General features: G+C 70.5%; 40 protein-coding genes, 1 tRNA gene and 1 pseudogene. 8 read left to right on the forward strand and 34 right to left on the reverse strand.

The features are described from left to right. From Vse01_RS27005 to Vse01_RS27030, 6 genes are all read right to left on the reverse strand, one after another. Positions 1 to 189 (reverse strand): P-loop nucleotide/nucleoside kinase family protein (locus tag Vse01_RS27005; protein ID WP_204019268.1); only part of this gene is annotated, 189 nt, incomplete at its 3' end. 58 nt (positions 190 to 247) lie between these two features. Next, positions 248 to 691, reverse strand: coding sequence for a hypothetical protein (locus tag Vse01_RS27010; protein WP_093409690.1), 444 nt, complete (start codon positions 689 to 691; stop codon positions 248 to 250). Beyond that, on the reverse strand, positions 691 to 1137 hold the full coding sequence (locus Vse01_RS27015; protein WP_139233233.1) for a hypothetical protein: 447 nt from the start codon (positions 1135 to 1137) through the stop codon (positions 691 to 693). Before Vse01_RS27015 ends, Vse01_RS27010 begins: the two co-directional genes overlap by 1 nt. Beyond that, on the reverse strand, positions 1121 to 2779 hold the full coding sequence (locus Vse01_RS27020) for a P-loop NTPase family protein (protein ID WP_139233234.1): 1659 nt from the start codon (positions 2777 to 2779) through the stop codon (positions 1121 to 1123). Before Vse01_RS27020 ends, Vse01_RS27015 begins: the two co-directional genes overlap by 17 nt. Before the next feature lie 446 nt (positions 2780 to 3225). Beyond that, positions 3226 to 4428: a hypothetical protein gene (locus tag Vse01_RS27025; protein ID WP_139233235.1), complete on the reverse strand. Its 1203-nt coding sequence runs from the start codon at positions 4426 to 4428 to the stop codon at positions 3226 to 3228. 74 nt (positions 4429 to 4502) lie between these two features. Further along, a complete protein-coding gene (locus tag Vse01_RS27030; protein WP_093409703.1) occupies positions 4503 to 4799 on the reverse strand; it encodes a hypothetical protein in 297 nt (98 codons plus the stop codon). A 105-nt stretch (positions 4800 to 4904) separates the two neighbouring features. On the opposite strand from Vse01_RS27030, the gene Vse01_RS27035 reads away from it, so the two are divergent. Beyond that, positions 4905 to 5657, forward strand: coding sequence for a hypothetical protein (locus Vse01_RS27035; protein WP_232511421.1), 753 nt, complete (start codon positions 4905 to 4907; stop codon positions 5655 to 5657). A 189-nt stretch (positions 5658 to 5846) separates the two neighbouring features. Here Vse01_RS27035 and Vse01_RS27040 read toward each other — a convergent pair whose 3' ends face one another. The 3 genes from Vse01_RS27040 to Vse01_RS27050 form a co-directional block, all read right to left on the reverse strand. After that, positions 5847 to 6299, reverse strand: coding sequence for a SitI3 family protein (locus Vse01_RS27040; RefSeq protein ID WP_093409705.1), 453 nt, complete (start codon positions 6297 to 6299; stop codon positions 5847 to 5849). 12 nt (positions 6300 to 6311) lie between these two features. Then, a complete protein-coding gene (locus Vse01_RS27045) occupies positions 6312 to 6692 on the reverse strand; it encodes a CdiA C-terminal domain-containing protein (protein ID WP_093409708.1) in 381 nt (126 codons plus the stop codon). Between the two features lie 197 nt (positions 6693 to 6889). Further along, on the reverse strand, positions 6890 to 7420 hold the full coding sequence (locus Vse01_RS27050) for a DUF6244 family protein (RefSeq protein WP_093409710.1): 531 nt from the start codon (positions 7418 to 7420) through the stop codon (positions 6890 to 6892). Between the two features lie 340 nt (positions 7421 to 7760). Between Vse01_RS27050 and Vse01_RS27055 the strand changes: the two genes are divergently transcribed. From Vse01_RS27055 to Vse01_RS27070, 5 genes and pseudogenes are all read left to right on the forward strand, one after another. Then, positions 7761 to 8741: an HNH endonuclease gene (locus tag Vse01_RS27055; protein ID WP_093409713.1), complete on the forward strand. Its 981-nt coding sequence runs from the start codon at positions 7761 to 7763 to the stop codon at positions 8739 to 8741. 330 nt (positions 8742 to 9071) lie between these two features. Next, positions 9072 to 11345: a GmrSD restriction endonuclease domain-containing protein gene (locus tag Vse01_RS27060; protein WP_093409716.1), complete on the forward strand. Its 2274-nt coding sequence runs from the start codon at positions 9072 to 9074 to the stop codon at positions 11343 to 11345. A gap of 121 nt (positions 11346 to 11466) precedes the next feature. Continuing rightward, a complete protein-coding gene (locus Vse01_RS29675; RefSeq protein WP_275415544.1) occupies positions 11467 to 11589 on the forward strand; it encodes a hypothetical protein in 123 nt (40 codons plus the stop codon). 164 nt (positions 11590 to 11753) lie between these two features. Continuing rightward, positions 11754 to 11837, forward strand: a pseudogene (locus tag Vse01_RS29895) (hypothetical protein); the annotation flags it as partial. Positions 11838 to 11865: 28 nt separating this feature from the next. Beyond that, positions 11866 to 12486, forward strand: coding sequence for an IS3 family transposase (locus Vse01_RS27070; protein ID WP_093409718.1), 621 nt, complete (start codon positions 11866 to 11868; stop codon positions 12484 to 12486). Positions 12487 to 12847: 361 nt separating this feature from the next. Here Vse01_RS27070 and Vse01_RS27075 read toward each other — a convergent pair whose 3' ends face one another. From Vse01_RS27075 to ald, 10 genes are all read right to left on the reverse strand, one after another. Beyond that, complete coding sequence (locus tag Vse01_RS27075) at positions 12848 to 13690, reverse strand: tyrosine-type recombinase/integrase (protein ID WP_093409721.1); 843 nt, start codon at positions 13688 to 13690, stop codon at positions 12848 to 12850. A gap of 113 nt (positions 13691 to 13803) precedes the next feature. Next, positions 13804 to 13877, reverse strand: a tRNA-Pro gene (locus Vse01_RS27080). Between the two features lie 206 nt (positions 13878 to 14083). Next, the gene (gene der / locus Vse01_RS27085; protein WP_093409723.1) at positions 14084 to 15484 is read right to left on the reverse strand and encodes a ribosome biogenesis GTPase Der; all 1401 of its coding nucleotides are present in this window, start codon (positions 15482 to 15484) and stop codon (positions 14084 to 14086) included. Continuing rightward, entirely contained in the window at positions 15481 to 16161 is a 681-nt protein-coding gene (cmk, locus tag Vse01_RS27090) for a (d)CMP kinase (RefSeq protein ID WP_093409726.1), read from the reverse strand. Before cmk ends, der begins: the two co-directional genes overlap by 4 nt. A gap of 147 nt (positions 16162 to 16308) precedes the next feature. Further along, positions 16309 to 17079 carry a pseudouridine synthase gene (locus Vse01_RS27095; RefSeq protein ID WP_093409729.1) on the reverse strand — a complete coding sequence of 257 codons (771 nt, stop codon included), beginning with the start codon at positions 17077 to 17079 and terminating at the stop codon, positions 16309 to 16311. Then, positions 17066 to 18037 carry an SMC-Scp complex subunit ScpB gene (gene scpB / locus Vse01_RS27100; RefSeq protein WP_093409731.1) on the reverse strand — a complete coding sequence of 324 codons (972 nt, stop codon included), beginning with the start codon at positions 18035 to 18037 and terminating at the stop codon, positions 17066 to 17068. The genes Vse01_RS27095 and scpB overlap by 14 nt, the downstream gene beginning before the upstream one ends. Then, positions 18034 to 19179, reverse strand: a complete 1146-nt coding sequence (locus Vse01_RS29515) for a segregation and condensation protein A (protein WP_373870728.1) — start codon at positions 19177 to 19179, stop codon at positions 18034 to 18036. Before Vse01_RS29515 ends, scpB begins: the two co-directional genes overlap by 4 nt. 136 nt (positions 19180 to 19315) lie before the next feature. Further along, positions 19316 to 20239 (reverse strand): ParA family protein, encoded by a 924-nt coding sequence (locus Vse01_RS27110; RefSeq protein WP_093409734.1) that lies wholly within the window; start codon positions 20237 to 20239, stop codon positions 19316 to 19318. Positions 20240 to 20507: 268 nt separating this feature from the next. Beyond that, positions 20508 to 21494, reverse strand: coding sequence for a site-specific tyrosine recombinase XerD (locus Vse01_RS27115; RefSeq protein ID WP_093409736.1), 987 nt, complete (start codon positions 21492 to 21494; stop codon positions 20508 to 20510). Between the two features lie 8 nt (positions 21495 to 21502). Beyond that, complete coding sequence (gene ald, locus Vse01_RS27120) at positions 21503 to 22618, reverse strand: alanine dehydrogenase (protein ID WP_093409739.1); 1116 nt, start codon at positions 22616 to 22618, stop codon at positions 21503 to 21505. 229 nt (positions 22619 to 22847) lie between these two features. On the opposite strand from ald, the gene Vse01_RS27125 reads away from it, so the two are divergent. Then, positions 22848 to 23168 carry a TM2 domain-containing protein gene (locus tag Vse01_RS27125; protein ID WP_232511426.1) on the forward strand — a complete coding sequence of 107 codons (321 nt, stop codon included), beginning with the start codon at positions 22848 to 22850 and terminating at the stop codon, positions 23166 to 23168. Between the two features lie 74 nt (positions 23169 to 23242). Here the strand turns inward: Vse01_RS27125 and Vse01_RS27130 are convergent, their stop codons facing one another. The 13 genes from Vse01_RS27130 to Vse01_RS27190 all read right to left on the reverse strand — a co-directional run bounded on the left by Vse01_RS27130 (position 23243) and on the right by Vse01_RS27190 (position 38819). Next, positions 23243 to 23848 carry an NUDIX domain-containing protein gene (locus tag Vse01_RS27130; RefSeq protein ID WP_093409744.1) on the reverse strand — a complete coding sequence of 202 codons (606 nt, stop codon included), beginning with the start codon at positions 23846 to 23848 and terminating at the stop codon, positions 23243 to 23245. 70 nt (positions 23849 to 23918) lie between these two features. After that, positions 23919 to 25658 (reverse strand): CTP synthase, encoded by a 1740-nt coding sequence (pyrG, locus tag Vse01_RS27135; protein WP_093409746.1) that lies wholly within the window; start codon positions 25656 to 25658, stop codon positions 23919 to 23921. Between the two features lie 135 nt (positions 25659 to 25793). Continuing rightward, entirely contained in the window at positions 25794 to 28049 is a 2256-nt protein-coding gene (locus tag Vse01_RS27140) for a hypothetical protein (protein WP_373870727.1), read from the reverse strand. Next, positions 28049 to 29173 carry a glycosyltransferase family 4 protein gene (locus Vse01_RS27145; RefSeq protein ID WP_093409749.1) on the reverse strand — a complete coding sequence of 375 codons (1125 nt, stop codon included), beginning with the start codon at positions 29171 to 29173 and terminating at the stop codon, positions 28049 to 28051. Before Vse01_RS27145 ends, Vse01_RS27140 begins: the two co-directional genes overlap by 1 nt. Before the next feature lie 159 nt (positions 29174 to 29332). After that, on the reverse strand, positions 29333 to 30967 hold the full coding sequence (murJ, locus tag Vse01_RS27150; protein ID WP_093409809.1) for a murein biosynthesis integral membrane protein MurJ: 1635 nt from the start codon (positions 30965 to 30967) through the stop codon (positions 29333 to 29335). A 1-nt stretch (position 30968) separates the two neighbouring features. Then, on the reverse strand, positions 30969 to 31835 hold the full coding sequence (locus Vse01_RS27155) for a hypothetical protein (protein WP_093409811.1): 867 nt from the start codon (positions 31833 to 31835) through the stop codon (positions 30969 to 30971). 176 nt (positions 31836 to 32011) lie between these two features. Beyond that, the gene (locus Vse01_RS27160) at positions 32012 to 32953 is read right to left on the reverse strand and encodes a copper transporter (RefSeq protein ID WP_093409751.1); all 942 of its coding nucleotides are present in this window, start codon (positions 32951 to 32953) and stop codon (positions 32012 to 32014) included. Between the two features lie 27 nt (positions 32954 to 32980). Further along, positions 32981 to 34159, reverse strand: coding sequence for a putative cytokinetic ring protein SteA (gene steA / locus Vse01_RS27165; RefSeq protein WP_093409814.1), 1179 nt, complete (start codon positions 34157 to 34159; stop codon positions 32981 to 32983). Between the two features lie 118 nt (positions 34160 to 34277). Beyond that, positions 34278 to 36035 carry a DNA repair protein RecN gene (gene recN / locus Vse01_RS27170; protein WP_093409754.1) on the reverse strand — a complete coding sequence of 586 codons (1758 nt, stop codon included), beginning with the start codon at positions 36033 to 36035 and terminating at the stop codon, positions 34278 to 34280. A 57-nt stretch (positions 36036 to 36092) separates the two neighbouring features. Beyond that, positions 36093 to 36977: an NAD kinase gene (locus tag Vse01_RS27175; protein WP_093409756.1), complete on the reverse strand. Its 885-nt coding sequence runs from the start codon at positions 36975 to 36977 to the stop codon at positions 36093 to 36095. A gap of 159 nt (positions 36978 to 37136) precedes the next feature. Next, a complete protein-coding gene (locus tag Vse01_RS27180) occupies positions 37137 to 37997 on the reverse strand; it encodes a TlyA family RNA methyltransferase (RefSeq protein WP_093409759.1) in 861 nt (286 codons plus the stop codon). Positions 37998 to 38013: 16 nt separating this feature from the next. Further along, positions 38014 to 38235, reverse strand: a complete 222-nt coding sequence (locus tag Vse01_RS27185; RefSeq protein ID WP_093409761.1) for a hypothetical protein — start codon at positions 38233 to 38235, stop codon at positions 38014 to 38016. Beyond that, complete coding sequence (locus Vse01_RS27190; protein WP_093409764.1) at positions 38232 to 38819, reverse strand: phasin family protein; 588 nt, start codon at positions 38817 to 38819, stop codon at positions 38232 to 38234. Before Vse01_RS27190 ends, Vse01_RS27185 begins: the two co-directional genes overlap by 4 nt. Positions 38820 to 38930: 111 nt before the next feature. Between Vse01_RS27190 and Vse01_RS27195 the strand changes: the two genes are divergently transcribed. Then, positions 38931 to 39269 (forward strand): SCP2 sterol-binding domain-containing protein, encoded by a 339-nt coding sequence (locus Vse01_RS27195; RefSeq protein WP_093409767.1) that lies wholly within the window; start codon positions 38931 to 38933, stop codon positions 39267 to 39269. A gap of 5 nt (positions 39270 to 39274) precedes the next feature. Here the strand turns inward: Vse01_RS27195 and Vse01_RS27200 are convergent, their stop codons facing one another. Together Vse01_RS27200 and Vse01_RS27205 are read right to left on the reverse strand one after the other, a co-directional pair. Beyond that, positions 39275 to 40291, reverse strand: a complete 1017-nt coding sequence (locus Vse01_RS27200) for an HAD-IIA family hydrolase (RefSeq protein WP_093409769.1) — start codon at positions 40289 to 40291, stop codon at positions 39275 to 39277. Further along, entirely contained in the window at positions 40288 to 41154 is an 867-nt protein-coding gene (locus Vse01_RS27205; RefSeq protein ID WP_232511427.1) for a tetratricopeptide repeat protein, read from the reverse strand. The genes Vse01_RS27200 and Vse01_RS27205 overlap by 4 nt, the downstream gene beginning before the upstream one ends. Positions 41155 to 41560 lie beyond the last annotated feature (406 nt).

Consider the following 41560-nt stretch of genomic DNA (forward strand, 5'->3'; position numbering starts at 1 on the left):
AATCTGGAGGAGCCGTCCCTCGATCACGTCCCCGGCCGAAGGCGGATTCTCGTGGCCGTAGAGGGCCTTCACCCACTCGTCCTTCGTCAGGCGCAGCGCATCCTGCTCGATCTCGATGTGCCGAGCGGCCGTGGTCTTTCCAGTGCAGGGGAGCCCCACGGTCAGGAACAGTGTCGGTTGCCCCACCATCACCCTCCGAACGGACGCACACGGCACACCTGTGCGAACGCGGTGCGCAGAGCGGAAATCATGAGATTGCGACCACCATGGTGCCCACCAGGTTGACCGCGATGCCCACGAGCGCGATCGGCGAGAGTCGCAGGAGTTTGCTTCGAAGGTATGTGTGCGGTGCCATGCCCAGCACCGCGCTGTCGACGAGCAGCACCACCATGACGACGGTGAGCACGATGGCCGCCACGGCCGGAGGCGAGAGTGAGTCCGGCAGGGCTAACACGACACCGACGGCGGTCAGCGTGATCGCGGGGATGGTCTGCACGACGTCCGCGGCGTACTCCAGGTAGGCGTCGATCTGCTCCGGTGCCAGGTAATCCGGGATCTGGTCCGGCGGGACGTCGGCATACGGGCGGGCCTCGGCGATCCAGGCCGTCACCTGCCGTTTGGCGCGCTTGACCAGCACCGGGCTGGCGAGGAACATGACGACCGCGGCCAGGAACGGGAGAACTTCGGCCATTACGGCGCGGATGGTCGCGTGTCGAGTTGGATGGTCAGGGGTGCGTCGAGCTCACCGGCACCCTTGTATCCGACACTTGCCCATGACACCGACACCTCCACGGACTCGTTGTCGCGCTTGTGTACCGCGACGAGTTGGCCGTCGGCCTGCTGTGTGCGGGCGACACGGCGTTTGCGCCGGCCGTCGAGATGCAGGGCGCCCGGAGCCCATTCCCCGCTGTCCACGTAGGCGACACCGTCGGTCACGCACCGCCCGCGGACCGTGACCCGGTACTGCAACGGCGAGTCGCTGACGACGACCACGCGATGGATCTCCCCGGACCCGTTGACCACGCAGGGCTCTGCCTCACACACGGCATACGTGTGGACCGTCAGCCAGCCGGGTCGGTTCACCGCCTCCGCACGGCACTTCTCGTCGGGCCCGGGCGCCTTACCCATCTTCGTCACTCTCCCGATCGTAGAAGCCATGCAGCGGCGACACGTCCAGCACCGCCGTGGCGACGTCCGGCGACGCGGTCCGGGCGGCGACGTCGGCCAGCTCCGGCCCGAACGGCCCGGCACTGACCACGCTAACGATGGCGTTCGGCTCGTCCGGCATCCGGTGGTACGCGAGGTCGACCAGCTGTAGGTCCACCCGCGCAAAGTCACACGCGGTGAGGTCGAACCGGGTCACGTAGGCGACGGTCTCGCGCGCAGGCCCGGTGTAGCGGTGTCCGTCGACCGTGATCGTGGCGTGCGCGTCGGACTCGCTGTCGGCCAAGCTTCGACAGAGGTCCAGGAACGCGGTGACGTCGACCCGGCTGGTCCAGCTGACCACGTTTCCGTCCGGCGAGGCGTCGTAGAGCACAACGTCATCCCGCACCTCGTACCGCAGTAGCCGACCGGCCGGCGAGGCTACGACCTCCCCCGACCGCGAGCTCCAGCGCAGGTCAGCGGACCGGTCATTGATCTCGGCGGCGAGGTGCCCCAGCCGCTCGCGGATGTCGGTCAGCTCGGCGTGCCGCTCCACGTCCACCGTGAGCTGGTCGAACAGGGCATCCGCGTCGTCGCGGAAACGGTCGAACGCCTTGCTAAGCACGTCGCGCAGCCGCGCCACCTGATGCTCCCACGACCTCGACAGCTCCTCCTTGATCGCGGCGCGACGGAAGAGGGCACCGACGACGAAGCCGGTGAGCGTCCCACTGCCAAACGAGGCGAGCGGAGGCCGCACCACTGGCGCGCTGACCAGCATCCGCTCGGACACATCGACGGGCGCGCGCGTCCTGAGCCGGGTCCACAGCTTTATCGACGCGGTGTCCGCGGCCGACGCCACGTCATCGAGGGCGGACCGGAACGCACCAACGAACGCTGCCTCCGCTGCGCCGGTGTGGAACAGCAGACGCGGCCCGGCGAGGTGTTCGCGTTGGAACGCGCGCCACGCCTCGTCGAACCTGCGATCGACCAGAGCCAACAACCGGGTCTGGGCAGTGTCGAAGTCATCGGCCGTCGACCGCCGGAGCCGGTCGACGTCTGAACGGCCCGTGATTCCGGCGGCAAGCCGGCGGCTCGCCGACTCATGAAGCATCACGATCGTCGAGGTCATCGACGACATCGCGCGGACGAGGGCGGCCAGTCGCCGCCGCCGAAGGGCAACAGTCATCGCCCGCTCGAACGTCCGGAACCCGGGCCGGCCCGGCTCCGCCGCCGCAACCGGGAACACCCATGACGCAGCGCCAGGTCCGTCCAGCGTCGTGACCTGCCTCCTCACCACCGTCGACACCTGCGCTACCCCGTCGGCGGCTGCCGAACCCACCGGAGACAGCACCACAAACGGCGGCTCCGACAGCATCACGGCCGCGCGCTGCAGGAACTGCACCTCGTCGTCCTTCAGAGGCCCATTCGCGTTCGTCATCAACACCACGAGATCGGCATCGGGGACCGTCTGTGCGAGCGGGCACGCGGTAATGACCACATCGGCACGTACCGGTATTCGTCCGACAAGCGCCTGGAACCGCCGCTCCGCGTCGGGCATGTCGGATCCGACAACAACCCTCACCCGATCGAGCGGCCGCTCGCGATAGGCATCACCGTCAAGCGCCGCCAGCCGCACGACGAGCCCCTCCACCTCACCGGCCGGATCCCCAGACCACGCAACGGACTTCACGCCGCCAGTCTCCGCGCGCCCAATGAATCGGTGGAATCCCCCGGACGGGCCGAAACATTCACCTCAGTACCCGGCGCATCCGACGCCAACGCTCTTTCCATCGTGCGGCCGTTCAGGCAGGTGGCGTCGGTTTCCTGGCGGTCGCCGGACCCGTACCGGTCTACCGCTCCCGCTTACGGACCCAGTTCCGCCAGGGTCTCGTGACTCATTCCGAGCTCACGGGCGACCTGGTTGATCGGCTGCCCCGACGAGTGCACCAGGTCAACCGCGTCACGCTGGAACTTTCCGTGTACTTCGATGGACAACACAACAGGGACACCCCTTCCTCTGAACCAACGTCCAGTCTGAGGGTCCAATCTCAGGGGGACAGTTCGGCGCTCCCTGTTCGTCTGTCAGCCCTGACGATCGTCCAGCAGCACTCGTTCGAGTTCCGCCCACTCTGGTCTGGGTGCTACGACTGGTCGGACGACCGTGAGAAGCCGTCCGTCGAGACAGACGTCGAGCCCTTCTTCAGCCTGCGCAAGCCTTCGTTTCACATCGACCCGGCGTCTAGGCCCTCCTGCCAGCACCCCGAGCAGAATCTCGTACCGTGCGTCGCCTAGTTGATCAGCAAATGCCCATGTTCCCCGAACCGGAATGCCACCCAGTGCCCACTCGGCTCCAGCCTCGGGGGCTGAATCATAGAGCCTGTTCATCACCTCCACGGCCTGCTCCTGCGGAGTACGTACACGCTCGGCCTCTTGCGCCAGCGCGGGCCAACCTGAGCGCCTGAACACTTCGTCCTCCAACTCCATTGCGTCCGCCTCGTCTGGTGGTCGACGTTGGGGCGAAGGCGGTCGCCTCGACCTGGGCAACTCTTCCCGTAGCGGAAAGCGCCATTCCTGCGCATCGTCCTGATCTTCGATGTGTTCCTCGAATGCCGGCACCTTCGCCAGGTCGTTATGCCAGCGGTGGTGGTTGGGGAGAAAGATGTCCACCGCCACTCCCGACGGCCCAATATAGAACCAGCTCATGAAGTACGGGTGATCGCTGTGGCTAGCGGACCAATTTGCAAGTTCCCGTAGCCGGTTCTTTTGCGAACTGAGCGGGTGGGTCGGGAGGAGTTGCTTTGCGGGACGATAGCGACCACGGGCCTCGCCCGCAACTGGCCCTTCAGGCAGATGGAACAGCAGGTCCGGGCGTACACCCTTGGCAGGATAATCTCGAAGCAACTGCATGGGGAGCGCATCGAAGTTGTGCAGATCGTGGACTCCCTGCCGCCAGGCAAAGATCACCTCACTCGCAGCGGTGAGCATTCCAAGACCGGAGCACTCGCTGACAAAGCCGCGTATGTGGCGCGAACTCGCGCCAAAGGCGCGATCATCGAGCCGCAGAGGATTCCCGACCCCTGGCGCGTCAAGGTAGCTGACGAGTAGACGCGCCTCAAGTTGCTTTGTCCTGTAGTCGAGAACCTTGCGCAGGTCGCACGCCATTGCATTGATGTGAACGAGGCGCGCAAGACCGACGGACAAGTCGCCTTGCCCGACGATGGTAGCCACAACTTCGGCATTCTGCTCCAGCCTGAATTGCCAGATTCTCGCCCTTACGGTATTCAACCTACGCCCTCCAGTGGTTCGCTCGTTGCATGGAGATGGCCGCGCTGTGCCGGCTGCCTCTCTCATGGTCACGATCAGCCGACCCTGATCTGCGCCGCCCGTAGCGAGTAGACGTGGTCAGTCAGCGGGTGGCTCAAACGGGCGGCGACCAGTCTGGCTCTGAACTCCTCGGGAGACAGGCCGTCTTCGGGTAGCGCGTGTTGCGCCGCTGCCAGCACGAGCCTGTCTCCGGCATACTCGCGCATGTTTCCTGGACCGTGGAAGACGCGGTTGCGGCCGAACCTGTCGGCATTCTGAAGGACTTCGATGACCGGTCCGATGCGGCTGGTATCGGCATGCACGGCAACGATGTCGCCTACCTTGAAGAGCACCGCACGCCCCCGACTCGCCCAGCGCGGCTGGCTCCGACCGCCGCCTCGCCCTATTCCCGAGAGCATAGGCACGCTTCGGCCTCTCCGGCCCGCACGTTCAGCCGTATGGAGATTGATCTGCGCCGAAGGAAGGAGGCCAAGGGGCGCTTGCCCGAACGACACGGCGAGGACGCGCACGTACAGTCGATCCCACTCGCCGGCCGGCGGTCGGAGTACGGGGAGGACGGTCAAATGAAGCCCAGAAGAGTGAGCCTGCTGGACCTCGGGTTGGATTCATCGTTCGACGCGGCGATGACTTTCGTGCAGTCGACACTGCAGAACATCAACGCCGGGTGCGAGGAACCCATCGCCGACATCGACTTCGTCCGATCGCGAAACCCCGACACGGTGCTCTCCGCCTTCACCGCATCATGCGACGTCCTGCACGTCATGGCGCACGGCGATCACACTGTTACGCCGACGTTCAGCAGCACGGACGGCAAGGTCGAAATCTCGTTGGAGCACCTGGGAGAAGTCGCGGCAGACCAAAGCAAGGGCATCTCCACGAGCGCCATCATCGCGGACGGCTGCAAGACCGGCACCGGCGTATGGCAGAAGGCGGTGCGGGACTGCCTTCAGGGAGAAGTGACCTACATCGGCACCTCCGCCGTCATCGGCTGGCACGAGAGCGGCGTCTTCTGCTCCGCGTTCTACGGTGCCCTCTTCCGCAACCGCGGCAGGGGCATGACACCGGCGGAGCAAGCCCGGGATGCCGCCGATCGCGCCATCCAGGCGTACACCTTGCTGACCGACAAGAACTGCCCGTTCAAGGTCATGACTTTGAAGCCGAGCCAGCGAGCACGTACACTGCTCGGCTAGTTCCGGCACCGCTGAGCTCTACAACACCTCGACGAACGCCGCCGCAGCGTCGGACTCGAGCCCTTCGACGAGCACGCCGACCAACTACGCCAGCACGACTCCGAAGACAACGACGGCGCCGACCGACTCCGAGCCGTGCCGAGGCGACAGCCACCGGCAGATGAGCCGCAATCCGGCACATATCGAAGGTTAGCCGATGAAGGACCGGTCGACATGGTAGTGGTGCCACCAGTCCGGGCGGTGGGTGCGGATGACGCCGTCGGTGCGGGTCAGCAGGAGGTAGTTGCCGTCCTGCACCAACGCCGCGTCCTCGTCACGGCCAGCGAGAACCCTTCCGACCGCCGCCACCATGTTGGGGATCCCCTTTGCGGCGATGTCGTCGGCGCGCATGGAGAAGGTGACGGACACGTACTTTGCGGGTTCCCATTCCCAGCGGGCCTCGCCGTCGGTTTCGGCCTCCCAGTAGCCGTTCGTTCCGGCGCGGACGGTGATGGCGTAGCCGCGTTGGTCGTACAGGCGGGCGGAGAGCAGGGCAGGGTTCGAGGTGGGGCGTGGGACTTCGCGGGGGTCGGCAGCGGTCAGGGCAGCTACCTCGGCGACGGGCGGGTCACCGGCCAGGACCAGGCGGAACTCCACGGCCATCAGGGCGCCCTCTCAGTCTCGCCGGACGATCTGACGGATCGTACCGTCGCGGGTGACCACCGCCAGTTCCTTCAGCCCGTCGATCGGCCAGTGGTCGAACTGACGCCGTAACGCCACCACGTCACCTTCCCAGTCCTTGAGGTTGAGCACCACCCGCTGGGTCTGCTCGTCGTCGATCTTCTCCCGGACCTGGCTCCACACGTTGCGCACCGATGTTCGGGCCTGCGGTGAGTAGCAGTCGAAGACGTGCCCTTCGATCAGATAGTCCGGGTCCTTGTCCGGGTTACCACGGTCGCCGGTGCGGTCACGGGCGTCGCCGACCTGCTGTCCTGTGGGATTCTGATGCACCCGGTAACCCTTGCCGGCGACGGTGTCGGCGCACTCGTTCTCCAACTCAAGAGCTCGTCGGGTGCTGTCGTCGGTCCTGGCGCCGACTCGGGTACGCGGACCCGTCGGCGTGCCGTTCTCGACCCCTGTGGCTGTTCTCCCCCACGCCGGAAGGTCGTTCTGTTGCTGCTCGGACGCGACGCGAGGCGTGTCGCCGCGGGTCTTGGGCGCGGGGCTGGCCGGTGTGGGAGGACCAGCCCCGATCAGTTTCCCGACGAACCCAATCCCCGCGCCTGCCCGATCGCCGCTTCCGCAGCCTGCTGCACCGCGCCACAACGCTGCACCACCAGCACCAGGACCTGCTTGACGCCGTCAAGAGACTGCAGAAGTGGGCCCGGCTGCCCGCCCCGCAGCACCGTACCGACGAGTTGCCGGGCCTGATTGACATGACCGATCGTCGCCGTTGTGGCTTCACGGGCACCGGCGATCGCCTGCTGCACCTGCGCCAACCCGGAGATGGTCTCCTGCGGAGTGGCAGCCTCCCGAGGCACACTCGCGGCAGCGGTAGCCGCCTCACCCACCGTCCCAGCGGCCCCACCCAGCCCCGCCTGAACAGCGGAAATCGAGGCACGAACCCGCGCCATCCCCGCCGCGACCGCCGCGAACCCCGCACCCACAGCCCGGGCAGCGACCTGCTGAACCTGATGATCAGCCGCCGCGGTGAGACTCTGCGCCCGCTCCAGACCCGCAGTCACCGCCCGCAACTCGCCAGCGATCTCCTCCACACTCGACACGAATCAACCACCCCCAACCGAGAACCGACTCCGAACCCAGCAACCTACCCGGCAACACCACTCCCGGCGATAGACCGCCATCGAGTTACCCGCCGCAGCCATGCCGCCTCTTTCCGCTTCAGACTGGCCGAGCCAGTACGAACTTTCAGCACCGGGATGCCGACAGCGAAGGTCGGGCTTGGGGCTACATGTTGAACCAGCTCACCAGGGCCGGTCAGCTCGCGCCATCGGAGCACCACACACGGGTCCGTCTCCCCGCGGGCGCAGCCAAAGTGGACATCCGGATCGCACGCCGACGATCTACGCTGAGGGCTGATGACTCGGGCGTGCGGGAGGGTGAATGCCTACGGCGGCGGACCATCTCGCGATCACCCCGTCCGCAGCCCGTGCCCAATGGCGCTCGATCGTCGTACGCCCATGGGCGATCGAGGGCCGTCGGCAAGTCGCCTTCACCCCGGTGGAGACGCTGCGGTGCTTGGCCGCGAGCCTGCTGGTCGACCACCGCCGCTATGGCGGGTCGACGGCGCACCGTGCCGACGAGCCGGTCCCCGGCCTGGCCCAGCTGTTCAAACGTCCCAACAGCAGCATCCTGGCGAAGATGGCCAATCTCGATGGCAGCCGCCGCAACGGTGCCCGACACGAGGTGGAGGTCGCCGCCCGCCTGCTCGGCGGTCAGGACGAGCTGGCATCCGTGTATCGGATCATCGTGCGAGCGGCCCGCGACGTCGGCGTCACGGCCGAGAACCTGCCCGACTTTCTGTACCTGGAGCACGACGACGCGCCGCTGATCCTGCTCGGCCAGGACGAGCTGAGGACCAGCGACATCGTCGACGCCGTCCAGACGGAGCACCCTGGGGTCACCGACCACATGACCGAACTACTCCTGATCGCCGCAGCGCGTGTCGGGCAACATCGCTTCGCCTGCGACGTACTACGCAATCACGCACACCGCTGCGTGTTCTGCGGCCTGTCAGTGACCGTCGACGACCGACGGGCCCCGCGGATGCTCGTCGCCTCTCACATCAAGCCGTGGCGAAACAGCAGCCCGCGCGAACGCCTCGACGTCGCCAACGGCCTCACTGCCTGCCCGACACACGACGTCGCGTTCGACACCGGTCTGCTCACCGTCAACGGCGGACTGCGCATCCACATCCACACCGACCTGCACCGCAAGATCGACAACGACCCAGCCCTACACGCCGCGTTCGGCCGGCCACCCCTGGCCGAACGCCTCCTCCTGCCCGCTGACGCCCTGCCGCCCCAGCGCGGCGTCGGCCATGCCGAGACCCGCCCGCAGCACCGGCACGCACGAACGACTTGAGCGAGTTGTTCTGCAACCGCCGCGCAAGCATCGGCAGAGTCGGATTTCAGAGCGACGCTGGCACAGTCAACAAGGCTACTTGTCGCGGCGTCATCCACGACCTCCCCTGAACCGGCAGCAAACGGCCTATCGATCATAGGGACAGGGTCATCGAGCTGGGCTCCCGTATGCGGCTTTGTGGCCTTCCACTTTCGCCGCTACCGAACTCCGAGAATCCTCGGGTCGCAGCGGAGATTCGGGGCACTTGACGCCGGATGGCGCGTGGTAGAAGTAGTTGCCAACGCGACGCTTCGTATGCGCGATCGCCCATCCGCCCGAGGAGCACCGGCTGTGCCGCCCACTTTGTACCGTGACACCGGGTATTCGCTGAATCACCTGATCGAGGACATCAAGGTCGGACGGATCGGCCTCCCGGATATTCAGCGCCCCTTCGTCTGGTCGGCCGCCAAGACTCGGGACCTGTTCGACTCGATGTACCGCGGCTACCCCATCGGGACGCTGATGTTCTGGGAGACCGGCGCGGAGGTCGGTACCCGCCAGATCGGCATGGAGTCCGCCGGCCGGTCGCCGCAACTCCTCATCGTTGACGGCCAGCAGCGGCTGACGTCGCTGTTTGCCGTGCTCACCGGCCGGCCGGTGCTGACCAAATCGTTCGAGCAGCGTCGCATCCGCATCGCCTTCCGACCGGAAGATCAGACCTTCGAGGTGACAGACGCCGCCATCGAGCGCGATGCGCACTTCATCCCCGACATCACCACGCTCTGGTCCAGCGGCTACAAGACCACTGTGCGCCAGTTCTTCGACCGGCTGGACCAAGCGGCCGACGAGAGCCTGTCGGACGCCTACAAGGACGACCTCGAGGAACGCATTGACCGCGTGCGTGATCTACGCGAGTTCCGGTTCCAGGTGGTTGAGCTGGGCGCCTCGGCGAACGAGGAGCAGGTCGCCGAGATCTTTGTCAGGATCAACTCCGAGGGCGTACAGCTCAACCAGTCGGACTTCATCCTCACCCTCATGTCCGTGCACTGGGAGAAGGGACGTCGGCAGCTAGAAGACTTCAGCCGCGCTGCCGTCGACCCGACGGTCACCGGGCCCAGTCCGCGCAATCCGTTCCTCGATCCCAGTCCGGACCAGCTGTTGCGGGTTGCCGTCGCGGTTGCCTTCCGCCGCGCCCGTCTGCAGCACGTCTACAACATCCTGCGCGGCAAGGACCTTGAGACCGGCCGGGTCAGCGCGGAGCGGCGCCAGCAGCAGTTCGAGCGGCTTGCCGCAGCGCAGGAGAAGGCGCTCGACCTGACCAGTTGGCACGAGTTCCTCAAGTGCGTGGCCACTGCGGGCTTCCGCAGCCGTAAGATGATCACGTCGGACAACGCGTTGCTGTTCAGCTATTCGCTCTGGCTGATCGGCCGTCACGACTTCGGCCTGGACGCGTCGGCCCTGCGCCCGATCATCGCTCGTTGGTTCTTCATGGCACACACCACTGGCCGCTACACCAGTTCGCCGGAGTCGCAGCTCGAATCCGATCTCGGGCGGATTGCAGGCCTCGCGACCAGCGACGGACCCGCCTTCGTCGCGGAACTCGACCGCATCGTCACCGCCAACTTCACCGGGGATTACTGGGACATTTCATTGCCGAACCGGCTCGACACGTCGTCGTCTCGATCCCCCGTGCTCTTTGCATATCTCGCCGCGCTGAACATCCTCGACGCCGAGGTGCTCTTCAGTGACCTTCGCGTCAAAGATCTACTGGATCCCTCTGGTTCGGCCCCACGGTCCGTCGAACGTGACCGCCTGTTCCATCGCAAGCACCTCGAGTCACTCGGCATCTCCGGGACGCGGCAGATCAACGCGATCGCGAACATGGCGTACGTCGAATGGCCGCCAGCTGAGCGGAACAACGCTGACGCCCCGCGCGACTACCTGCCCCGCATCGCGGAGGCGATCGATCCGGAGACCCTGGCTCGACAGTCCCGCTGGCACGCGCTTCCGGTGGGTTGGGAGCAACTGGACTACCCGACCTTCCTCGAGCGTCGCCGCCAGCTCATCGCCCGAGTCGTCCGGGACGCCTTCAACACCCTCGCTGGCGAGCGCAAGCGGTACGTAGCGACGACCGCCGAGGATCTCATCGCCGCAGGCGAATCCCAGACGACGGAATTCAAGTCCAGCGCCCGATGGAACCCCCATACCAGCCAGTACGACCCGAAGCTCGGGCACATCCTCGTCAAGACGGTATGCGGATTCCTCAACGCCGAGGGCGGCGTCCTGCTCATCGGCGTCGAGGACGACGGCCAGGTCCTCGGCATCGAGGGCGACCTCACTACGCTCGGAACGAAGCCGAACACCGACGGCTACGAGCTGTTTCTCCGGCAGCTACTCGACGACAATCTTTCCGCCCCGACCGCCTCGACCGTACGCATCCGGTTTCCCCAGGTCGAGGAAAAGACGATCTGCCAGGTCAGCGTCGCAGCGTCAGGCCGACCCATCTTCGCCAAACCGGCCAAGGGCGGCCCCAGCGCGTCGGATCTCTGGGTACGCGTAGGCAACGCAACCAAACAACTCCACGGCGACGACCTCATCAAGTACCAGGAGGAACACTGGGGATGAGGCCCTTCTACAGCTCCATCAAACGTTGAGATAACCGACCCTGGCGAACCTGCTGGTCGAGTCGCCTACCGCCTTCGCTGCCTGATGGTGCAGCTTGCCTGTTTCTGCTCATTGACCACCGGTGGGCTCCCCCCTGAGATGTGGACACATCGCCCGGTTGCGGCGTGAGGTGGCTGAGTTGCGGCAGGAGAAGGAGATCCTGCGTAAGGCGGCCGCCTATTTCGCGAAGGAGATGGATCGGTGACCAGCCGCTTCCGGTTCATCTCCACCCACCGCGTCACCTTCGGCGTCAAGCGGCTGTGCCGGATCCTGGCGGTCTCCCGCTCCGGGTTCTACCGCTGGAGCGCCAGCGAGCCGGCCCGGCAGGCTCGCGCCGCCGACGAGGACACCCTCGCCGAGCAGATCACCGTGGTCCACGCCCACTCCGGTGGCGCCTACGGGTCGCCGCGGGTGACCGCCGAGCTGCGCTGTCAGAGCGTGCGGGTCAACCGCAAGCGGGTCGAGCGGATCATGCGACAGCGTGACGTGGTGGGCCGGCATCTGCGCCGCCGCAAACGCACCACGATCCCCGACCCAGGCGCCCCGCCGGTGCCGGACCCTGATCGGCCGCGACTTCACCGCCGCCGCACCGGACCAGCGATGGTGCGGCGACATCACCTACCTACGCGTCAGGACCGGCTGGTTGTTCCTGGCGACGGTCATCGACATCGCCACCCGCCGACTGGTCGGCTGGTCGATCAACACCCACATGCGCACCGGCCTGGTCATCGACGCTCTCGACGCCGCCGTCGCCGCTCGTGGCGGCCGGGTCGACGGGGTGATCTTCCACGCGGACAGGGGCACCCAATACAGCAGTGGCGCCTTCGCCGACGCCTGCCGCCGCCACGGCGTGCGCCGCTCGATGGGGCGGACCGGCTCGTCGTACGACAACGCCCTGGCAGAGACGTTCTTCGCCACACTCAAACGTGAACTCGACGTCGACCGACGTCGTTGGGCCACCGTGACCGACGCCCGCCGCGACGTGTTCCGGTGGATCGCCTTCTACAACCACCGCCGACGCCACTGCGCGCTGGACTATCTCAGTCCCGCCGACTACGAACAGACCCTCACACCGACTACGCTGCACCAGATCGCGGCATAACCCGGTGTCCACATCCCGGGGGGAACCTCACCGGTGCCGGCTCGGGGCAAGCCCGATCCGGACACTGACCTGCGCCACCTTGGCCAGAAATCCTGGCGGGAGTGCTGCAACGCCGTGACGCGGTGTGCTCCCGGTCCAAAATCGCGAACAGGGCGGGGTCAGTACGTCGGCGGCCTTGCTGTAGTCGGGCCGGGTCCAGCACCGGGTACCGCTGGCCTCACGATCAGCCTGCCCGGCAAACGATGACCGCGCTCGCAGAACCCACCGGACGCTTGGCAACCGCCCGGCAAGGACGCCAAGAAGAAAGTGGAAGATCCCGATGCCCCTGGCGACCAAATCGGGCTCGCTGGTAGTAGCATCCTCAACCGGTGTCGCCGCCGGCGCGTTTCCACTCGTGGGCGAAGCTGTGCCGCCACCGGTGGGCGTGCACGTCCGCCACGCCGGCCGCGGCGCCCAGCCGTTTGGGCAGGATTTTGATGCCGTTTGGCGTCAAGGCTGCGGTGCCTCGTTCGGCCAGCCACAGGTGTGGCAGGGCGGCGCCCTTGTGCTTGTCCCGGGCCCGCAGATACCGCGACAGCGCCCGGGCCGTCTTGGGCCCGAACCGCACCCGCCGGTCCTTGGCGCCCTTGCCGTGGAAACGCACCGACTCCGTGTGCAGGTCCACGTCGTCGACCAGAAGGTTGCCGACCTCCGACAGGCGGGCGCCGGTGTTGCAGTACACCCGGATCAACGCCTCGTCGCGCAGGTTCGCGAAGCCTTTGCCCTTGCAGGCGTCGAGAAGCTTGCTGGTGTCCTCGTCGCGCATGACCGGGATCAGCTTGCGGGGTGTCTTCGGCTGCCGCACCCGCTGCATCGGCGACCGGTCGATGGCCTCCTCGTCGAGGAGCAGCCACTTGAAGAACTGCTGCAACCCTTTCTGCTTGTTCACCGCCGTCGACGCGGACCTGGTCTCGATCATCCAACCCTGGAATGCCTCCACATGCGCCCGCGTCACCGCGCACGGATCCTCCGCCGCAGCGGCGGCGTCCGGATCCGGCGACTGCTCTGCCAGATACCGGCCCAGCTGCGCGGCGGCGAGGAGGTAGTTGTAGCGGGTGGTCTCCGGATAGTTCCCGGCCCGCAGGGACCGGTCCCAGTCGCGGAGGAACCCGGCCCAGGTCCGGGAGAGCCCGACGGTGAGTTTCTGAAGATCCAGTAGTGGCATGACAACCTGCCCGAGTCAAGGAGTCCAACAGCGGCGCGCTAGACCAGGCATCCATGCCAAGCAATGAAAAGAGGGCTCCCGCAAGTCGCTGACCTGCGGAAACCCTCTCGCTGTCGGGACGGCCGGATTCGAACCGACGACCCCTTGACCCCCAGTCAAGTGCGCTACCAAGCTGCGCCACGTCCCGATTGCCACCACAGGGATCTCCCCGCGACAGCCGGTACAGCTTAGCGCAGGCTCCGCTCCGCTCGCACCGACCCCTCCTGGCACCCCGGTAGCGCTGGAGCCGCGCCAAAGCTGGCTGCCGTGGCGCGATGACGTACCCCACCACCGCTAGGGCGTCCTAGGAAACTGGTTAACTCGGGCGGTTCGCGCGCAGCGGGGAGCCGAGGGTCAGCCGTGGGCCTTGCCGCGGCCGCCGGGTCCGAGCTTCTTGCGGGGGCGTACCGAGATCTCGATCGGGCTGCCCTCGAAGCCGAACTCCTCGCGCAGCTTGCGCTCGACGAAGCGCTGGTAGCCGGCGTCCAGCGGACCGGTGGTGAAGAGCACGAAGCGCGGCGGGGCCACCCCCGCCTGGGTGGCGAACAGGATCCGTGGTGCCCGACCGCCCCGCACCGGGTGCGGGGTGGCCTGGACCAGAGCGGTAAGCCACGCGTTGAGCTGTGCGGTGGGGATCCGGGTCTCCCAGCTGTCCAGCGCCCGGTGCAGGGCTGCGGCGAGCTTGTCGACCGCCCGGCCGGTCTTCGCCGAGAGGTTCAGCCGGATTGCCCACGGGATGCGACGCAGCTCCCGATCGATCTCCTTGTCCAGGTAGTACCGGCGGTCGGCATCGACCAGGTCCCACTTGTTGAAGGCGATCACCAGCGCCCGGCCGGACTCGGTGACCATGGACAGGATCCGCTGGTCCTGCTCGCTGATCGGCTCGCTGGAGTCGAGCAGCACCACCGCCACCTCGGCCGCCTCGATCGCGGAGGCGGTACGCAGGCTGGCGTAGTACTCGGTGCCGCTGGCCCGGCCGACCCGCTTGCGCAGCCCGGCCGTGTCCACCAGGTGCCAGGTGTCGCCGCCGATGGTGACCAGGCTGTCCACCGGGTCGACGGTGGTGCCGGCGACCGCGTCGACCACCGCCCGTTCCTCGCCGGAGAAGCGGTTCAGCAGGCTGGACTTGCCGACGTTCGGCCGTCCCACAAGCGCCACCCGACGCGGGCCCCGAGGGCGGTACTCCGCCACCTTCGGCGCCTCCGGCAGCGCCGCCAGGATGGCGTCGAGCAGGTCACCGGAACCACGTCCGTGCAGTGCCGAGACGGGGTGCGGTTCGCCGAGGCCGAGTGACCACAGCGAGGTGGCCTCCAGCTCGATGTTGGTGTTGTCGGCCTTGTTGGCCACCAGGATCACCGGTTTGGCGCTGCGGCGCAGCATCTTCACCGCCGCCTCGTCGACGTCGGTGGAGCCCACCGTCGCGTCGACCACGAAGACCACCACGTCGGCGGTCAGTACGGCGGTCTCGGCCTGGGCGGCGATCGCTGCGGCGCGATCCTTCGCGTCCGGTTCCCAACCGCCGGTGTCCACCACGGTGAACGCCCGCCCGGACCACTGCGCGTCGTAGGGGACCCGGTCGCGGGTGACCCCCGGGACGTCCTCGACCACCGCCTGGCGGCGGCCGATGATGCGGTTCACCAGCGTGGACTTGCCCACGTTGGGGCGGCCGACCACGGCCACCACCGGTTGTGGACCGGTCTGCTCCTCGGTGTCCAGGTCCGGCTCACGTAGCTCGACCCAGCCGTCGTCACTCACGCCACTGACCGTTCGGCAAGTAGGGCCCGCAGGCGCGCCACGACCTCGTCGATACCGAGCTCGGTGGTGTCGAGCACCACCGCGTCCGGCGCCTGGGCCAGCGGGTCGGCCTTGCGGGTCGAGTCCAGCTGGTCACGTCGGGCCAGGTCGGCGGCGGTGGCGGTGACGTCGGAGGCGTTCTCGGCGCTCCGCCGCGCGGCACGTGCCGCCGCCGATGCGGTCAGGTACACCTTCAGGTCGGCGTCGGGCGTCACCACGGAACCGATGTCCCGTCCCTCGACCACGATCCGACCGGCCTTGTTGATCATGTCCCGTTGGCGGGCCACCAGCAGCGCCCGGACCGCCGGCACGGCAGCCACCGCCGAGACTGCGGCGGTCACCTCGGGGCCACGGATGTCGGTCTCGACGTTCACCCCGTCGACAGTCACGCCGTACCCCGCGGGGTCGGTGCCGATGCGCAGATCGACCTCGCCGGCGACCTTCGCCACCGCCTGCGCGTCGGTCAGGTCGACGCCGGAGCGCAGCACCGCCCAGGTGATCGCCCGGTACATCGCGCCCGTGTCGAGGTAACGTCCGCCGAGGCTCGTGGCGAGCCGTCGGGAAACGGTGGACTTACCCGAACCGGACGGCCCGTCCACAGCGACCACGCAGCGCCCGGCCCGCACGTTTTCCTCCACCGTCGTCCTCCTCAGCCCGTACCTCACGATCCGTCGGAGACGACCGCGAGCGGTTGACCACACAAGTCCAATGATGCCCGGCGCCGTGCAGCGCCACCGGCCGGGCCGTCAGGCAGCCTACCCGCAGCCGTACCCGCGACTGCCGCCTCAGTCACCCACGGCCTTGAACAGGGCGGCGACCTCCGCGTTGGTAAGCCTCCGGGTCCGCCCGGCACGCAGGTCGCCGAGCCGGATCGGCCCGATGGAGGTACGCACCAGCCGGCTGACGGGGTGGCCGACCTCCGCGAGCAGTCGGCGTACGATGTGTTTGCGGCCTTCGTGCAGAGTCAGCTCGACCTGAGCGGTACGCCCCAGACTGTCCACCACCCGGAAGGCGTCGACGGTCACCGGTCCGTCCTCCAGCTCGACCCCGGCCGCCAACCGCTTGCCGAGGTTGCGGGGAATCGGGCCGGAAACCTCACACAGGTAGGTTTTCGGCACCCCGTAGGAGGGGTGCATCAGCCGGTGTGCCAGGTTGCCGTCGTTGGTGAGCAGCAGCAGGCCCTCGCTGTCCGCGTCGAGCCGCCCGACGTGGTAGACGCGCTGCTCGACCCGGTTGCCGAGAAAGTCGGCGAGCGCGGTACGCCCCTTCTCGTCCGCCATGGTGGAAACCACCCCACGCGGCTTGTTCATCGCCAGGTACACCAGCCGGGTGTCGGCCGCCAGCCGCTCGCCGTCGACGTGGATGACCGCCGTGGTCGGGTCGACCTTGTCGCCGAGCTGCGCCACTCGCCCGTCGACAGTCACCCGCCGACGGAAGATCAGATCCTCGCAGGCACGCCGGGAGCCGACACCGGCGGCGGCGAGCACCTTCTGGAGACGTTCCGGACCGGTGTAGACGGGGGCGTCGGGGCGGGGGGTGCGGTCATCGCGCGGCATCGGCAAGCTCTTCTACGTCGTCGGGGAGGAACGGGGCCAGGGGCGGCAGGTCGTCGAGGCTGTTCAGGCCGAGCTTCTCCAGGAACAGGGTGCTCGTCCGGTACAGGTAGGCCCCGCTGTCGGACTCGGTGCCGCACTCCTCGACCAGGCCGCGAGAGACCAGGGTACGGATCACCCCGTCGCAGTTGACACCACGGATGGCGGAGATGCGCGACCGGGTCACCGGCTGCTTGTACGCCACCACGGCCAGGGTCTCCAGCGCGGCCTGGGTCAGCCGGACCGACTGCCCGTCGAGAATGAACCGCTCGACGTAGGTGGCGTATTCCGGGCGGGTGTACAGCCGCCACCCGCCCGCCGCCCGACGCAGCTCGAATCCGTGGCCGGCGGCGGTGAAGCTGGCGGCGATCTCGTCCAGCATCGGGCCGATCCGCTCGGCCGGCTGCTCCAGCACCTGGGCGAGGACGAGTTCGCTCACCGGTTCGTCGACCACCAGCAGGATCGCCTCCAGCGCGCCGCGCAACTCCGTGTCGTCGAGTTCCGGTGCCGGCTCCGGTACCGGCCGGACCCGCGCCCCTGACCGCTTCCGCCCCAGATCCGGAACCCCCTCCCCCGTCCCCCCATCATCCGCAACCTCTCCCCCAACACGCCCCTCGACCAATTCGATCTTGGACGGGAACGGCCCCTGGATGGGCACCTGCGCACCAAGATCCGCGGCCTCCACCACCGCAACCGAGGCGGCGGTGGCTGGAGCAGCGGGATCGGCGGGCGAGGCCGGATCAGTGGACGGGCCGGGATCAGTGGACGGGCCGGGCTCGGTGGTTGGGCCGGGCTCGGTGGTTGGGCCGGGCTCGGTGGTTGGGGCGGAGTCCTCTGGTGGGGCGGGAGCCGGGCGCTGCCACGGTGGAATCCAGGCGGCGGCCTGCTCGGCCAGGGAGTCCGGCCGCTCTTCGTTGCTCATCCAGCACGCTCCTCGGTCGTTCCCATCGCCTCAGCCTCGTCGGCCCCAGCACCCCCGACACCGCCCTCGTCAGCACCGTCACCAACCGGGCTCTCGGCCGCCACCACGGTGCCACCCGCCTGCGGCCCGGCGGACAGCTCCGGGGACGACTCGTCGGACAGCTCCGTGGACGGCCCGTCGGACAATTCGCCGGTCGGGCTGGCGGACGGCTCCGGGGCCGGAGCGGGCTGCCCCGAGGACGGCTCGGGTGGTGTCCCGGCGTACTCGTCGATGGCCAGCGCCGGCCCGCCGTCGGCGGGACCTGTCCAGCGCACGGTCAACTCCTCCAGCGCCTGCTCCTGGACGAAGGCCACCACACCCTGTCGGTACAACTCCAGCAGGGCGAGGAACCGGGCGACCACCTCCAGGGTGGCCTCGCAGTCGGCGCAGAGCAGCGAAAAGCTGGCGGTGCCGGCCCGACGTAGCCGTTCGGCGATGATGCCGGCGTGTTCCCGGACGCTGACCCGGACCATGTGCACGTGGGCGACGGACACCTCGGGCACCGGTTTCGGGGTCATCGCCCGCACCGCCAGCTTGAGCAACCGTTGCGGGCCGACGCCGAGCACCAGGTCGGGCAGCGCCTCGGCGTAGCGGGCTTCGAGGGTGACGGCCCGCGGGTAGCGCCGACCGCCGACCTCCTCCAGTGCGGCGATGTGCGCCGCCGCCTCCTTGTATGCCTTGTACTGCAGCAGCCGGGCGAAGAGCAGGTCCCGCGCCTCCAGCAGGGCCAGATCCTCCGGGTCCTCGACCTCGGCGGCGGGCAGCAGCCGGGCGGCCTTCAGGTCGAGCAGGGTCGCGGCGACCAGTAGGAACTCGCTCGCCTCGTCCAGGTCCCAGTCGTCGCCCATGGCCCGGATGTAGGCGATGAACTCGTCGGTCACCTGGTGCAGAGCGACCTCGGTGACGTCGAGCTTGTGCTTGCCGATCAGTTGCAGCAGCAGGTCGAACGGGCCGGTGAAGTTGGCCAGCCGCACGGTGAACCCGGTGCCCTCCGCCGCCTCCGCGGCCACCGCCGGCCCGGTCGGCACCGCCGGCTCCGCGGCCACCGCAGGCCCTGTCGGCACCGCAGGCTCAGCTGGCACCGCCGGCTGAGCCACGATCATCGGCTCCCCGCCGGGGTCCGGGACGGGTGGGTCAGCCGCGACCGGCGGCGGGTCAGCCGCAGCGGTCGGGTCGAGGGGCGGGGCGCTCACGCCGACGACGGTAGTCCACGGTCGGGACACCTCGGTTCAGCGCCTCCTACCGCTCGGCCTGCGCGGCGATCACCTCGCGGGCCAGCTGACGGTAGTTGCGGGCACCCGAGGACGCCGGGTCGAGCGTGGTGATGGGTGAGCCGGCGACGGTGGACTCGGGGAACTTCACGGTCTTGGTGATCACCGTCTGGTAGACCTTGTCGCCGAACGCCTCGACAACCCGTTGGAGCACCTGACGACAGTGCGTGGTGCGGCTGTCGTACATGGTGGCGAGGATCCCCTCGAGTTCCAGGTCGAAGTTGAGCCGCTCACGCACCTTGTCGATGGTGTCCAGCAGCAGCGCCACGCCGCGCAGGCTGAAGAACTCGCACTCCAGCGGGATGAGCACGCCGTGCGCGACGGTCAACGCGTTGATCGCCAGCAGACCGAGTGACGGCTGGCAGTCGATCAGGATGTAGTCGTACTCCTTGCGGATGCTCTTGAGCACCCGGGCCAGAGCCATCTCGCGGGCGACCTCGTTGACCAGCTGGATCTCGGCGGCGGAGAGGTCGATGTTCGCCGGCAGCAGGTGCAGCCCGGCCACATCGGTCTTGATGAGCACGTCGTCGGCGGTGACGTCGTCCTGCATGAGCAGGTTATAGACCGACAGGTCCAGGTTGTGTGGGTTGACGCCCAGCCCCACGGAGAGGGCGCCCTGCGGGTCGAAGTCGACCAGGAGCACCTTGCGACCGTACTCGGCAAGTGCGGCGCCGAGGTTGATGGTCGTGGTGGTCTTGCCGACGCCGCCCTTCTGGTTGGCCATCGCGATGATGCGGGCCGGCCCGTGCCGATCGGTGGGCATCGGTTCCGGGATCGGCTTGCGCATGGTGTAGGCGGCCGGGTCCGCCGGGCCCAGATCCGAGCCGAGGGCGTTCTGCTGCTCGCGGAGCTCCGTCGTCCAGGTCTCGGCACGGTCACCGTTGCCAGCCATGTCCTCGATGCCCCCTCCCGACGACCGTGCGGCGTCGGAGCCGCCCGACGTCCTTCGCGGTGCCGCTGCGCACCCCGGTCCACTCGCCGCGAGGGCCGCGCCATGCCGACTGTACGCCACCGGCCAGCAGGGCGTTCGGCACCCGCTCGGCGTGTCGGCCGGTAGCACCGACCACCAGCAGGTCAGGCCGTCAGCACCCGGCCGGCTCCGGGCTGTGACCACACCGCCGGTCACCGGCCGAGCAGGTACGGCGGGCCACCGTCGACGGTCAGTTCAGCGCTCGGGGATGTGCGGTGGCGTAGACCTCGCGCAACCTGTCGACGGTGACCAGTGTGTAGACCTGGGTGGTGGTGACCGAGGCGTGGCCGAGCAGTTCCTGCACCACCCGCACGTCGGCCCCACCGTCGAGCAGGTGGGTGGCGTACGAATGGCGCAACGTGTGCGGTGACACGGCCTTGGGGCCCTCGACGGTCAGCCCGGCCCGCTGCGCGGCGCGGCGCAGGATGGTCCAGGCGCCCTGCCGGGTCAGCGGGCCGCCCCGGGCGTTGAGGAAGACCGCCGGGGTGCCCCGGCCGGCGGCGGCCAGCCCTGGTCGGGCGCGTACCAGGTACGCACCGAGCGCCCGCACCGCGTACCCGCCGATCGGCACCAGGCGGGTCCGGCCGCCCTTGCCACGCAGCACCGTCACTCCGTCGTCGAGGTCCACGTCGTCCACGGCGGTGCCGACGGCCTCCGAGATCCGCGCTCCGGTGCCGTACAGGAACTCCAGCAGCGCCCGGTCGCGCAGCGCCAACGGGGCGGCCTCCCCCGCCGCGTCGACCGGGCCGGCGGTCTCCAGCAGGGCGACCACGTCGTCGACCGGCAGCGCCCGGGGCAGCCGTCGGGGTGCGGCGGGGGGCCGCACGTCCCGGCTCGGGTCGGCGCCGGCCAGGCCCTCGCGTAACGCGAACCGGTGCAGTCCGCGTACCGCGCTGGCGGCGCGGGCCGCCGAGGAGACCGCGAGCGGCGGGTGACCGTCGGCGCCGGAGCGCAGCCGGGCCAGGTGGCGTTCGATCTCCCCGGTGGAGACGGCCGACAGGTCGGTCACCCCGGCGGTGGTCAGCGACCCGAGGTAACGGTCCAGGTCCCGACGGTACGAGGCGAGCGTGTTCGCGGCCAGTCCACGTTCGACGGTGAGGTGGTCCAGATAGCCGCGGACGGCACGACGCAGGGCCGGCGCGGGCTGCTCGCCCCCGCCGGCCTCGCCGTCGGTCAGCCGGTCGGTCAGGCCAGCACCTCGGTCAACGGCAGGGTGGGCAGGCCGTGCGCCTCGGCGACCGGACCGTAGACGACCTGCCCGTCGTGGGTGTTCAGGCCCAGCGCCAGCGCCGGGTCGTGACGCGCGGCCTCGCGCCAGCCGTGGTTGGCCAGTTCGAGGGCGTACGGGAGGGTGACGTTCGTCAGCGCGTAGGTGCTGGTGTTCGGCACCGCACCGGGCATGTTCGCCACGCAGTAGAAGATCGAGTCATGCACCCGGTAGACCGGGTCGGCGTGGGTGGTGGGCCGCGAGTCCTCGAAGCAGCCACCCTGGTCGATCGCGATGTCGACGAGCACGCTGCCCGGCTTCATCCGGGAGACCAACTCGTTGGAGATGAGCTTCGGCGCCTTCGCGCCGGGCACCAGCACCGCGCCGATGACCAGGTCCGCGTCAAGCACCGCACGCTCGATCTCGTACGCGTTGGAGGCGACGGTCTGCAGGTGGCCCCGGTAGATGGCGTCGGCCTGGCGCAACCGGCCGACGTTCTTGTCCAGCAGCAGCACCTCGGACTGCAGGCCCAGGGCGATCGCGGCCGCGTTCATGCCGGAGACACCGGCACCGATGACCACGGTCTTGGCCGCGTACACACCGGAGACGCCGCCGGGCAGCACCCCACGGCCACCGCCGGTACGCATCAGGTAGAAGGCGCCGACCTGCGGGGCGAGTCGTCCGGCCACCTCGGACATCGGGGCGAGCAGCGGCAGCGACCGGTCCGGCAGCTCGACGGTCTCGTAGGCGATGCCGGTCACCTTCCGGTCGAGCAGGGCCTGGGTGCAGTCCCGGGAGGCGGCCAGGTGCAGGTAGGTGAAGAGCACCTGTCCTTCGCGCATCCGGTGGTACTCCTCGGCGACCGGCTCCTTCACCTTCAGCACCAGGTCGGCGGCGTCCCAGACCTCGTCGGCGCTCTCCAGGATCTTGGCGCCGGCGGCGGCGAACTCCTCGTCGGTGATGCTCGACCCGAGCCCGGCGCCGGCCTCGACGAAGACCTGGTGACCGCCGCGGGTGAACTCGTTTACGCCCGCGGGCGTGATCGCCACCCGGTACTCGTGGTTCTTGACCTCGCGTGGGATGCCGACCTTCACGATGCTGACACCTCTCTTCGGGGCACGTTCACCCCGACTGCGCGGTGCCGCGGCGGCCCCATTGCCGCCCCGGTCAACCGGTCCCGCCGGCGGCAGTCTAGGCGTGACCGCATGTCAGCGGAGCCTGCACTGTGACACCTGCTCGCCATGGCCGTTGACGATGTGTCAGGTGTGAGTACCCGGGCCGGCGGTGGACGTCACATCAGCCGTCAGGACAGTCTTCGGCACCATCGTCCCATCTGGTGCACACCGGTGCGGACAACGCGTTAGTGGATCACTATTGTGTCGCCCCATGACCACTCCTCCAATGCAGCCCGGGTACCCCCAGGGCGTTTCTGACAAGAGCAAGGTCGTCGCGGGCGTCCTGCAGATCGTGCTGGGCGGCTTCGGCGTCGGCCGGTTCTACATGGGCGACACCAAGACGGGCGTCATTCAGCTGATCGTCACCCTCGTGACCTGCGGTATCGGCAGTATCTGGGGCCTCGTCGACGGCATCCTGATCCTGGTGAACGGCGGCGTCGACGGACAGGGCCGGCCGCTGCGCGACTGACCCACGAGACCACGCGGGGGCCGGGCGGTGCACCGCCCGGCCCCCGCGTCGTGTTCCACGAGACCGCGTCCCGGTCAGCGGGGCAGCGGGGCGTCCGCCCGGCGCAACCCCGACCAGCCGGCGTCGCGGGCGCGGGCGGCAGCGAGCAGCCCGGCCACACACGGTCCGTTGCTGATCTCCCCCGCCAGCACCATGCCGACCGCCTCGTCCAGGTCGATCCGGACGATCTGCAGGTCGGCCTCCTCGTCATGACGGTCGTGTCGCTGCTCCACCGGCACCTCGCCGAGATCCCGCGCCAGGAAGACCCGGACCAGCTCGTCGGTGAACCCGGGCGAGCTGTGCACGTCGACGAGCACGTCGAGCCGACCGGCGGTGAGATCGACCTCCTCGGCCAGCTCACGCGTTGCCGTCACCGACGGGTCCTCTCCGGAGACGTCGGTCAACCCGGCCGGCAACTCCCACAACCGCCGGCCCACCGGCTGACGGTACTGCCGGATCAACACGACCTGACCGGCGTCGTCAAGCGCCACCACCGCCACCGCGCCGACGTGCCGGACGAGGTCACGCGCGGCGGTGCCACCGCCGGGCATGGTGACCTCCTCGGTGACCACCTCGAAGATCCGGCCGCGGTAGCGCAACTCCCGCGAGCACACCTCGTAGCGGTGCTCAACGGCGCTCATCGGCCCACCATCGGGTCACCCGCGCCGGCCTCGGCCCGGGTCGCCCCTTCAATTCCTGCCCACCGTCCGCTCACGAGGCCGAGGCCGCCTTCGTGGCGGCGCCGTTGCGGACGGCCCGTTCGGCCGAGGCGGTGTCCAGGTCGACCGGAAGCTGATCGGCCTGCGAGTACGTCACCGCGGCGTGGACGAAGGCGGCGAACAGCGGGTGGGGCCGGGTGGGGCGGCTCTTGAGTTCCGGATGCGCCTGGGTGGCCACGAAGAACGGGTGCAGATCACGGTCCAGCTCGACGAACTCGACCAGCCGACCGTCCGGCGAGGTGCCCGAGATGTGCAGCCCGGCCTTGGCGAGCTGGTCGCGGTAGGCGTTGTTCACCTCGTACCGGTGCCGATGCCGCTCGCTGACCTGGGTGCTGCCGTACGCCTCAGCGACGATCGACCCCTCGGTGAGCGTCGCCGGGTACGCGCCCAGCCGCATGGTGCCGCCCAGGTCGCCCTTGCCGGCGACGATGTCCTGCTGATCGGCCATGGTGGCGATGACCGGGTGCACCGCCTCGGCGTCGAACTCCAGCGAGTTGGCGCCGTCCAGGCCGGCCAGGTGCCGGGCCACCTCGATGGTCATGCACTGCAGGCCCAGGCAGAGCCCGAGCAGCGGAATGCCGTTCTCCCGGGCGTACCGGGCGGTGCCGATCTTGCCCTCGATGCCCCGGACGCCGAAGCCGCCGGGGATGACGATGCCGTCGACCCCGGCCAGGGCGGCCGCCGCACCGGTCGGGGTGACGCAGTCGTCGCTCGGCACCCACCGCAGGTGGACCCGGGCTCGGTGGCCGAAGCCGGCCGCCCGGATCGCCTCGCTCACCGACAGGTACGCGTCGGGCAGGTCAACGTACTTGCCGACCAGCGCGACGGTGATGGTGTGCCGGGGCTGGTGCACCCGCTCCAGCAGGTCGTCCCAGCCCTCCCAGTCCACGTCCCGGAAGGAGAGGTTCAGCCGGCGCACCACGTACGCGTCGAGCCCTTCCCGGTGCAGCACCTTCGGGATGTCGTAGATGCTGGGCGCGTCCGGCGCGGCGATCACCGCTTCGGCGTCGACGTCGCAGTAGAGGGAGAGCTTGTGCTGGAGCTTCTCCGGGATGTCCCGATCGGAACGGCACACGATGGCGTCGGGCTGGATACCGATGCTGCGCAGCTGGGCGACCGAGTGCTGGGTCGGCTTCGTCTTCAGCTCCCCGGAGGGGGCCAGGTAGGGCACCAGCGAGACGTGCAGATAGAAACAGTTGTCGCGGCCCAGGTCGTGGCGTACCTGCCGGATCGCCTCCAGGAACGGCAGCGACTCGATGTCACCGACCGTGCCGCCGACCTCGGTGATGACCACGTCCGGGGTGCGGCCGTCGTCGTCCGGGTCGGCCATGGCCAGGATCCGGGACTTTATCTCGTTGGTGATGTGCGGGATCACCTGGACGGTGTCCCCCAGGTACTCACCGCGCCGCTCCTTGGCGATCACCTCGGAGTAGATCTGGCCGGTGGTGACGTTGGCCTTGCCGGACAGCGACCGGTCCAGGAAACGCTCGTAGTGGCCGACGTCGAGATCCGTCTCGGCGCCGTCCTCGGTCACGAAGACCTCACCGTGCTGGAACGGGTTCATCGTGCCCGGGTCGACGTTGAGGTACGGGTCGAGCTTCTGCATCACCACGCGAAGCCCCCGCGCGGTCAGCAGGTTGCCGAGACTGGAGGCGGTGAGCCCCTTACCCAGCGAGGAGGCGACGCCTCCGGTGACGAATATGTGCCTGGTCGTCCGTGCTGAAGGGGCCAAGGCCTGCTCCCGTGTCGTCCGTCGCGGTCGTGCAGACCGCCGAGCCGATCAGCGAAGTGATCACGCGATCCACGGGATTCCACGGTAACACCTCCCCAACGGCCGGCCGGTGCCGCACCCGGTACCGCCGCCGAGTCACCCGGTCGCGACCTCGGCCGACGACCGTGCGCCCGGCCCGTCACCGCCCGGCCTGCCACCGGTTGACCCGCCATCGTCCGGCCCGCCGCCGTCCGGCCCGCCATCGTCCGGTCGGCTACCGTCCGGCCCGCCGCCGGCCGGGCGGTCCGCCCCCGGCTGGGTCCGGTCCGCCGAGTGGTCGAGCACCCGCAACGCCGACAGCGCCGCCAACGGCACCACCACGGCTGCCGCAGCCCCGGCCACGTCCAACGCCGCGGCGCTGAGCAGCCCGCCGATCACCGCCGCCACCGCGGTGCCCGCCATCGCCGCCCGGATCGCCGGGTAGATGCCGAACAGCCGCATCAGCCCGCCCCAGGGTTGCAGCAGCGCGAACCAGACCAGCAACGCGCCGGCCAGCGCCAGCACCGTCAGCGGACTGTTGACCAGCGTGTCGAAGCTCGCCGCGCTGGACCGCTGCACGGTCAGCCCGCCGGTACCGTCGCCGAGCGCGGCCAGGAACCGGCCGAGGCTGCCCCGCTCCGCCGGGGTCCGACCCAGATCCACCACCGCGAACCCGACCGTCACGGCCAACCCGGCCATCGCCGCCCAGGCGAGCCGGGTCAACGTCAGCCAGCCACCCGCGCTGATCGCCGCCGCCACGCTCACTCCAGCGGTCAGGGCGATCGCGCCGATCGAGTCGGCACCCAGATACGCGCTGCCGACGATCACCACGGCGGCCCCGCCGACGACGACCATGACGGTCGGACGCCAGCCACGGCGCACCCGCTGGGCGAGCCAGCCGGCGCTGAGCAGGGCGGCGGCAGCGAAGACGCCGAGACCGACGGTACCGAGGCCGGCATAGCGGCCCCCCTCCAGCGCGGAGTAACCCACCACCCCGTTGAGCTGCAACCGGGCCCCGGTCACGACGTCCAGGCCAACGGCCAACATGGTCAGCCCGGCTACCGCGCCGAGCGGACCCAGGGTGGCGCGGTAGCCGGGTGTCAGCCGAACCAGCAGCGTCGCGGCAGCCAGCAACACGGCGGTCAGCCCGGCGAACGAGGCCGCCGGATACGCGAAGCGCCACCACGGCGCGGCCTCGGCGACCAGCGCCGCCGGTATCGCGAGCGCGGCGGCGACAAGCAGCACCTCCACCGTCGCCACCACCGGACGCGGCACCGGTTTCGGTCCGTACGGCCCGGCGTGCCGGCGGGCCCGGCGCAGCAGCGGCAGCACCGCCACCGCGAGCGCCACCTGAACGACGGCCAGCAGGGTGAAGAACCCGCCGGCCACCTTCCGCTGCGCGGCGGCCTCCCGGTCCGCGTCCGCCGGCTCGGCGATCGCGGCGGACAGATCGGCCGGCCGGCCGTCGACCGACTCGGCGGGCCGGCCGAGGAACGGCCGGTCGGGCATCGGACGGCCCAGGACGGTCAGCGCGGTCGGGGCCAGGTCGATCAGTTGCAGATAGCCACGGCGGTCCGTGCTGGGCGAGGTCAGCCAGCCCTCTTCCCAGCCCGGACCGTGGGCAACGGCCACGTGCAGCCGGGACGGCAACTGAGTGTCGGAGACCCCGGCGACGATCACCAGCGATCGCGGCGGCCGGCCGTCGAGCACCCGGGCCAGTTGCGCGTCGGCAGCCCGAGCCGCCGCCGCCCGTACCGCCGGGTCGTCGCCCTCCACCGTGCCGAGATCGACGATGCTGAGCACGCAGGAGCCGAGCAGCCCGGCGGGATCCGCCGGCAGCGTCGGCGCGTACCGGTCGACCCGACCGAACGGTCGGGCGGCGGCCACCGCCGCGCCCGGTCCGACCGCCACCGAACACCGCACCGACTCCGACAGCGCGCCGGGTACCGTGCCCCACGGCAACCGCTCCTGGTTGTGTACGGCAACGCTCTCCTGATCCGGCAGGTTCGCGCCGATGCCGTCCGGCTGCTCCACCGTCACGTCGACGGGCGGACACTGCCCGTCCCCGCCGCGGCTGCCGGGCCAGGCGGCGAAGCTGCCCGCGCCGAGAGTCAGCCAGCCGTCCACGGGACAGGTGGGTCGATGTGCGGACCGCACCGACAGCGAGCCGATCGAGCCCTCGCGGGCCAGCCGCCACAGCGTCGGCGTACGCTCCGCGTCCACATCGTCCCAGCGCAGCCCGGCCACGCCGACGAGAACCACATAGTCGGCGCTCTGCCGGGCCGGCGGGCTCTGCGGGCGGGCGGCCAGCGCGGTGACCCCGAGCGCCACCACCACCAGGGTGAGCAGGATCGGAGCGATACGGCGCAGCATCACCGGCGTCCCGTCGACGGTGTGTCTGCGTCCGGCGATGCCGGCCCGGCCGGGCCGGGTGTCAGCTCGGCGTAGAGCGCGAGCAGTTGGGTGCGGGTCTGCGCCTCCGTCGGCCAGGTCAGTGCCCGCGCCGCGCCGCGCCGCGCCAGTTCGGCGCGGCCGGCCTCATCGTCGAGCAGACCACGCACCGCCGCGTCGACCGCGTCCACATCACCTGGCGACACCAGCACCGCCGCGTCACCGACAAGTTCCGGCAGCCCGCCCACCGCGGTCGCCACCAGCGGTACGCCGGCCCGCAGCGCCTCCTGCGCGAACAGTTGACGGGCCTCCCAGTCGCTGGTCACCACCGCGAGGTCGGCGCCGGTGAGCAGATCGGCCACGTCCGTGCGGTGCCCCAGCAGGGTGACCGGTGCGCGGGCGGCGCTGATCCGGGCGGCCAGCGGCAGGTAGGCCGGTCCGCTGCCGGCGATCACGACGACCGGCGGCGGGGTGCGCTCCCGCCATCGGGCGGCGGCGTCGACCAGGACGTCGTACCGCTTCTGCGGATGCAGCCGGCCCACCGACAGGATCAACGGCTGGTCGGCCGCGACCGCGAACTCGGCCCGCACCGCGGCCCGGCGACGGCGCGGCGCGGGCAGTTCCGGCGCGGCGACGGGGGCGAGTCGGGCATCCCCCGCGCCCAACGCGACGGCCCGCGCCACCAGGTCACCTGAGGCGCCGAGGGTCACCCGGGCGTTCCGCGCCACGATCCGCTCCACCAACCGGGACAGGGCACCGCGTACCCCGCCGGCCAGCACCGCGTTGTGCCAGGTGACCACGAGCGGGGCGGCCGGCCGGGCCAGCACCGCCACCAGCCCGGCGCGCAGCCCGTGCGCGTGCACCACGCTCACCTGCTCGGCGGCGAGCAGTCGGCGCAGCACGCCGACGGCGCGGGCGTCGCCCGGCGTGGGGCTCGCCGGGATCTCCACCGGCCGGAACCGGGCACCGGCGGCCACGAAGTCGAACTGGTCCTGGGTCGCCGCCGGCCCGCAGACCAACACCGGCTGCCCGGCCTCGGCCAGCCCGCGCGCCACCGACCGGACATGCTGACCGACCCCGCCGGTGCTGGAAGCCAGCAGCAACATCACCGTCCCCGGCTGGCCCGGAACGGCCGCCGGCCCATTCGTCGCGCTCACCGGACCCACTCTCCGTTCGCGACCGGGGGGCTCGCAACCTCACTCCTCGCGCTCACCGGACCGACTCTCCGTTCGCGACTGCGGGGCTCGCAAGCTCACTCCTCGCGCTCACCGGACCGCCTCCTCCTTCCGGTCACCTGGCCGGGCCCGGCGCAGGCGTCGACCCAGGCCGGTCAGCAGTGGCCGCAGGTCCTGCCGGTCGACCAGCCATACCACGGCGAGGAACACGACAGCGACCAGGACTCCGGACAGCATGCCCTGCATCAGTGCCGTCCACCGCGCCGGGGGGTCGCCCTCGGCGCCCAGCAGCCGTAGCATCCCCACCGCCGCGACGGCGGCCGCACCGCCGGCCAGCAGACCGGCAGCGCCGGCCCGCCCGGCGCCGGCCAACGCCTCCCGGCCGGCCGACCGGGCGACGGCGACCAGCAGCAGCGCGCCGAGCAGCAGCATTCCCGCCGAGTTGGCCAACGCCACCGCCAGCACCCGGTCGGCCACCGGAAGCAGCGCCGACAGCGGAAGCAACGCCAGCGGCACCGCCAGCCAACCGGCGGTGATGGTGGCGGTCGCCGCCCGCGTCGCGCCCCGGGCGTACAACGCGCGGGACAGCACCGCGAACAGCCCGTACCCGAGCAGCCCGGGCGCGTAACCGGCGATCGCGGCGGCGGTCGCGTCGCTGTCGAGCGGGAAGAACCGGCCGATCGGGCCGGCCACACCGACAAGTGCCGCAGCGCCGAGGAAGCTGCACAACAGCACCCCACGCAGGGTCGCCGACAGCACCTTCCGGTAAGTCCGCTCGTCCGCGCCCGCCGCCGTGGCCAGGGTCGGGTACGCGGCGGTGGCCAGCGGCACCGCCAGCACCGCCCAGGGCAGCAGGTAGAACGTCTGGGCCAGGTTGAACACCTGGAACGCCTCGGTCCGGCCGCTGGAGAGCCGGTAGAGGATCACCGCCAGCGCGACCTGTTGGGCGGTGACCGTCACCACGCCGGCCACCGCCAGCCCGCGTACCCGGGCCCGGGCGTCGGCCGGGAACGCGTACCCGGGGCGCAGCGTCAGCCGCAGCCGACGCAGCGGGATCAGCAGCGACAGCGACAACACCACCACGCCGAGGGTGGTGCCGACCGACAGGATCAACTCACCGCCGCGGCCGGCCTGCGCCACGCTGGCGCCCGTACCGGCAGCCCCGGCGAAGACCAGGTAGACGACGACCACCGTGAGGCTGGACAGCAGCGGCGCGATCACCGGCCAGGCGAACCGCCGGTGCGCCTGGAGCACGCCGGTGAGCACGATGCCGATGCCGTACAGCGGCAGTTGCGGCGCGAAGACCCGCAGCATCCGGGCGCCGGCCGCCAGTTCCTCCGGTGACCGGCTGTCGCCGAGCGCGGTGATGATCGGCCCGGCGCCCAGGGCCACCAGCACCGCCAGCGGCACGAGCAGCGTCACCGTCCAGGTGAGCAGGGCGCCGGTGGTGGCCGCGACCGCCTGCCGGTCCCCCGCCGCGACCGCGCCGGCGAGCAGCGGTACGACCAGGCTGGCCAGCGCCCCGCCCGCGACGATCTCGAAGATGATGTTCGGGATGGTGTTCGCCAGGACGTACATCGCGCCCAGGTCGCTGTCCTGCACCACCCAGGTGAACACGGCGGTACGCCCGAACCCGGCCAGCCTGCTGACCACGGTGAGTACGGCGATGAGGGCTGCCGCTCCGGCCAACCGGCCGGCGCCGGCGAGGGGGGCCGGTCTGGTCACGTCAGTCGGCGCGTCGGCCCAGCGCGTCGAGTTCACGCAGCCCAGGCGTGCTCGCGATGACCTTCGTGAAGCTCACCTTCTCGCTGGCGGCGGTGAGCCCGGCGAGGACGGCGAGCAGCCCGGCCCGGCCGACCGGGCCGGTGCGGGCGGCCAGCGCCACCCCGAGCACCGCGCCGAGGGCGTTCGCGCCGCTGTCACCGAGCATCACCTCCTCGGCCAGGTCTTCGGGGAGCAGCCCGGCGGCGGCACCGGCCGCGCCCGAGGCGATCCCACCGTGCCGGCCACCGCTCAGTGGCGCACCGAGCAGCAGACCCGACTTCAGTGCCCGTCCGGGACGCAGGTCGAGCAGGTTGACCAGGTTAGCCGTGCCGGCCACCACCCCCGCGCCGAGCAGCACGTCGGCGCCTCGTCCCCAGGTGCCCTGCCGGCGCCGACGGCGATGCCCGGCCACGCCCGGGTCGGCGGCGAGCAGGGCGGCCGCCCCCAGACCGGCCGCGCCCACCCCGACGATCTTGACAAGGCCGGCGGTGACCCGGCCCTGCCGCAAGGCGGCCAGGTGCCCGGCGAAACCCTTTGCCGCCTTCTGCTCCGGACGGGCTCCGACAACGTCGTCGTAGAGGCCCACGGCCCCGGCGCCGAGCCCGGCCACCAGGGTCGCCGCGCCGGCCGGCACGCTCGCCGCCCCGCAGGCCGCGGCACTTGAGGCCCCCAACGCGAGGGCCGGGCCGGCGGCCAGGGTCACGGTGCGTCCCCGGAAGTTGGTCCGCTCCAGGGCCGCCGCGGGCGGTGAGGTACGGATCTCGCGCAGCGCGTACCGGGCGGCGACCGCCCCGATCCCGGCCACCAGGAGTCGACCGAAGACCGTCACGTCGCCGTCCCGCTCACTCACGCCATCCCCTCCCGCCGGCCGGCGGACATCGTCGGAACAGGGCACCGGGTGCCCCCGTCAGGCCACTGAACCCTTACCGGCCCGCACCGCTCGGCGGGTGCGCGCCTCCGCCGACCCTGCGACGCGTCGGACCGCGCGAAGTGGGTGGGAAGGGTTCACTGGGGCAGTCTAGGCACCAGCGAGGCGGCGCTGTCACCGACGCCGAAGTGACCGGCCTTACGCTCGGCGAGCTGCTGCACCAGCGCCAGGGTGGTGACCAGTTGCCCCTGGACCGTGTTGGCGTTGTCGATGGTCGAGATGGTCTGGGCGAGCACCGCGTCGCCCCGGACGAAGGCCACCAGATTGCCGCCGGCCGAGCCGTTGCCGGCCACCACGATGCCCCCGGTCCGGTCGAACTGCTCGGCGATCTTGACGACGGACTCGTCCTTCTTGGCGGAGTCCTTGTCTACGTACGGCTGCCCGCTGACCACCACGACGGCCTCGGCCGGCGCGGTGATCCGGTCCGACGTGGTCAGGTAGTTGGCGTTGCCGTACGCGGCCAGCACCGCCCGCCGGTCGGCCTCGGTGACCGGCTCGGCACCGGCGGGCTGGTCCAGCAGTACGGTCGCCAGCAGGGCGCTGGAGGTCTCGACGCCGTGGCCGTTGCCGGGCAGCCCCGCGGTCGGCGCGTCGGTCGGTCGGGCCGCGGTGACCGCCAGTTCGAGCAGGTCGTTGTTGTTCTCCGGGTTGATGAACTTGTCCTGCAGGTCGATCCGCCCGGTGACGTCGGCGCCGGCCAGCTGGAGCATGTTGAGCACCCCCTCGGTGTGCTCGCGACCGGTGGGCAGGCTGAGCACCAATACCCGCTTGCCGCTGAGCGTGCCCGGCAGCATCACCTGGGCCATCTCGGCGGCGAAGTCCTCCTCCAGTTCCAGTTCCCGCTGCATGTTCTGGACCGCCTGGCGCTGGTGCTGGTTGTCCTTGCGTAGCTCGTTGACGGTCTCCCGGAGCGAGTCCGCTACCGGACCGTTGAGTGCGGCGGTACCGACCACCAGGCCGATCGCCAGGGCGAGGAAGACCGCGGTCAGGGACACCACGTGGTACCGGAAGTTGATCACGCTTGAAGCCTCTTGATCGGTCGGGAGCTAGAAAAGCTGGCCGAGCTGGAACACGAAATTGTCCCACCACTCGGAGACCACGCCCAGGTACGCCTTACCGACGGTGGAGACGGCCACCGCCGAGGCCATGGCGGCGAGTGCGGAGAGGACCAGCAGCAACAGGGACGACCCGGAAATGCTCTGCCGGTACAGCCGGCTGACCCCCTTGGCATCGACCAGCTTGCCACCGACCTTGAGCCGGGTGAGGAACGTCGACGCCATGCCGCCGCGCCCCTTGTCGAGGAACTCCACGAGCGTGGCGTGGGTACCCACCGCGACGATCAGCGAGGCGCCCTTCTCGTCGGCCAGCAGCATGGCGAGGTCCTCGCTGGTGGCGGCGGCGGGGAAGGTCACCGCCGGTACCCCCAGGCCGTTGACGCGCGGCAACCCCGGCGCCCGCCCGTCCGGGTACGCGTGCACGATCACCTCGGCGCCGCAGCGCAGCACGTCGTCGGTGACCGAATCCATATCGCCGATGATCATATCTGGGGTGTAGCCCGCCTCGACCAGAGCGTCGGCACCTCCGTCGACGCCGATCAGCACCGGCTTGAACTCCCGGATGTACGGGCGCAGCACGTCCAGGTCGGCCTTGTAGTCGTAGCCCCGGACCACGATCAGACAGTGCCGACCCTGCACCTCGGTGGCGATCTCGGGCACGCCGACGCCGTCGAGCAGCAGGTCCCGTTCCTGCTTGAGGTAGTCCATGGTGTTGGCGGCGAACGCCTCCAACTGCACCGACAGGCCCTCCCGGGCGTCGGTCATCGCCTTGGCCACGCTTTCGGCGTCCTGGCGACTGCCGTGCGCCACCGGGTCGTCGTTCAGGTAGACGGTGTTGCCCTCGATGCGCACCGTGTCGCCCTCACGGATCCGCTCGAAGATGCCCTCGCCGAGGTCGTCGAGCAGCGGAATACCCGCCGAGATCAGCACCTCCGGCCCGAGGTTTGGGTAACGGCCGGAAACCGACGGCTTGGCGTTCAGCACCGCGCCGACACCGACCGCGACGAGCGAGTCGGCAGCGACCCGGTCCAGATCGACGTGGTCGATGACCGCGATGTCGCCGGGGCGGAGCCGGCCGACCAGCCGCTTCGTGCGACGGTCGAGGCGCGCGGTGCCGAGGATCTGTCCCGGTTCCGCGTTCCGGGCCCGGCGCAACGTGGGTAGACGCATCGTGACCATCCTGGCATGTGAGGCAGGCGAATCTGTCGCGACATGCCTGAGCAGGGCCGCCTACCCAGGGAAACACACATGGGCGAAGGCCGGTGTGCCTCCGCTCACAATCGCGGTCTCAGGACCGCCGTTCCCTGGCCGCCACGGCCAGGAGTTCCTCGGCGTGAGCGATACCCAGATCCGAGTCCGGCAAACCCGCAAGCATCCGGGCGAGTTCCCGGGCCCGCTCGGTGTCCTCCACCACCCGCACCCCGCTGGTGGTGACCGCGCCGCCGGTGTCCTTGGCCACCACCAGGTGCCGGTCGGCGAAGGCGGCGACCTGAGGCAGGTGGGTCACCACCAGGACCTGGTGGCTGCGGGCCAGTCGGGCCAGCCGCCTGCCGATCTCCACCGCCGCCTGACCGCCGACCCCGGCGTCGACCTCGTCGAAGACCAGCGTCGGCGGGCCGCCGGAGCCGGCGAAGACCACCTCGATGGCGAGCATCACCCGGGACAGCTCACCGCCGGAGGCACCCCGTTGCAGAGGCAGCGACGGCGCACCGGGGTGCGCCAGCAGCCGCAACTCGACCTCGTCACCGCCGTCGGGCCCGACACCTACGTCGACCCCGTTGACCGGCAACGTCGGCTCGGCCCGCCCAGCGGGTCGGGGCAGCACCGCCACCTCGATCCGGGCGTGTGGCATCGCCAGCCCGGCCAGCTCGACGGTGACCTGATCGGCGAACCGCGCCGCCGCCTCCTGCCGGGACAGCGACAGCCGGCCGGCAAGCTCGGCCACCTCGCCGGCCAGCCGGGACGCCTCCCGGTCCAGCTCGTCGAGCAGCTCGTCGGAGTTGTCCAACTCGGACAGTCTGGTCCGGGCCCGCTCCGCCCAGGCGATCACGCCGTCGACATCGTCGGCGTACTTACGGGTCAACGCGCGCAACGCGGCCCGTCGCTCGTAGAGCGCCTGCAACCGAGCCGGGTCGGCGTCCAGGCCGGCGAGGTATGTGGACAGCTCCACCGAGACGTCAGCGACCAACGTGGCCGCCTCCTCCAGGCGGACGGCCAGTTCACCGAGCGCCGGATCGGTGCCGGCCTGCGCCTCAAGCGTGCGCCGGGCGGTGCCCAGCAGCGTCGAGGCGTCCGGGGTGTCGTCGGTGGCCTCCAAGCCGCCGGCCACGCACTGATGGGCCAACTGGGCCGCGGTACGCAGACCCTCCGCGTGCTCCAGTCGCTGCGCCTCCGCCTTCAGCTCGTCGTCCTCGCCCGGCTGCGGATCCACCCGGGTGATCTCGTCGAGCCCCAACCGCAGCAGGTCGGTCTCCTGATGGCGTTCCCGCGCATTGCGCCGCCGGTCGGCCAGGTCGTCGACCACCCGACGCCACCGGGTGAACGCGTCCCGCGTCGCGTCGAGCAGCTTCTCGTGCTCGGGACCGGCGAACCGGTCCAGCGCGGCCCGCTGTTCGGCCGGGCGCAGCAGCCGCAGTTGGTCGGACTGACCGTGTACGGCGACCACCTGCTCACCGACCTCGCCGAGCATCGACACGGGCATGCCGCGGCCACCCAGATGGGCCCGGGACCGGCCCTCCACCGTGACCGTGCGGCTCAGCAGCACGCAGCCGTCCTCGTCGGGCTCACCTCCGGCGTCGGTGATCCGGGCGTGCACCGTCTCCGCCACCCGGCCACCGAGGCGCAGCCGGCCCTCGACCACGGCACGGCCGGGTTCGGCGCGTACCCGGCCGGCGTCGGCCCGGCCACCGAAGAGCAGGCCGAGCCCGGTCACCACCATGGTCTTGCCAGCACCGGTCTCGCCGGTGATGACGTTCATGCCGCCGGCCAGCGGCAGCGTCGTGTCCTCGATGACGCCCAGTCCGGTGATGCGTAGCTCCTCCAGCACAGCAACCGACAGTAGACGCGTGGCCCGACACTTGACCAGCCGGCGCGGCCGGCAGCCTCAGCGGCGGTTGCCCCGCCAGCCGTGCACCGGGAGGTCGAACTTTGCCACCAGGCGCGCGGTGAACGACCGGTCCCGCAGCCGCACGATCCGCACCGGCAGGGTGCCCCGCCGCACGGTGACCCGGGCGCCCGGCGGCAGGTCGTAGACCCGCCGCCCGTCGCAGCAGAGCACGGCCAAAGTGGTGAACGGGTCGACGGTGATCGTCATGGTGGAGGTGGGTGCCGTCACCAGCGGTCGGCTGAACAGCGCGTGCGCGCTGATCGGCACCAGCAGTAACGCCTCCACCTCCGGCCAGACCACCGGCCCGCCGCCCGAGAAGGCGTACGCCGTGGAACCGGTGGGCGTGGCACACACCACGCCGTCACAGCCGTAGCGGGACAGCGGCCGCCCGTCGACGTCGACGAGCAGTTCCAGCATCTGGGCCCGCTCGCCCTTCTCGACGCTGATCTCGTTGAGGGCCCACGACTCGATGGTCGGCCCACCGTCGAACTCCGCCGTCACGTCGAGGGTGAGCCGCTCATCGACGCTGTAGTTGCGGCTGACCACGTCACGGACCGCTTCGTCGAGATCGTCGATCTCCGCCTCGGCGAGGAAACCGACCTTACCGAGGTTGATGCCGAGCAGCGGCACCTTCGCTGGCCGGGCGAGCTCCGCGGCGCGCAGGAACGTCCCGTCCCCACCGAGCGCGAAGACGATCTCGGCGCCTTCGGCCGCCTCCGGCCCGGTCACCGGCACCACGCCCGGCAGGTCGAGATCCTCGGCCTCCTCGGCCACCACCCGCACCTCGAACCCGGCGGCGATCAGGTCCGCAGCGACCGCACGGGCATGCTCGGTGCTGCGCCGCCGGCCGGTGTGCGTCACCAACAGGGCCGTGCGGGTCACCGCGCCGCCGCCCCGCTCCGCTCACCGGCAGCCTGAGCCGCCACGCTGCTGTGCCAGACGGTTCGCTCGCTCCGCTCGCTCACGCCACCGCCTCGCTCCGCTCACCGGCGGCGCGAGCCGCCACGCTGCTGTGCCAAACGGTTCGCTCGCTCCGCTCGCTCACGTGGCCACCTCCTCCGTCACCTCGTCCGGTCCGTCGCCGGACGTCACCGGGCCACCTGGCCCGGCCGCCACCACGGCCCGCACCCGCTCCGGGTCGGCCGGTGGCGCGTCCCGGCGTAACCATACGAAGAACTCGACGTTGCCGCTCGGCCCCGGCAGGGGGCTGGCCGCGAGATCCGCCAGCCCCAGCCGCAGCGTCGCGGCTGCCGTGGCGACCTCAAGCACCGCCTGCGCCCGAAGCTCCGGATCGCGCACCACCCCACCGGCGCCGACCCGCTCCCGGCCCACCTCGAACTGCGGTTTGACCATCAGTGCCAGGTCACCGTCGGCCCGGGTGCAGGCCGCCAGGGCCGGCAGCACCAGCCGCAACGAAATGAACGACAGGTCGGCGACGGTCAGGTCGACCGGGCCGCCGATCGTCTCCGGGACCAGCGTCCTGACGTTCGTGCGTTCGAAGACCCGTACCCGGGGATCGTTGCGCAGCGACCAGGCCAGCTGGCCGTAGCCGACGTCCACCGCGACCACCTCGGCGGCCTCGGCGCGCAGCAGCACGTCGGTGAAGCCACCGGTGGACGCGCCGGCGTCCAGACAGCGTCGACCATGCACCGTCAGCCCGGCAGGGGCGAAGGCGGCGAGCGCACCGGCCAGCTTGTGCCCGCCCCGGGAAACGTACTCGGAGATCGGGTCGGCACCGCTGACCAGCAACGGATCGGCGGGATCAACCATCGCGGCGGCCTTGCGGGCGGGCACCCCACGCAGCTGCACGCGGCCAGCCTCCACCAACGCGACAGCCTGCTCGCGGGAGCGGGCCAGACCGCGACGGACGAGTTCGGCGTCCAACCGGTTACGCCGTGCCATGGATGGACGCGCCTCCTCAGGCCTGGTCGATGGTGGCCAGCGTCTCCCGCAGCGTCTGGTACGCGGCCTCGTACTGGGCGATCTGGTCAGCGGGTCCGAGCGTCGCGGCGTTCACGATTGCCTGCATCGCGGCCTCCACCGCCGGGTGACCGTCGTCCTGCCCGCCCTCGCCGGTCCAGCGCTGCGGCGGCGGACCCGGGCGCGGACCCGGCGGCGGGCCGGGCCGCGGCGCGGTCATGCGGCGCCGTCCGGACGCGGCGGTGCGGCCTTGGCCGGTCGCGACGTCGGTTCATTGTCAGCGGTACGCACGACCGTTCCGGATGCCTTCTTGGCCACGGTCTTCTTCGCGACCGCCTTCTTGGCCACCGCTTTCTTAGCGACCGCCTTCTTGGCCACCGCCTTCTTCGCCACCGCCTTCGTCGGCGGGGCGGCGGCGGCGGTCGATGGCGTGCCGACGGAGGGGGTCTCGACGGACTCGGGGGCCGCCACCGGGCCCGGCGCGACGCCGCTGGTGGGCGTACCGGAAGCGGCCCGGAGCTGGCGTTCCAACTCGCGCACCCGACGGTCCAGTTCGGCGACCTCCTCGGCGGTGGCCAGGCCCACCACGCCGAGCGCCCGCTCGACCTCAAACCGCACCAATTTGGTCAGGGCCTCACGGTTGGCCGCGCCGGTCGACCGCAACTCCTCGGCGAGGGTCTGCAGCTGGGCCGCCGTCGCACCGGTCGATCCCATCGCCCGGCGCACCGCGTCCTGTGCTTTCTTCCGGGGCGCCTCCGTCAGGCCCATGGCCAGTTCGAGGTAGGTACGCCACGCGTCCTGCATGCCTGAGTCCTTTCGCCCGACGGCTGTGCAGGTGTCACGCTACCGGGCCGTCGGAACCGTCCTGTGCGGTACGGTGCCGGGAGACGACGTGGTGTGGCGAGGAGGCGATTGGTGGCCACGGTGGACGAGTGTCGGCAGGCGTTGCAGGATCTGGCCGCCCGGCTCGAGCGCAACGCGGAGACCGTACGCGATCGCGTGGACCTGGATCGCACCCTGGCCTGCCGGATCACCGATCTGGAGACCGCCTTCCACGGCCGGCTCACCGGCGGGAGGCTGGTGGAACTCGCCGACGGTGACGACCCGAAAGCGAAGATCGCCATGAGCACCACAAGTGACGACCTGCTGGCCCTGGTTCGCGGCGATCTCGACGTCACCCGCGCCGTCGCCAACCGCCGCGTGTCGATCAAGGCGAACCCGTTCGACCTGATGAAGCTGCGCAAACTGCTCTGACCCGGTCAGGGTGCCAGGGCGAGTTGCTCCAGCACCTTCGCCGCCTCTGGGGAGGCCGGCCGGATCGGGCCGGTGGGATGACTGCGCCAGGCCACCGCGCAGAGCGCGGCAAGCGCGTCAAGCGCACGCCCCGAGCCGGACAGCTGCCAGTCGTCGGCCCCGGTGATGGTCACCTGCCAACCACCGTGGTCGGCGTCCGACGCCGGCACCCGTACCACACCGTCGGGGTCGAAGAGGCCGGTCAGGTCCCATGAGACGTACGTCGGCCGCCGCTCTGCGGGCGCACCGAGCAGCTCGGCGGCGTCGCTGACCCCGGTGAGGACCAGCAGGCTGTCCAGACCGGCCCGGTTGGCGCCCTCGATGTCGGTGTCCAGCCGATCGCCGACGACCACCGTACGACCGTTGTCCGCCCGCCGGGCGGCGGTGGCGAACAGCTCCGGTGCCGGCTTACCGACGATCTCGTCCGGGTTCCGGCCGAGCGCGGTGGCCAGCGCGGCCACCAACGCGCCGTTGCCCGGCAACGGCCCACGCCCGCTGGGCAGGGTACGGTCGGTGTTCGTGGCCACCCAGGTCGCGCCGGCCCGTACCGCAACCGCGGCCTCGGCCAGATCGGCCCAGCCCACCTGCGGGCCGTACCCCTGGATGACCGCGACCGGGGCCTCGTCGGCCGTGGAGACCGGCTTGAGCCCGACCTCGCCGATCTCGGCCCGGAGCGCCTCGGCGCCCACCACGAGCACCGGCGCTCCGGCCGGCAGCCGCTCACCCAGCAGCTGGGCGGCTGCGGCGGCGCTGGTGAGCACCTCATCCGGTCGCGCCGGCACACCCATCCCGGTGAGCAGGTCGGCCACGTCGGCGGCACGGCGCGAGGCGTTGTTCGTCGCGTACGCGACGGCTCGGCCCTCACCGTGCAGCCGGGCGACCGTCTCGACCGCGCCGGGGATCGGCTGGTCGATCAGGTAGATCACTCCGTCCAGGTCGAAGACGACCAGGGCGTAACCGTCAACCAGCCGGTCCCCGCTCATCGCTGCCGTGCCTCCGGCTCCGCGGTCCCGTCCGCCTCGCGGCGGTCCGCACCGGATCCGGCGACCTCCGGTGCGGCCTCGATGTCGGCTGCCACGTCCTCGGCGGGCTCCGCGCCGGTGGTCGCATCGTGCTCGGGTCCGTCGGACGCCAGGTCACTGCCGACCGGGTCATCCTGGTCGGACACCTCGGCGGTGGTCGACGGGCCGGCGTCCGGGCTGGTCGGTACGGCACCGGGGGCACCGGGACCAGCTACCAGTTCCTCGGTCACCTCGTCCTCGTCGTCGCCCTCGATGACCACACCGTCGAGTTCGAGCAGCCGCTCGGCCGCGTCGGTCTCCGCCTCGGTGTCCACCTCCGCCGCGCGGGAGAACCACTCCCGTGCCTCGGCTCGCCGCCCGACGGCCAGCAGCGCGTCGGCGTACGCGTACCGCAGCCGTGCCGTCCACGGCTGGACGGTGTCGCTGGTCAGGTCGGGGACCTGAAGCATCGCCACGGCCGCGTCCCGCTGGCCGAGGTCGCCGCGCGCACCAGCGGCCACGATCAGCAGTTCGGTCGCCACCGCCGGGTCCAGCTTCTCCTGGTCGGCACCCCGGAACAGGTCGATGGCCCGCTCGGGACGGCCCAGTGCCCGCTCGCTGTCCGCGATCACCGCAAGGTGGCTCTGCGCACCGCTCATCCGGTGGTACGTCCGCAGCTCCGCGATGGCCGACTGCCACTCCCCGGCGTGGTAGGCGGCCAGGCCGACTGCCTCCCGGACTGCGGAGATCCGCGATGCGAGCCGGCGAGCGGCCAGTGCGTGTGCGAGTGCCTCGGCCGGGTCGTCGTCGATCAGTTGGCCGGTCGCCACGAGGTGCCGGGCCACGGTGTCCGCGACCGGCTTCGCCAGCGACAGCAGTTCGGCGCGGACGTCCTTGTCCAGGTCGGTCGCGACGATCTCGTCGGAAAGCGCCGGCGCCTCCGTACGACCGTCCTCGGCCGTACCAGGTCCGTCCCGGTCCTCACGCTGCCCGAAGCGACGCTCGCCGTCCCGGAATCCACCGCTGCGGCGCTCGCCGCCACGATTATCCGCCCCTCGACGGAATCCGCTCTCCCGGCGCTCACCGAAGCCACCCGCTCCACGAGCGCGCTCACCACCACGGAACCCGCCCTCACGACGCTCACCGTCGCGGAAGCCACCTTCACGACGGTCACCGCCACGGAAACCACCCTCGCGACGCTCCCGGGAATCGCCGTCCCGGCGCTCGCCGCCACGGAACCCGCCCTCACGA

Origin of the sequence: Micromonospora sediminimaris, assembly GCF_016863575.1 — a bacterium.
Lineage (GTDB): Bacteria > Actinomycetota > Actinomycetes > Mycobacteriales > Micromonosporaceae > Micromonospora > Micromonospora sediminimaris.

Coding starts and splice junctions, on each gene's coding strand:
- Vse01_RS27010 (WP_093409690.1), bottom strand. CDS start 691: ATGGCCGAAGTTCTCCCGTTCCTGGCCGCGGTCGTCATGTTCCTCGCC.
- Vse01_RS27190 (WP_093409764.1), bottom strand. CDS start 38,819: ATGCAGGACGCGTGGCGTACCTACCTCGAACTGGCCATGGGCCTGACG.
- Vse01_RS27185 (WP_093409761.1), bottom strand. CDS start 38,235: ATGACCGCGCCGCGGCCCGGCCCGCCGCCGGGTCCGCGCCCGGGTCCG.
- Vse01_RS27145 (WP_093409749.1), bottom strand. CDS start 29,173: ATGTTGCTGCTGGCTTCCAGCACCGGCGGGGTCGGTCAGCATGTCCGG.
- Vse01_RS27055 (WP_093409713.1), top strand. CDS start 7,761: ATGCCTACGGCGGCGGACCATCTCGCGATCACCCCGTCCGCAGCCCGT.
- Vse01_RS27040 (WP_093409705.1), bottom strand. CDS start 6,299: ATGGCCGTGGAGTTCCGCCTGGTCCTGGCCGGTGACCCGCCCGTCGCC.
- Vse01_RS27110 (WP_093409734.1), bottom strand. CDS start 20,239: ATGGCTGGCAACGGTGACCGTGCCGAGACCTGGACGACGGAGCTCCGC.
- Vse01_RS27200 (WP_093409769.1), bottom strand. CDS start 40,291: ATGAGCGGGGACCGGCTGGTTGACGGTTACGCCCTGGTCGTCTTCGAC.
- Vse01_RS29515 (WP_373870728.1), bottom strand. CDS start 19,179: ATGATCGTGGCTCAGCCGGCGGTGCCAGCTGAGCCTGCGGTGCCGACA.
- Vse01_RS27130 (WP_093409744.1), bottom strand. CDS start 23,848: ATGAGCGCCGTTGAGCACCGCTACGAGGTGTGCTCGCGGGAGTTGCGC.
- Vse01_RS27075 (WP_093409721.1), bottom strand. CDS start 13,690: ATGCCACTACTGGATCTTCAGAAACTCACCGTCGGGCTCTCCCGGACC.
- steA (WP_093409814.1), bottom strand. CDS start 34,159: ATGCGTCTACCCACGTTGCGCCGGGCCCGGAACGCGGAACCGGGACAG.
- Vse01_RS27180 (WP_093409759.1), bottom strand. CDS start 37,997: ATGGCACGGCGTAACCGGTTGGACGCCGAACTCGTCCGTCGCGGTCTG.
- scpB (WP_093409731.1), bottom strand. CDS start 18,037: ATGAGCAACGAAGAGCGGCCGGACTCCCTGGCCGAGCAGGCCGCCGCC.
- Vse01_RS27035 (WP_232511421.1), top strand. CDS start 4,905: ATGGAGATTGATCTGCGCCGAAGGAAGGAGGCCAAGGGGCGCTTGCCC.
- Vse01_RS27140 (WP_373870727.1), bottom strand. CDS start 28,049: ATGCTGCGCCGTATCGCTCCGATCCTGCTCACCCTGGTGGTGGTGGCG.
- Vse01_RS27095 (WP_093409729.1), bottom strand. CDS start 17,079: ATGCCGCGCGATGACCGCACCCCCCGCCCCGACGCCCCCGTCTACACC.